This window comes from Solemya velum gill symbiont (assembly GCF_002020255.1).
In the GTDB taxonomy this organism is placed as follows: domain Bacteria; phylum Pseudomonadota; class Gammaproteobacteria; order Chromatiales; family Chromatiaceae.
In genome coordinates this window covers 1-55,060 of record NZ_MPQG01000015.1, presented here as the reverse complement: position 1 = coordinate 55,060, position 55,060 = coordinate 1, and the positions used below count along the sequence as shown (strand labels likewise).

The 55,060-nt window shown below is 50.9% G+C and carries 64 protein-coding genes (1 of these 64 cut by a window edge); 39 read left to right on the top strand and 25 right to left on the bottom strand.

The window, feature by feature from the left end:
* The 20 genes from rplP to rplQ all read left to right on the top strand — a co-directional run.
* Positions 1-318: the 3' portion of a 50S ribosomal protein L16 gene (gene rplP / locus BOW06_RS10325; RefSeq protein ID WP_043117669.1), read on the top strand. The gene continues 96 nt to the left of window position 1, outside the view; 318 of the gene's 414 nt are visible here — the last part of the coding sequence; the start codon falls outside the window, past its left edge; the stop codon is at positions 316-318.
* Complete coding sequence (gene rpmC, locus BOW06_RS10320) at positions 318-518, top strand: 50S ribosomal protein L29 (protein WP_043117667.1); 201 nt, start codon at positions 318-320, stop codon at positions 516-518. The genes rplP and rpmC overlap by 1 nt, the downstream gene beginning before the upstream one ends.
* Positions 515-784, top strand: a complete 270-nt coding sequence (gene rpsQ / locus BOW06_RS10315) for a 30S ribosomal protein S17 (protein ID WP_043117666.1) — start codon at positions 515-517, stop codon at positions 782-784. Before rpmC ends, rpsQ begins: the two co-directional genes overlap by 4 nt.
* Before the next feature lie 53 nt (positions 785-837).
* Positions 838-1,206 carry a 50S ribosomal protein L14 gene (rplN, locus tag BOW06_RS10310; protein ID WP_043117664.1) on the top strand — a complete coding sequence of 123 codons (369 nt, stop codon included), beginning with the start codon at positions 838-840 and terminating at the stop codon, positions 1,204-1,206.
* Between the two features lie 16 nt (positions 1,207-1,222).
* Positions 1,223-1,540, top strand: coding sequence for a 50S ribosomal protein L24 (rplX, locus tag BOW06_RS10305; RefSeq protein WP_043117999.1), 318 nt, complete (start codon positions 1,223-1,225; stop codon positions 1,538-1,540).
* A 12-nt stretch (positions 1,541-1,552) separates the two neighbouring features.
* The gene (gene rplE / locus BOW06_RS10300; RefSeq protein WP_078454729.1) at positions 1,553-2,089 is read left to right on the top strand and encodes a 50S ribosomal protein L5; all 537 of its coding nucleotides are present in this window, start codon (positions 1,553-1,555) and stop codon (positions 2,087-2,089) included.
* Between the two features lie 15 nt (positions 2,090-2,104).
* Positions 2,105-2,410 (top strand): 30S ribosomal protein S14, encoded by a 306-nt coding sequence (gene rpsN, locus BOW06_RS10295; protein ID WP_043117662.1) that lies wholly within the window; start codon positions 2,105-2,107, stop codon positions 2,408-2,410.
* A 149-nt stretch (positions 2,411-2,559) separates the two neighbouring features.
* On the top strand, positions 2,560-2,955 hold the full coding sequence (gene rpsH, locus BOW06_RS10290; protein WP_043117660.1) for a 30S ribosomal protein S8: 396 nt from the start codon (positions 2,560-2,562) through the stop codon (positions 2,953-2,955).
* An 11-nt stretch (positions 2,956-2,966) separates the two neighbouring features.
* The gene (gene rplF / locus BOW06_RS10285) at positions 2,967-3,497 is read left to right on the top strand and encodes a 50S ribosomal protein L6 (RefSeq protein WP_078453404.1); all 531 of its coding nucleotides are present in this window, start codon (positions 2,967-2,969) and stop codon (positions 3,495-3,497) included.
* Positions 3,498-3,508: 11 nt separating this feature from the next.
* Positions 3,509-3,865, top strand: a complete 357-nt coding sequence (gene rplR, locus BOW06_RS10280; RefSeq protein WP_043117656.1) for a 50S ribosomal protein L18 — start codon at positions 3,509-3,511, stop codon at positions 3,863-3,865.
* Positions 3,866-3,876: 11 nt separating this feature from the next.
* A complete protein-coding gene (gene rpsE, locus BOW06_RS10275; RefSeq protein ID WP_043117655.1) occupies positions 3,877-4,386 on the top strand; it encodes a 30S ribosomal protein S5 in 510 nt (169 codons plus the stop codon).
* Between the two features lie 5 nt (positions 4,387-4,391).
* A complete protein-coding gene (gene rpmD / locus BOW06_RS10270) occupies positions 4,392-4,580 on the top strand; it encodes a 50S ribosomal protein L30 (RefSeq protein WP_043117653.1) in 189 nt (62 codons plus the stop codon).
* A gap of 1 nt (position 4,581) precedes the next feature.
* Positions 4,582-5,016, top strand: coding sequence for a 50S ribosomal protein L15 (gene rplO / locus BOW06_RS10265; protein WP_043117652.1), 435 nt, complete (start codon positions 4,582-4,584; stop codon positions 5,014-5,016).
* Between the two features lie 7 nt (positions 5,017-5,023).
* Positions 5,024-6,373, top strand: a complete 1,350-nt coding sequence (secY, locus tag BOW06_RS10260; RefSeq protein ID WP_043117651.1) for a preprotein translocase subunit SecY — start codon at positions 5,024-5,026, stop codon at positions 6,371-6,373.
* A 26-nt stretch (positions 6,374-6,399) separates the two neighbouring features.
* Positions 6,400-6,513: a 50S ribosomal protein L36 gene (rpmJ, locus tag BOW06_RS10255; RefSeq protein WP_078453402.1), complete on the top strand. Its 114-nt coding sequence runs from the start codon at positions 6,400-6,402 to the stop codon at positions 6,511-6,513.
* 89 nt (positions 6,514-6,602) lie between these two features.
* The gene (gene rpsM, locus BOW06_RS10250) at positions 6,603-6,959 is read left to right on the top strand and encodes a 30S ribosomal protein S13 (RefSeq protein WP_043117649.1); all 357 of its coding nucleotides are present in this window, start codon (positions 6,603-6,605) and stop codon (positions 6,957-6,959) included.
* A 23-nt stretch (positions 6,960-6,982) separates the two neighbouring features.
* Positions 6,983-7,369, top strand: a complete 387-nt coding sequence (gene rpsK, locus BOW06_RS10245; RefSeq protein ID WP_043117648.1) for a 30S ribosomal protein S11 — start codon at positions 6,983-6,985, stop codon at positions 7,367-7,369.
* Positions 7,370-7,384: 15 nt separating this feature from the next.
* Complete coding sequence (rpsD, locus tag BOW06_RS10240) at positions 7,385-8,005, top strand: 30S ribosomal protein S4 (protein ID WP_043117646.1); 621 nt, start codon at positions 7,385-7,387, stop codon at positions 8,003-8,005.
* Positions 8,006-8,020: 15 nt separating this feature from the next.
* Positions 8,021-9,022 (top strand): DNA-directed RNA polymerase subunit alpha, encoded by a 1,002-nt coding sequence (locus BOW06_RS10235; RefSeq protein ID WP_143555856.1) that lies wholly within the window; start codon positions 8,021-8,023, stop codon positions 9,020-9,022.
* 61 nt (positions 9,023-9,083) lie between these two features.
* The gene (gene rplQ, locus BOW06_RS10230; RefSeq protein WP_043117643.1) at positions 9,084-9,491 is read left to right on the top strand and encodes a 50S ribosomal protein L17; all 408 of its coding nucleotides are present in this window, start codon (positions 9,084-9,086) and stop codon (positions 9,489-9,491) included.
* A gap of 83 nt (positions 9,492-9,574) precedes the next feature.
* Here the strand turns inward: rplQ and BOW06_RS10225 are convergent, their stop codons facing one another.
* The 12 genes from BOW06_RS10225 to BOW06_RS10170 all read right to left on the bottom strand — a co-directional run bounded on the left by BOW06_RS10225 (position 9,575) and on the right by BOW06_RS10170 (position 20,861).
* A complete protein-coding gene (locus BOW06_RS10225; protein ID WP_078459496.1) occupies positions 9,575-10,405 on the bottom strand; it encodes a YdcF family protein in 831 nt (276 codons plus the stop codon).
* An 8-nt stretch (positions 10,406-10,413) separates the two neighbouring features.
* The gene (lipA, locus tag BOW06_RS10220) at positions 10,414-11,391 is read right to left on the bottom strand and encodes a lipoyl synthase (RefSeq protein ID WP_043117641.1); all 978 of its coding nucleotides are present in this window, start codon (positions 11,389-11,391) and stop codon (positions 10,414-10,416) included.
* Between the two features lie 18 nt (positions 11,392-11,409).
* On the bottom strand, positions 11,410-12,045 hold the full coding sequence (lipB, locus tag BOW06_RS10215) for a lipoyl(octanoyl) transferase LipB (protein WP_043117640.1): 636 nt from the start codon (positions 12,043-12,045) through the stop codon (positions 11,410-11,412).
* 1 nt (position 12,046) lies between these two features.
* A complete protein-coding gene (locus tag BOW06_RS10210; RefSeq protein ID WP_043117639.1) occupies positions 12,047-12,316 on the bottom strand; it encodes a YbeD family protein in 270 nt (89 codons plus the stop codon).
* Positions 12,313-13,182 carry a D-amino acid aminotransferase gene (locus tag BOW06_RS10205; protein WP_043117636.1) on the bottom strand — a complete coding sequence of 290 codons (870 nt, stop codon included), beginning with the start codon at positions 13,180-13,182 and terminating at the stop codon, positions 12,313-12,315. Before BOW06_RS10205 ends, BOW06_RS10210 begins: the two co-directional genes overlap by 4 nt.
* Before the next feature lie 39 nt (positions 13,183-13,221).
* Positions 13,222-14,352 (bottom strand): D-alanyl-D-alanine carboxypeptidase family protein, encoded by a 1,131-nt coding sequence (locus BOW06_RS10200; protein WP_078462855.1) that lies wholly within the window; start codon positions 14,350-14,352, stop codon positions 13,222-13,224.
* Positions 14,353-14,372: 20 nt separating this feature from the next.
* Entirely contained in the window at positions 14,373-15,347 is a 975-nt protein-coding gene (gene mltB / locus BOW06_RS10195; RefSeq protein ID WP_043117634.1) for a lytic murein transglycosylase B, read from the bottom strand.
* Positions 15,348-15,351: 4 nt separating this feature from the next.
* Positions 15,352-16,488 carry a rod shape-determining protein RodA gene (gene rodA / locus BOW06_RS10190; RefSeq protein WP_052132256.1) on the bottom strand — a complete coding sequence of 379 codons (1,137 nt, stop codon included), beginning with the start codon at positions 16,486-16,488 and terminating at the stop codon, positions 15,352-15,354.
* A complete protein-coding gene (mrdA, locus tag BOW06_RS10185) occupies positions 16,488-18,323 on the bottom strand; it encodes a penicillin-binding protein 2 (RefSeq protein WP_078462854.1) in 1,836 nt (611 codons plus the stop codon). The genes rodA and mrdA overlap by 1 nt, the downstream gene beginning before the upstream one ends.
* Before the next feature lie 2 nt (positions 18,324-18,325).
* A complete protein-coding gene (mreD, locus tag BOW06_RS10180) occupies positions 18,326-18,817 on the bottom strand; it encodes a rod shape-determining protein MreD (protein ID WP_043117632.1) in 492 nt (163 codons plus the stop codon).
* Positions 18,814-19,713, bottom strand: a complete 900-nt coding sequence (gene mreC, locus BOW06_RS10175; RefSeq protein WP_256857529.1) for a rod shape-determining protein MreC — start codon at positions 19,711-19,713, stop codon at positions 18,814-18,816. Before mreC ends, mreD begins: the two co-directional genes overlap by 4 nt.
* Before the next feature lie 101 nt (positions 19,714-19,814).
* Positions 19,815-20,861: a rod shape-determining protein gene (locus BOW06_RS10170; RefSeq protein WP_043117631.1), complete on the bottom strand. Its 1,047-nt coding sequence runs from the start codon at positions 20,859-20,861 to the stop codon at positions 19,815-19,817.
* A gap of 404 nt (positions 20,862-21,265) precedes the next feature.
* On the opposite strand from BOW06_RS10170, the gene gatC reads away from it, so the two are divergent.
* From gatC to BOW06_RS10145, 5 genes are all read left to right on the top strand, one after another.
* Entirely contained in the window at positions 21,266-21,553 is a 288-nt protein-coding gene (gene gatC / locus BOW06_RS10165; RefSeq protein WP_043117630.1) for an Asp-tRNA(Asn)/Glu-tRNA(Gln) amidotransferase subunit GatC, read from the top strand.
* Positions 21,554-21,612: 59 nt separating this feature from the next.
* Positions 21,613-23,064: an Asp-tRNA(Asn)/Glu-tRNA(Gln) amidotransferase subunit GatA gene (gene gatA, locus BOW06_RS10160; protein ID WP_043117629.1), complete on the top strand. Its 1,452-nt coding sequence runs from the start codon at positions 21,613-21,615 to the stop codon at positions 23,062-23,064.
* Between the two features lie 12 nt (positions 23,065-23,076).
* The gene (gatB, locus tag BOW06_RS10155; RefSeq protein WP_043117994.1) at positions 23,077-24,516 is read left to right on the top strand and encodes an Asp-tRNA(Asn)/Glu-tRNA(Gln) amidotransferase subunit GatB; all 1,440 of its coding nucleotides are present in this window, start codon (positions 23,077-23,079) and stop codon (positions 24,514-24,516) included.
* Between the two features lie 71 nt (positions 24,517-24,587).
* Entirely contained in the window at positions 24,588-25,475 is an 888-nt protein-coding gene (locus BOW06_RS10150) for an amidohydrolase family protein (protein WP_043117628.1), read from the top strand.
* Between the two features lie 29 nt (positions 25,476-25,504).
* Entirely contained in the window at positions 25,505-27,118 is a 1,614-nt protein-coding gene (locus BOW06_RS10145) for a Na/Pi cotransporter family protein (protein ID WP_078454724.1), read from the top strand.
* Here the strand turns inward: BOW06_RS10145 and BOW06_RS10140 are convergent, their stop codons facing one another.
* From BOW06_RS10140 to BOW06_RS10115, 6 genes are all read right to left on the bottom strand, one after another.
* Positions 27,119-28,867 (bottom strand): DEAD/DEAH box helicase, encoded by a 1,749-nt coding sequence (locus tag BOW06_RS10140; RefSeq protein WP_043117626.1) that lies wholly within the window; start codon positions 28,865-28,867, stop codon positions 27,119-27,121.
* A 151-nt stretch (positions 28,868-29,018) separates the two neighbouring features.
* Positions 29,019-29,666 carry a LutC/YkgG family protein gene (locus BOW06_RS10135; protein ID WP_043117625.1) on the bottom strand — a complete coding sequence of 216 codons (648 nt, stop codon included), beginning with the start codon at positions 29,664-29,666 and terminating at the stop codon, positions 29,019-29,021.
* Complete coding sequence (locus BOW06_RS10130) at positions 29,659-31,095, bottom strand: LutB/LldF family L-lactate oxidation iron-sulfur protein (protein WP_043117624.1); 1,437 nt, start codon at positions 31,093-31,095, stop codon at positions 29,659-29,661. The genes BOW06_RS10135 and BOW06_RS10130 overlap by 8 nt, the downstream gene beginning before the upstream one ends.
* A complete protein-coding gene (locus BOW06_RS10125; RefSeq protein WP_043117623.1) occupies positions 31,085-31,834 on the bottom strand; it encodes a (Fe-S)-binding protein in 750 nt (249 codons plus the stop codon). The genes BOW06_RS10130 and BOW06_RS10125 overlap by 11 nt, the downstream gene beginning before the upstream one ends.
* Positions 31,831-33,363 (bottom strand): acyl CoA:acetate/3-ketoacid CoA transferase, encoded by a 1,533-nt coding sequence (locus tag BOW06_RS10120; RefSeq protein WP_078453394.1) that lies wholly within the window; start codon positions 33,361-33,363, stop codon positions 31,831-31,833. Before BOW06_RS10120 ends, BOW06_RS10125 begins: the two co-directional genes overlap by 4 nt.
* A 7-nt stretch (positions 33,364-33,370) precedes the next feature.
* Positions 33,371-34,129, bottom strand: a complete 759-nt coding sequence (locus tag BOW06_RS10115) for a FadR/GntR family transcriptional regulator (protein WP_078454722.1) — start codon at positions 34,127-34,129, stop codon at positions 33,371-33,373.
* A 304-nt stretch (positions 34,130-34,433) separates the two neighbouring features.
* Here BOW06_RS10115 and BOW06_RS10110 point away from each other — a divergent pair, with 304 nt between their 5' ends.
* The 5 genes from BOW06_RS10110 to BOW06_RS13285 all read left to right on the top strand — a co-directional run bounded on the left by BOW06_RS10110 (position 34,434) and on the right by BOW06_RS13285 (position 38,563).
* On the top strand, positions 34,434-35,510 hold the full coding sequence (locus BOW06_RS10110; protein ID WP_179115167.1) for a TRAP transporter substrate-binding protein: 1,077 nt from the start codon (positions 34,434-34,436) through the stop codon (positions 35,508-35,510).
* A 137-nt stretch (positions 35,511-35,647) separates the two neighbouring features.
* Positions 35,648-36,244, top strand: a complete 597-nt coding sequence (locus tag BOW06_RS10105; RefSeq protein ID WP_043117620.1) for a TRAP transporter small permease subunit — start codon at positions 35,648-35,650, stop codon at positions 36,242-36,244.
* On the top strand, positions 36,244-37,605 hold the full coding sequence (locus BOW06_RS10100; RefSeq protein ID WP_043117618.1) for a TRAP transporter large permease: 1,362 nt from the start codon (positions 36,244-36,246) through the stop codon (positions 37,603-37,605). The genes BOW06_RS10105 and BOW06_RS10100 overlap by 1 nt, the downstream gene beginning before the upstream one ends.
* Before the next feature lie 16 nt (positions 37,606-37,621).
* Positions 37,622-38,071 carry a nucleoside recognition domain-containing protein gene (locus BOW06_RS13290; RefSeq protein WP_230208723.1) on the top strand — a complete coding sequence of 150 codons (450 nt, stop codon included), beginning with the start codon at positions 37,622-37,624 and terminating at the stop codon, positions 38,069-38,071.
* Positions 38,072-38,173: 102 nt separating this feature from the next.
* Entirely contained in the window at positions 38,174-38,563 is a 390-nt protein-coding gene (locus tag BOW06_RS13285) for a hypothetical protein (RefSeq protein WP_230208722.1), read from the top strand.
* 62 nt (positions 38,564-38,625) lie between these two features.
* Here BOW06_RS13285 and BOW06_RS10090 read toward each other — a convergent pair whose 3' ends face one another.
* The 5 genes from BOW06_RS10090 to BOW06_RS10070 all read right to left on the bottom strand — a co-directional run bounded on the left by BOW06_RS10090 (position 38,626) and on the right by BOW06_RS10070 (position 42,769).
* Entirely contained in the window at positions 38,626-39,015 is a 390-nt protein-coding gene (locus tag BOW06_RS10090) for a DUF423 domain-containing protein (RefSeq protein ID WP_043117616.1), read from the bottom strand.
* Entirely contained in the window at positions 39,012-39,662 is a 651-nt protein-coding gene (locus BOW06_RS10085; RefSeq protein ID WP_043117615.1) for a thioredoxin family protein, read from the bottom strand. Before BOW06_RS10085 ends, BOW06_RS10090 begins: the two co-directional genes overlap by 4 nt.
* 73 nt (positions 39,663-39,735) lie before the next feature.
* A complete protein-coding gene (locus BOW06_RS10080; RefSeq protein ID WP_052132252.1) occupies positions 39,736-40,416 on the bottom strand; it encodes a phosphatase PAP2 family protein in 681 nt (226 codons plus the stop codon).
* On the bottom strand, positions 40,413-41,870 hold the full coding sequence (locus BOW06_RS10075; protein ID WP_043117613.1) for an ArnT family glycosyltransferase: 1,458 nt from the start codon (positions 41,868-41,870) through the stop codon (positions 40,413-40,415). The genes BOW06_RS10080 and BOW06_RS10075 overlap by 4 nt, the downstream gene beginning before the upstream one ends.
* Positions 41,867-42,769 (bottom strand): lysylphosphatidylglycerol synthase transmembrane domain-containing protein, encoded by a 903-nt coding sequence (locus BOW06_RS10070; protein ID WP_052132251.1) that lies wholly within the window; start codon positions 42,767-42,769, stop codon positions 41,867-41,869. The genes BOW06_RS10075 and BOW06_RS10070 overlap by 4 nt, the downstream gene beginning before the upstream one ends.
* A gap of 65 nt (positions 42,770-42,834) precedes the next feature.
* On the opposite strand from BOW06_RS10070, the gene BOW06_RS10065 reads away from it, so the two are divergent.
* The 9 genes from BOW06_RS10065 (at position 42,835) to BOW06_RS10025 (ending at position 53,624) form a co-directional block, all read left to right on the top strand.
* Positions 42,835-43,854, top strand: a complete 1,020-nt coding sequence (locus BOW06_RS10065) for a glycosyltransferase family 2 protein (protein WP_078453393.1) — start codon at positions 42,835-42,837, stop codon at positions 43,852-43,854.
* Positions 43,851-45,362 (top strand): ArnT family glycosyltransferase, encoded by a 1,512-nt coding sequence (locus BOW06_RS10060; RefSeq protein ID WP_043117612.1) that lies wholly within the window; start codon positions 43,851-43,853, stop codon positions 45,360-45,362. The genes BOW06_RS10065 and BOW06_RS10060 overlap by 4 nt, the downstream gene beginning before the upstream one ends.
* A gap of 122 nt (positions 45,363-45,484) precedes the next feature.
* Entirely contained in the window at positions 45,485-46,828 is a 1,344-nt protein-coding gene (locus tag BOW06_RS10055) for a UDP-glucose dehydrogenase family protein (protein ID WP_078453392.1), read from the top strand.
* Positions 46,828-47,817, top strand: a complete 990-nt coding sequence (locus tag BOW06_RS10050) for an NAD-dependent epimerase (protein ID WP_078453391.1) — start codon at positions 46,828-46,830, stop codon at positions 47,815-47,817. Before BOW06_RS10055 ends, BOW06_RS10050 begins: the two co-directional genes overlap by 1 nt.
* A gap of 99 nt (positions 47,818-47,916) precedes the next feature.
* A complete protein-coding gene (locus BOW06_RS10045; protein ID WP_078454721.1) occupies positions 47,917-49,257 on the top strand; it encodes a surface carbohydrate biosynthesis protein in 1,341 nt (446 codons plus the stop codon).
* Positions 49,258-49,534: 277 nt separating this feature from the next.
* Positions 49,535-50,563 carry an N-acetylneuraminate synthase family protein gene (locus BOW06_RS10040; protein WP_078453389.1) on the top strand — a complete coding sequence of 343 codons (1,029 nt, stop codon included), beginning with the start codon at positions 49,535-49,537 and terminating at the stop codon, positions 50,561-50,563.
* Between the two features lie 2 nt (positions 50,564-50,565).
* Positions 50,566-51,738, top strand: coding sequence for a UDP-N-acetylglucosamine 2-epimerase (gene neuC / locus BOW06_RS10035; protein ID WP_078453388.1), 1,173 nt, complete (start codon positions 50,566-50,568; stop codon positions 51,736-51,738).
* A 20-nt stretch (positions 51,739-51,758) separates the two neighbouring features.
* Positions 51,759-52,451, top strand: a complete 693-nt coding sequence (locus BOW06_RS10030) for an acylneuraminate cytidylyltransferase family protein (RefSeq protein ID WP_078453387.1) — start codon at positions 51,759-51,761, stop codon at positions 52,449-52,451.
* A 204-nt stretch (positions 52,452-52,655) separates the two neighbouring features.
* The gene (locus BOW06_RS10025; RefSeq protein WP_078455150.1) at positions 52,656-53,624 is read left to right on the top strand and encodes a sulfotransferase domain-containing protein; all 969 of its coding nucleotides are present in this window, start codon (positions 52,656-52,658) and stop codon (positions 53,622-53,624) included.
* 96 nt (positions 53,625-53,720) lie between these two features.
* Here the strand turns inward: BOW06_RS10025 and BOW06_RS10020 are convergent, their stop codons facing one another.
* Together BOW06_RS10020 and BOW06_RS13145 are read right to left on the bottom strand one after the other, a co-directional pair.
* The gene (locus BOW06_RS10020) at positions 53,721-54,650 is read right to left on the bottom strand and encodes a sulfotransferase (protein ID WP_143556085.1); all 930 of its coding nucleotides are present in this window, start codon (positions 54,648-54,650) and stop codon (positions 53,721-53,723) included.
* A gap of 99 nt (positions 54,651-54,749) precedes the next feature.
* Positions 54,750-55,060: polysaccharide deacetylase family protein (locus BOW06_RS13145; protein ID WP_502608669.1), on the bottom strand; the 311-nt coding region annotated here is incomplete at its 5' end.

Genomic DNA, 55,060 nt, shown 5'->3' with positions numbered 1-55,060 from the left:
GGACTCAAGGCAACTGGCCGTGGCCGTATCACGTCACGACAGATCGAGGCAGCGCGTCGTACGATTACTCGTACAGTAAAGCGTGGCGGTAAGCTGTATATCCGTGTATTCCCGGATAAGCCGATCACCAAAAAGCCTCTTGAAGTGCGTATGGGTAAAGGTAAGGGTAACGTAGAGTATTGGGTTGCCCAGATCCAGCCAGGACGCATGTTGTATGAAATTGAAGGTGTTACCGAGGAACTGGCACGCGAGGCATTCAAGCTCGCAGCTGCAAAGCTTCCGATAGCGACATCCTTCACCAAGCGGACGATCCTCTGATGAATGCGAACGAACTTCGGAGCAAGACTCCGTCAGAACTGGAAGAGACACTGCAGGAATTGCTCAAAGAGCAGTTCAACCTGCGTATGCAGCAGGGCACAGGTCAGCTTGCACGTCCTCACATGATGGGTGAAGTGCGCAAGAATATTGCACGCGTCAAAACCGTGTTGAACGAAATGCAGTCAGGTGACGCATCATGAGTGAAGAACAGACAGTTTCAAACCGTACCCTGACGGGCCGGGTTGTCAGTAACAAGATGGATAAGTCCATCACTGTAGTTGTCGAGCGAAAGGTCAAGCACCCGCTGTACGGCAAGTACGTTCGTCGTTCAACCAAGGTGCATGCACACGATGCGAACAATGAGTGTCGCACCGGAGATGTAGTTATGGTTGAACAGTGCCGCCCGCTTTCGAAGAGCAAGCGCTGGCAGTTGGTAGAGATTATCGAAAGGCCTGCACGCGTCTAGTCGCGGCCAGCCATTTTCGATAGAAACAAGAATTATTTGCCTGGAGCAAACAGATGATTCAGATGCAAACAATGCTGACCGTCGCCGACAATAGCGGTGCAAAACGTGTTCAGTGCATCAAGGTACTGGGTGGTTCGCACCGCCGTTACGCTGCAATTGGTGATGTCATCAAGGTCAGTATCAAGGATGCGATTCCGCGTGGAAAGGTCAAAAAAGGTGACGTGTACAACGCTGTCGTTGTTCGTACCCGTAAAGGTGTGCGTCGTCCGGACGGTTCTCTGATCCGTTTTGATGGCAATGCAGCAGTGCTGCTGAACGCGAACCTGCAGCCGATCGGAACCCGTATTTTCGGCCCGGTTACACGTGAACTACGTAGTGAGCGATTTATGAAAATAATCTCGCTCGCACCAGAAGTGCTTTGAGGTCGCAGTCATGGCAATAAGTAAAATTCGTAAAGGTGATGATGTTGTTGTTCTTGCTGGCAAGGACAAGGGCAAGCGTGGCACAGTTCTTACTGTTGGTGAGGATGGACGTGCCACTGTTGAGAACATCAACATCGCAAAGAAACATGTGAAGCCGAACCCCAACAAGGGTGAAACAGGCGGCATCGTCGATAAAGAGATGCCAATCGATCTTTCAAACCTTGGTCTCTACAATCCGGTCACCGACAAGGCGGACCGAGTAGGTATCAAGTCACTTGAAGATGGTCGCAAGGTTCGATACTTCAAATCAAATGGCGAAGTCGTCGACGTTTAAGGTGATTTAGAGATGGCAAGGTTAAAAAATCATTATCGCGAAGCAGTCGTTCCACAGCTGATGGAGAAGTTCCAGTACAGCAGTGTCATGGCGGTTCCGCGTATCGAGAAAATCACACTCAATATGGGTGTTGGTGAAGCGCTTGGCGACAAGAAGATCCTCCAGAATGCCAAGGCAGACATGGAGAAAATCGCCGGTCAGCAAGCAGTCGTGACCCTGGCACGTAAATCAGTTGCTGGTTTCAAGGTTCGTGAAGGTTGGCCAATTGGTTGTAAGGTCACACTGCGCAGTGAGCGTATGTATGAGTTCCTTGACCGCCTGATCAATATCGCAACGCCGCGAATTCGCGATTTCCGCGGACTCAACGGTAAATCATTTGACGGTCGTGGAAACTACTCCATGGGTGTACGTGAGCAGATCATCTTCCCTGAAATTGATTTCAATAAAGTCGATGCAATTCGCGGAATGGATATCACTATCACCACGACTGCGAAGAATGACGAAGAGGGGCGCGCGCTTCTCGAAGCATTCAACTTCCCATTCAAGTAAGTGGAATAGAGATTTATGGCTAAGAAAAGCATGATTGCCCGTGAAGCAAAGCGGGCGAAAACAGTCGCAAAATTTGCTGCAAAGCGTGCCGCACTGAAAGCGATCATCAACAACCCTGAAAGTAGTTTCGAGGAAGTTGACGAGGCAGTACTGAAGCTGCAGAAGCTGCCACGCGATGCAAGCCCGGCACGTCAGCAACGTCGCTGCCGCATCACTGGACGTCCACACGGTGTTTACCGCAAGTTCGGCCTGTGCCGCAACAAGCTGCGCGAAGCAACAATGCGCGGTGACGTACCAGGTTTGAAAAAAGCCAGCTGGTAAAAAAATGTGTTAACTCCCACTTGCAGTCGGGGGTTATAACTCTGTATAATGCGCGGCTCCCAAAAGGAACCTCTAAACAGGTTCCGGGAGTCGTTTATTGATTTTATGGTATCGCGTCGTGAAGACGGCCTGACCGAAGAGGAATACATATGAGTATGTCAGATCCGGTTGCGGATATGCTTACACGCATTCGCAACGCACAAGAGCGCCAGAAAGGCTCTGTGACTATGCCTGCTTCAAAGCTGAAGTCGTCAATTGCTACGCTTCTTAAAGACGAAGGCTATGTCTCTGATTCAAATATTTCCGATAACGGCGGTAAGCCCGAGCTGACCATTGAGCTCAAGTACTTCCAGGGCGCGCCTGTTATTGATCTCCTGCAACGTATCAGCCGTCCCGGTTTGCGCATCTACAAGAATAAAGATGAGCTGCCTTCTGTCCGTGGCGGACTCGGTGTTGCAATTATTTCCACATCCAAAGGCATCATGAGTGACCGTTCAGCCCGTAAGGCCGGACACGGTGGCGAAGTCGTTGCCTACGTCGCATAAGGGAGCCAACTATGTCACGTGTTGCAAAAGCACCGATCGCTCTCTCTGGCGCAGATGTCAAAATCGATGGCCAGAATGTCACTGTTAAAGGTGGTAAAGGTCAGTCAACCTGGACTGTGCATCCCGATGTAAGGGTTGTGCTTGAAGATGGCGAAATTCGTGTTTCGATCGTCGATGAAAGCAAATCTTCATGGGCTCATGCTGGTACGACCCGCGCTCTGATTAATAATATGGTTGTCGGTTGTACTACCGGTTTCCAGAAAAAACTGACCCTGATTGGTGTCGGTTATCGTGCGCAAGCCAAGGGCAAGGTTCTGAACCTCAACCTCGGTTTTTCTCACCCGGTTGATTACCCGGTTCCAGAAGGCATTACCATTGAAACGCCGTCACAGACCGAGATTGTTGTCTCAGGTAGTGACAAGCAGAAGGTTGGCCAGGTAGCCGCAGAAATTCGCGCCTATCGTCCACCAGAGCCGTACAAGGGTAAGGGTGTTCGCTACGCAGACGAGTATGTCATGCGTAAAGAAGCCAAGAAGAAGTAAGGGGCGAGATAATGGACAAGAAATTAAGCAGAATACGCCGTTCACGCAAGACCCGTGCGAAAATCCGCGAGCTCAACAAGCCGCGCCTGACTATTTTCCGCACGCCGCGTCATATTTACGCGCAGGTTATTGCAGCAAACGGTTCCGAAGTCGTTGCAGCCGCTTCTACTACAGAGAAAGCACTCCGCGATTCGATCGAAGGCAGTACCGGTAATGTTGCAGCAGCAGCGAGCGTCGGTAAAACAATTGCTGAACGTGCAAAAAGCGCAGGTGTTGAAACAGTTGCATTTGACCGTGCCGGTTTCAAATACCATGGCCGCGTCAAGGCGCTGGCTGATGCCGCACGTGAAAGCGGACTGGATTTCTAGGGAGAACAGCAATGGCAAATTATAAAGCGCAGCAGGCTGAGAACGAAGAGCTGATTGAAAAGCTGGTTGCTGTTAACCGTGTAGCCAAGACCGTAAAAGGTGGACGTATTTTCGGTTTCGCAGCAATCACTGTCGTAGGTGACGGAAAAGGGCGCGTTGGTTTCGGCCAGGGCAAGGCTCGCGAGGTTCCGGTTGCAATTCAGAAAGCGATGGAAAATGCACGTCGCAATATGAAAGATGTGAAGCTCAACGGTGGCACTCTTCAGTATCCGATGAATGGTTACCATGGTGCAGCGAATGTCTTCATGAAGCCTGCATCAGAAGGTACAGGTATCATCGCCGGCGGTGCAATGCGTGCCGTATTTGAGGCGGTTGGTGTACATAACGTACTCGCCAAGTGTGTCGGAACGAATAACCCGATCAATGTTATTCGCGCCACCATGAACGGCCTGGTTAATATGAACGATGCTGAAATGGTTGCTGCCAAGCGTGGCAAGACCGTTGAAGAAATTCTGGGGTAAATACCATGTCTGACAAAAAGATGATGAAAGTTACTCTGACGCGCAGCATGTCAGGTCGCATCAAGGCGCACCAGGCTTGTGTACGTGGACTTGGTCTGCGTCGTATGCATCAGACCGTAGAGGTTGAAGACACTCCATCCACTCGTGGCATGGCTAACAAAGTGTATTACATGGTTAGAGTAGAGGAGGCCTGAGATGCGTCTGAATACATTGAGCCCTGCAGAGGGTAGCCGCAAGGACCGCAAGCGTGTCGGTCGCGGAATCGGAAGCGGTGTTGGAAAGACCTGTGGTCGTGGCCACAAGGGTCAGAAATCACGTTCTGGTGGTTTCAGCAAGATCGGTTTTGAAGGCGGCCAGATGCCGCTGCAGCGTCGCCTGCCAAAAGTAGGTTTCAAATCTCGTAAAGCGAAAATCACTGCTGAACTGACCCTGTCGGAAATTGCCAAGGTTGAAGCTGACGTAGTTGATATGAAAGCGCTCTACGAGGCAGATATCCTGCCGCACAGCATGAAGCGCGCAAAGGTGATCCTGTCTGGCGAAATCAGCAAGGCTGTTACGCTTCAGGGCATCGGTGCAACCAAGGGTGCACGTGAAGCAATTGAGAAAGCTGGCGGAAAAGTCGAGGCATAACTGAGCAATGGCAAACCCACAGCTGACAGGCGGACTTGGAGATCTTGGTAAACTGACTGAATTGCGTCAGCGTATCTTCTTCATGATCGGTGCATTGATCGTCTACAGGATCGGAACATTTGTACCGGTTCCCGGCGTCAATCCGGCAGCCCTGGCTGCACTGTTTAACTCGCAGTCGGGCACCATCCTGGATATGTTTAACATGTTCTCCGGTGGCGCACTCGAACGTGCCAGTCTGTTTGCACTGGGCATCATGCCTTACATCTCTGCTTCGATCATTATGCAGCTGATGTCAGCTACAGTACCGGCACTGCAGCAGATCAAGAAAGAGGGCGAGGCAGGCCAGCGGAAGATTACACAGTACACCCGTTACGGAACCGTGGTACTGGCGACTTTTCAGTCGGTTGGTATCGCCATGGCACTAAGAGGCCAGCAGGCGGGCGGTATGGACGTGGTTGTCAACCAGGGCTGGGGCTTCGTACTGATAGCGTCAGTTGCACTGGTCACCGGAACCATGTTCCTGATGTGGCTTGGTGAGCAGATCACCGAACGTGGTCTCGGAAACGGTATCTCGATCCTGATCTTTGCCGGTATCGTTGCAGGATTGCCTTCTGCAATTGGCGGTACTCTTGAACTGGTTCGTACAGGTGAGATGAATGCACTTATGGTGCTCTTCATACTCGTCATGGCAATAGCAGTCACAGCTTTCGTCGTTTTCGTCGAGCGTGGCCAGCGCCGTATTACAGTTAACTATGCGAAGCGCCAGCAAGGCCGCAAGATGTTCGCTGCCCAGAGCAGTCACTTGCCTCTGAAGCTGAATATGGCTGGTGTAATTCCACCCATTTTCGCATCAAGTATTATCCTCTTCCCTGCAACACTGGGGCAGTGGTTTGGCCAGGGCGAAAGTATGCGCTGGCTGCAGGATTTCACCGGTACATTAGCGCCTGGTGAGCCCGTGTATACAGCACTCTATGCACTGGCAATTATATTTTTCTGCTTTTTTTACACGGCGATTGTTTTCAATTCCCGTGATACTGCTGACAACCTGAAGCGATCAGGTGCCTTTATTCCAGGCATTCGCCCAGGTGAGCAGACGGCAAATTATATCGATGGTGTAATGTCCCGCCTGACACTGGCTGGTGCAATCTACATCACTGCAGTTTGTCTAATGCCAGAGTTCATGATTGTTGGATTGAATGTACCTTTCTACTTTGGTGGTACTTCGCTGTTGATTATCGTGGTTGTAGTCATGGATTTCATGGCACAGGTACAGGCTCATATGATGTCGCATCAATATGAAGGCCTGATGAAGAAAGCTAATTTCAAGAGTTACGGCGGCGCTGGTCGTCTTCGTTAAGTCGTTTTAGAGAGAGAGAATCGATCATGAAAGTGAGAGCTTCCGTTAAGAAAATTTGCCGTAACTGCAAGGTTGTTAAGCGTAACGGCGTGGTGCGTGTTATCTGTAAGGATCCACGTCACAAGCAACGCCAAGGCTGATAGCCGAGGTTGATTTTGATGAAGAGTCGCGATAAGATTGCGCGTTTTCGCGTATCGTGCGAACTAGGTTTGTATCAGGAGCTAATGTAATGGCCCGTATTGCTGGTGTAAATATTCCAGACAGAAAGCATACTGTAATTGCGCTTACGTCAATTTACGGTATTGGACGCACTCGTGCAGCGCAGATTTGTGCAGCAGCCGGAGTTGCGGAAGACAGAAAAATTCAGGAACTGACAGATGCAGAAGTAGAAGGACTGCGTACAGAAGTGGCGAAGTTCTCCACTGAAGGCGATCTGCGTCGTGAAGTTTCAATGAACATCAAGCGTTTGATGGACCTCGGTTGTAACCGTGGTATCCGTCATCGTCGTGGGCTGCCGGTACACGGTCAGCGTACTAAAACCAATGCGCGTACCCGTAAGGGCCCGCGTCGTCCGATCAAGAAATGATCTCTTAGAGAGTTGGAAGCATTATGGCAAAACCGACGCGTACAAAGAAGAAGGTCAAAAAGACAGTAACTGATGGTATTGCACACGTTCACGCGTCGTTCAATAACACCATTATTACTATCAGTGACCGCCAGGGTAACGTCCTCTGCTGGGCAACAGCAGGTGGATCAGGATTCCGTGGCTCGCGTAAAAGTACACCCTTTGCAGCACAGGTTGCAGCAGAGCGTTGTGGTGAGAAAGCAAAAGAATTTGGTATGAAGACCATCGACGTTAATGTCAAGGGTCCAGGCCCAGGTCGTGAATCAGCCGTGCGTGCATTGAATGCACTGGGATTCAAGGTAACCAGCATTGCTGACGTTACCCCGATCCCGCATAACGGCTGTCGTCCTCCGAAAAAACGTCGCGTTTAATTCAGGTATTCAAGCATGGCAAGATATATCGGTCCAAAATGTAAACTTAGTCGTCGCGAAGGCACTGACCTTGGCCTCAAAAGCCGCGTTCGTGCGCTCGACTCCAAGTGCAACATGGAAAAAGTACCCGGTCAGCATGGCGAGCGTCGCAGCCGTCTGTCTGATTATGGTCTCCAGCTTCGCGAGAAGCAGAAAGTTCGCCGCATCTATGGTGTTATGGAGCGTCAGTTCCGTAACTACTACAAGAAGGCAGCTTCTACAAAGGGTGCGACAGGTGAAAACCTGCTGCAACTTCTCGAGCGTCGTCTCGACAATGTTGTCTACCGTATGGGCTTCGGTGCAACCCGCGCAGAAGCACGCCAGCTCGTCAGCCATAAGGCAATCGAGGTTAACGGTGCGCTTGTGAACATTCCTTCATTCCAGGTTAGTCCTGAAGATGTTGTAACTGTTCGTGAAAAAGCCCGTAACCAGGTACGCATTCAGAACTCTATTGCGGTTGCTGAGCAGTATGGTTTCCCAGAGTGGATGGAAGTCGATACCAAGGGTATGTCAGGTGTATTCAAGCGCTCTCCTGATCGCGTCGATCTGCCAGCTGAGATTACTGAACAGCTGATCGTCGAACTCTACTCCAAGTAAAGTACTAGCTGAGGGCTGCACATGTCGGTTAATGATTTTCTGAAACCTCGCATCGTCAAGATCGATACGGTCACAGATACACATGCGAAAGTCACACTCGAGCCTCTCGAGCGTGGTTTTGGCCATACGCTGGGTAATGCCCTGCGTCGCATTTTGCTTTCATCCATGCCGGGTAGTGCAATTACCGGTGTTGCGATTGAAGGCGTCGAGCATGAATACTCAGGTATTGATGGTATTCAGGAAGATGTTCTAGAGATTCTGCTGAATCTGAAGAATCTTGCTGTAACTCTGCATAATCGTAATGAAGCCGTTCTGACTCTTGAGAAAAAAGGTCCGGCAGTCGTCACGGCGGCAGATATCCAGCTCGATCATGATGTCGAGATTGCGAATCCTGATCACATTATTGCCAATATTACCGGTGATACTGATCTGAAAATGAAGCTCAAGGTTCAGAGTGGACGTGGTTACGAGCCTTCAACGGCACGTGAGTATGACGAGAGCGAGACACAGATTGGCTGGCTCAAGCTTGATGCTACATATGCACCAATTCGTCGTGTTGCCTATTCTGTTGAAGCGGCCCGTGTAGAGCAGCGTACTGACCTCGACAAGCTGATTCTCGATCTTGACACTGACGGAACAATTGATCCTGAAGATTCAATTCGCCGTGCAGCGACTATCCTGCAGGATCAGCTCTCTGCATTTGTTCTGCTCGATGCAACAATCAATGCAGAAGCAGAGGAAGAGAAAGAGAAAGAGCCAGAATTTGCTCCGATCCTGCTCAGCCCTGTAGACGATCTCGAGTTGACAGTCCGTTCAGCAAACTGCCTCAAGGCCGAAAGCATTATGTTTATCGGTGACCTGGTACAGCGTACCGAGGTTGAGCTGCTGAAAACCCCGAACCTGGGCAAGAAATCTCTGACCGAGATCAAGGATGTCCTCGCTTCTCGTGGTCTGAATCTCGGTATGAAACTCGAGAACTGGCCGCCAGAGCAGTTTGAAGACGTGATCAATAACTGATCGTAAAATATTATCCAGTGCCTGTCCTCTGACGGGCCTCAAGTTATTTAGGTAGAAGAAGATGCGTCATCGTAAATCCGGTCGCAAGTTAAACCGTAACAGCAGTCATCGCAAAGCGATGTTCCGCAACATGACATGCTCACTGATCGAACATGAGCTGATTAAAACCACCTTGCCGAAAGCCAAGGAGCTGCGTCGCGTTATTGAGCCACTGATTACCCTGGCCAAGAGTGACAGTGTTTCCAAGCGTCGTCTCGCTTTCAGCCGTCTGCGCAGTGATGCAGCTGTCGGAAAGCTTTTTGCCGAGCTGGGCCCACGTTACCAGGATCGTCCTGGAGGTTACCTGCGTATCCTCAAGGCTGGCTATCGTGAAGGTGACAAGGCGCCAATGTGTTATGTTGAACTCGTTGACCGTGTCATTGTTGAAGCCGACACCGATATGGTATCTACGGAAGAAGCTGCTGCATAAAAGTTGTTCAGAAACTGAACAGAAAAAGCCGGGCAATGCCCGGCTTTTTTATTGTTTGGATATTTAGACAGGGAGAAGCAGTTTCAATCCTGTTTGATCGGGTTCTGCCAGTCTGTCTCTGCAGTCGTATCCTCTGCACTGAAGCTGAAGATATCAACGAGTGTCTCTCCCATGCCTCTTAATTGATACCAGATCAGTCCGAAAAACTCGTGCATCACATTTCGACTGCGTACCAGGGCTGCCATGGAGGGTAACCAGCTATTGTAATCGTCAAATGCCGGCATAGATGCCAGCAGGCCCATTGGCAGGGCGGTAGCGTCAATATTATGTGACTCGAGGCTCCACATTGCGCGCGGCATATGCCAGGCATGCGTAATGACACCGATTTTACCTATCTCCTTTTCTTTTATTAACTGATTGAGGTAGCGTGCGTTGTCATCCGTTGTCCAGCTATTGCTTTCTTGCGTGACATTTTCAATCCCATATTCCTCTTTCAGAATACGCACTGCAGCCGGTGCATCAGCTTTTCCACTACTGACGATAATTGGCAGCTCAGTCTGTTTTGCCAACCATGCGGCATAGCGAATTCGTTCTGCAAAGAAAGGACCGATTGCGGTGTTGCCATACTCAACAGATTCACCATAATAACCTCCGCCAAGGACCACCAGTTCCTGGGGTGCATTTTCACTTTTCAACAGGGCCGGATCTACAGCAGGATACTGGTACGTGAGTCGGCTGTTCATCCACGCCGAGACATAGGTTGTGCTCATAAGGTAGAGCAGTAACATGCTGATACCGAGAAGTTGCCTGCCTCTCCGGGTGAAACCGAAGAGCAGACCGATGATTCCAAGTGTAATAAGTCCGCTTGGTGGTAATAATAGTGTTTCCAGTGCACGGATGAGTTCAAAATTCATAGCAGCTGCTATCCATTCTTGTCGAGATGAGAAATTGCCTGTTGATCTGCATGATAGGAGGAGCGCACCATCGGGCCGCTGGCAACATTGGTAAATCCCATTGCCTTGGCATCTTCGGCCAGTTGATCAAACTCTTCCGGTGTAATGAAACGCTCGACAGCAAGGTGATCCCTGCTGGGCTGGAGATACTGGCCAATTGTGAGCATGTCGCAATCGTGATCACGCAACGCCTGCATTACTTCGCGTACTTCATCAAGCTCCTCGCCGAGCCCTACCATTAACCCCGATTTTGTCAGTACATCAGGTTGCTGTTTCTTGTATGCCTTGATGAGCTGCAGCGACCATTCGTAATCTGCTCCCGGGCGCGCCTTTTTATAGAGCCGCGGTACGGTTTCAAGGTTGTGATTGAAGACGTCAGGCGGAGCAGCAGAGAGGGAATCGAGAGCTGCCTCAAGGCGTCCCCTGAAATCAGGAACAAGAACTTCGATTTTTGTCTGCGGTGATTCCTGTCTCGTCTGTTCAATACAGGAGGCAAAGTGAGCAGAACCACCGTCACGCAGGTCATCACGGTCAACCGATGTAATGACGACATAGTTGAGCTGCATCTCCCTGATTGCTTCGGCCAGCTGGCGTGGTTCATCTGCATCAAGTGGCAGGGGCTTGCCATGGGCCACATCGCAGAATGGGCACCTGCGTGTACAGATGTCACCCATGATCATAAAGGTTGCTGTGCCATGACTGAAGCATTCACCCAGATTGGGGCATAGTGCTTCCTCGCAGACTGAACTCAGCTTGCGTTTGCGCAGAATCTCCTTGATGCGTGCAGTTCCCTTGCCGGATGGCGCCCTTGCGCGTATCCATGAAGGTTTTCGCAGAAGTTCGCCACTTTTCTCGACCTTGACCGGAATGCGTGAGACTTTTTCCGCGCCCCTCTGGTGGGTGTCGCTGCTTTTACGCGAGGGCGGTGTGAGGTCTTTACTGTCCATGGTGGTATTTTGCAAAATTCATGAAATGATAGTGTACCCCAGAAGTTCTGCCAATTCTGATGCAAATTCCGTCTGTACCGATGCTACAGATGCATGAGAGCCCTCTTTATTAAGGTCAGTGACTGCAAGTCCCTCGTAACCGCATGGATTTATGCGGCTAAAGGGTTCCAGGTCCATGTCGGTGTTGATGCTGACGCCATGGTAGGTGTTGAATTTTTTTACACGCAGGCCAATTGAGGCGATTTTGGCTTCATTGACATAGATGCCGGGAGCACCTTCACGACGCTCGCCTGTAATTTCATGATTTGCAAGCAGGCGAATAACCGCTTCCTCGATAGTCTGCACCAGTGTTCTGATGCCGATATCGGCTTCCTTGAGGTTAATAAGAATATAGACAACAGCCTGACCGGGCCCATGGTAGGTAACCTGTCCACCGCGGTCACTTTGGACGATGGGAATATCGCCGGGGTTCAGAATATGCTCGGCCTTGCCTGCCTGCCCCTGGGTGAAAACCGCCGGGTGTTCTACAAGCCAGATTTCGGACAGGTCGTCCTTCTGCCGATGCGTGACAAAATCCTGCATCGCCTGCCAGGCTGACTGGTAGCTCATGTTTCCGAGCTGGCGCAGCCTCAGCTGTGTATTCTGCCGGTTCACGTCACAGTGCGAGTGAGACGCGTTCGTGGGCGGTTAATTCAAGATAGATACGATCCATCTGTTCACGGCTTTCAGCCTGCACGCGCACTGTCACGGCAAGGAAATTGCCTCCCTTGCTGGGTCGGCAGCTGACGCAGCCATCTTTCAGTTCTCCCACGTGACGGGTCACGATCTCGACAACGACTTCCTCAAAGCCGGGCTCGTGCTTTCCCATTGCCTTGATGGCAATTTCACAGGGGTACTGCATGATTTCATCGGTTTCTTGATTCATCTGCATTCACCTTCGATTCTCAAGCGCTCTTTGCATGCATCAAACAGGGCGTTAAAATTTTTCCAGATTGGACCGGGTTGTCCATCACCTACCGGGTTGCCATTGAGCGAGATCACTGGTGCAATCTCCTTGCTTGAGCTGGTAATCCAGATTTCATCTGCCTCCTCGAGGTCATCAGCATGGATATCTGCTTCACAGTGGGCTGTGCCGCTATGGCGAGCGAGTTCAAGAACCAGGTCTCGGGTGATCCCCGGCAGCAGCATGTCACTCTTTGGTGGCGTGATCAGAAGCCCGTCTTTTACCATAAACAAATTGCTGGCAGCACCCTCATGCGCCTTGCCGTCGCGGATCAGGATCGCTTCATCAGCATGTTCCTGTTTCGCCCTGTGCTTGGCAAGCAGGTTGGGGAGCAGGGTGATTGCTTTGATATTGCAGTGCTTCCAGCGGTCATCATCAAGGGTAACGACACTCACACCGTGAGACTTGATCTTCTCGTCCGGAGAGCCTTGCAGGCGTGTCATTGCCAACAGGTTGGGCTCGATATCCCGCGGTATCGCGTGTTCCCTGTCGTGTCCCGAGCCGCGTGTAACCTGCAGGTAGAGAGATTGATCACGTCCCGGCAGTTGTGCGGTTAACTGTTCTGCAATACCTCTCCACTCTTCGAGTAGCAGGGGCGGTTTAATCAGAATGGCAGCAAGGCTGTTGTTGAGACGCTCAATATGTTGATCAAATCGAAACAGCTTACCTGCATAAACTGGAATGACTTCATACACACCATCACCAAACAGGAAACCACGGTCAAAAACCGAGATAGTTGCCTGCTCCTTTGGTAAATACTCGCCGTTGAGATAGATGTTTAATGACATGATGTGCCGCTGCCAAATGCTATTTCATGTAAATAGGGGCTATTGCAGCATTAACAAGACAGAATCCTTGATAACCACGAAGATGCTGCCTGATTCGACATCGGAAAGGGCGACCAGCGGCAGTGTCGCGAGGGTTTTGTCGTCCAGTGTCACCTTGACGCTGCCAAGCCGGGTTCCCTTGCTGATTGGTGCAACCAGTGATGCATCTACCGTGAGACTTGCCTTGATCTTGTCAGTGCTGTCATGCGGTATTGTTTGAACCAGGTCTTTTGCTATACCGACATCAATTGTCTCTGTCGCACCTTTCCATACTTTGACCTTTTGCAACGGCTTGTTGGCGCTGAGGAGTTTCTTGGTGACATAAAAGCGGAATCCGTAGTTAAGCAGCTTGCGTGATTCTGTCGCTCGCGCAGAAGTGCTCTGCGCACCCATGATAACGGATACGAGGCGTCTGCCGTCGCGCAGTGCAGAAGAAACCAGGCAGTAGCCGGCTGCTTCGGTGTGCCCCGTTTTGACGCCATCAATCGTTGCATCCTGCCACAGCAGGGTGTTCCTGTTGTCCTGCTTGATTTCGTTAAATGTAAAGTCACGTTCTGAATACCACTTATAGTATTCAGGGAAGTCACGAATACTGGCCATGGTCACAAGGGCGATATCGCGAGCCGTTGTATAGTGATTTTCGTCGGGAAGGCCTGAAGAGTTTGTGAAGTGGCTGTCTTTCATGCCGAGTTTTTTTGCTTCCTGGTTCATCAGGGTGGCAAATGCCTCCTCTGAACCTGCAACATGCTCGGCCAGTGCAATCGCTGCATCATTGCCTGACTGTATGATAAGCCCTTTCAGCAGGTCTTCGACACTGACCTCCTTGTTGACCTCAATAAACACCTTCGAGCCCTGGGTACGCCATGCCTTTTCACTGATCAGCACCATGTCGGAAAGTGAAATGCGCTTTGCTTCCAATTCCATGAAGACGACGTGTGCCGTCATGATTTTAGTCAGACTGGCAGGCTCCAGTTTTTTTGAGGCATTCTGTTCTGCAAGGACCTGGCCCGTCTCCATTTCAACCAGCAGGTAGCCATTTGCCGCAACCGACGGGGGTGGAATAACGGCCATTGCTGTGCCGGAGACCAGCAGAAAAAAGAGGGTGATGAGAATTTTTGAAAAGTGTTGCATGCGACTCTCTTTGGTTCAGGTTATTTGGATGCCTTGCGTATCTCTTCAGACAACTGGTAGACAGCCATGGCATACAGGTTACTGTGATTGTACCTTGTAATGACGTAGAAGTTATTGAAGCCCAGCCAGTATTCGGCTGCTTTTTCCTGCTGCAGCTTGATGATGGAAGTATTACCGACACTCTCCCCGCCATTTGTCAGGGTGATGCCGGCGTTCTTCAGCTGTTCTGGCGAGATATTCGGTTTTTGGCCCCTGCGGCTTCCGGGTTCCAGTCCCTCTGGCTTTGTGGGAAGCAGGCGTGCAACGGGCTGGTTCTTTTGCCAGCCGTGAACGGCAAAATAGTTAGCCACGCTGCCGATAATGTCAGCATGGTTGTCCCACAGGTTGCGTTTCCCGTCAGCATCAAAATCGATAGCGTAGCTGCGGAAACTCGACGGGATGAACTGTGGCATACCCATGGCACCGGCATATGAACCCTTGGGCTGCATGGGGTCAAGATTCTCCTCGCGCGCCATCAGGAAAAACTCTTCGAGTTGCTTGCGGAAAAAATCCGCCCGCCTCGGATAGCCGAAGCTGAGAGTCTTCAATGCGTCTATGACAGGATAGGATCCCGTGTTTGCACCATAGCTGGTTTCAACGCCAATGATTGCGGTGATGACATAAGGGTCAACGCCATGCTCGTCGTAGGCGCGCTGCAGCAGATCCCTGTGGGTGTTGAAGAATGAAACACCCCCCTTGATGCGCCTGTTTGTTATAAAGATCTTGCGGTACAGATGCCACGGCTTGCCCTCTGCCGGACGGGTCATTGCCTCGATGATAGAGTCGCGGTGTTGTGCCTTGTTGAGCCAGGCGCTGATTGCGGCTGCGTCAAAACCGTGCCACTCAGCCATCTGTTGTGCGAACTCTTTCTGCGTGACCGAGATAGTTTTTTCCTGCGAGGAGGCACAGGCAGAAAGGGCGAGTAGGGCAGATATAAGAAAGACGATCGTTTTCATATGTTTAGTATCTCGCTGCAGAATGAGAGTGAACGGACATAATCATACCGAAGCCCGCCATGATTGTGACCAGTGATGTGCCACCGTAGCTGATGAGTGGCAGAGGCACACCGACAACAGGCAGAATTCCGCTGACCATACCGGTATTGACCAGTAGGTAGATAAAGAAGGTCAGTGTCAGTGCGCCTGCAAGCAGACGCCTGAAAGGTGTTTGTGCAACCGATGCGATATAGAGTCCGCGCAGGATGATAAACATGTAGAGCAGCAGCATGGTGATGACGCCGATCAGGCCGAGCTCTTCAGAGATCACGGCAAATATGAAATCGGTATGCTGTTCCGGCAAGAATTCGAGATGCGACTGGGTTCCGTTGAGCCACCCCTTGCCATAGATACCACCGGAACCGATGGCAATCTTCGACTGGATGATATGGTAGCCGGCGCCGAGCGGATCGTTCTCCGGGTTGAAGAGCGTCAATACACGTTTCTTCTGATATTCGTGCAGAACCAGATCGAGCAGGTCGGGGTTGTTTACGACCGCCAGAACTGCAACTCCCAGTACGACCACCAGCAGGATAATCAGCTTCCAGCTGAATCCGGCAAAGTAGATCACCAGCAGGCCTGCAGCACCAACCAGCAGCGCCGTACCCAGGTCAGGCTGGCGCACAATCAGGGCGGCTGGCAGCAACACCAGCACCAGGGCGGCAATGGTTGTCAGTGGCCTGATCGGGAGCTTTCGTGTGGCAAGGAACCAGCACACCATCATCGGCACCGCCAGTTTGGCTATTTCGGAGGGCTGGAAGCGGATAAAGCCAAGATCCAGCCAGCGCTGGGCGCCCTTGCCAATCTCGCCCATGACAAGCACGCCGATCAGCAGGAGCAGGGCGCCGATATAGAGCCAGGGAGAGACGAACCTCAATACGGAGGGAGTGATCTGCGCGGCGATGAAGAGAATGCCAAAGGCAAAACCGAGGTGTAGCAGCTGGCGTTTTAGCAGGCCCATGTCACTGTCACTGGCGCTGTAGAGCATCAGCAGGCCGAAGGCACACAGCAGCAGCAGGCCTGTCAGCAGTGGCAGATCGAGATGCAGAAGCGCCTTGCCGCTCCTTTTTTGCGGGGGAGGTGAGTAGCCGTACTCTTCCATCACTCGCTACCCCCGCTTTCCAGGAACCACTGATCCATGACGGCCTTCGCAACCGGGGCAGAGGTTGATCCGCCATGGCCTCCATGTTCGGCAATCACCGAGATGGAAATCTCAGGTGTCTCTACCGGTGCAAAGGCGATAAAGAGTGCGTGATCCAGCAGTTCCTTGCGCAGGCCTTTTTCGTCATACTCTTCATCTTCACTCAAGGAGAACACCTGTGCCGTGCCGGTTTTTCCACCGATACGGTAATCGTCATTGCGGATGCGGCGTGCGGTACCGCCGACGGTTTCGACAACATGTACCATGCCCTCGAGGACAGCTTCCCAATTGTGTTCGTCAACTTTTTCTATCGGACTGTTTGAGTCCACTTTCTCCAGTGTCGGTGTGTCGCCGATTCGGGCAACAAGACGTGGGGCAATGCGCCGGCCATCACTGGCCAGAATCGTGGTTGCATAAGCCAGTTGCAGAGGGGAGACCTGAAAATAGCCCTGGCCAATACCGACATTGACCGTATCCCCGGGATACCAGTTCTCGCCATGACGTCCTTTTTTCCATTCCGGTGAAGGCAGGATGGCAGTGGTTTCACGCGGCATGTCGATACCCGTACGCCGGCCAAAGTGGAACTTGTCGAGATAATCGTGGAATTTCCTGATTCCCATGCTGTGGGCGAGATCATAAAAATAGACGTCACACGAGCGGTAAATCGCTTTGTCGATGCTGACGACCCCATGTCCGCTGCGTTTCCAGCCCCTGAATTTACGCCCACGCCCCTTGATGCGGTAGCTGCCGGCACAGCTGATGCGATGATTGATTGATACAACCCCCTGCTCAAGTCCTGCAAGCCCGATAAATGGCTTGACCGTTGAACCGGGAGGATAGCTGCCGTTGACTGCGCGATTGAAGAGCGGGCGGGAGCGGGCGTCACGCAGTTCGTTATACTCGCTGAAGCCAATACCATTAACGAAGCTGTTGGGGTTGAATGATGGCTTGCTAACAAGCGTCAGTATACCGCCGGTAGCTGTCTCGATAGAGACCACGGAACCATTGTGCTCGCCAAGTGCATCTGTTGCCGTACGTTGCAGTTCAACATCAAAATAGAGATGCAGGTCCTTGCCCGGTATGGGCGGAGTGACTTCCAGTGTGCGAATAATTTGGCCTGCTGCGTCGATCTCGACCTTTTTAACCCCGACCTCCCCGTGCAGGTGGGATTCATAGAACTTCTCCAGGCCCGTCTTGCCGATGTGGGTGGTTCCTGCGTAGTCGTTCTGATCGATGCTCTCCAGCTCCCTTTCATTGATACGGCCTATATAACCGACCACGTGTGCAGTGAGCTCGCTGTAGGGGTAATTTCGTCTTTGCGTGACACCCAGTTCAACGCCCCGGAAGCGATGCCTTTCGACAGCGAAACGGGCCATTTCTGCATCTGACAGGTTATGCTTGATGGGAATTTTCTGGAAACGCCGGGTACGCCGTTTCTGGCGTTTGAAACGATCGACCTCCTCCTTGCTAAGCGGGAGTATGGTGTTGATCTGGTCGATTGTGGCCTGCATATCCTGAACCTGCTCAGGATCGATCAGAAGGTCAACGGTGGAGATATTTTTGGCAAGAACCCGCCCGGCGCGATCGTAAATGTTTCCTCGTGGTGGCGGCAGCGGCAGCAGCTTGATGCGATTGTCGGCAGAGAGTGTTGCGTAGTGTACATAGTTATCGACTTGCAGCCACATCATGCGGGAGATGATGATGGTCATTGCGCCGACCACCAGCAGGGTTGCCATAATGGCGCGTGAGCGGAAAAGTGCCAGCCCGCTCTTGTTGATACGTTCAGGTCCGGCCATGTTTAAGAGATCCGGAAACTCTGACGAAAGTTCCTTAAAAAGGGAAACAGCCAGGGCCAGATGAACACAGTGATAAAAGGAGAGGCCCAGAATTTCAGGTCAGGGATGACCGCATGGGTGACACCAAGCACAAATGCATCAACCAGCTTTCCGAACAGCAGCAGGAGGATCACGCTGAGAGTCTGGTTCCAGCGCGAGATAACCCGCAGTCGCTTGTGATAGATGGAAATCACCCACAGGCTGATGACATAAACGAATGCATGCTGCCCCATGAGGTTGCTGGTTGCACCATCCATCAGCAGGCCGGCGAAAAGACCGGTGAGCATGCCGACACGATTAGGCAGTGCCATTGCCCAGTAGATGAGAACGATCAGTAGTACGTCAGGGCGTAGCCGGCTGGCCTGTTCTGAAAGCGGCAAGTAGTTGAATATCAGTGCGATAACTAATGTCAGTATGATCAGGTAGTAGCCACGCTGCTGTACATGAACGCTCATTCTTCGCTCTCTCCCTGTTCAGCTTCGTCAGCAGGCTCATCCGCTGGCTCATTGACTGGTTCATCAGCTGACTCTTCAGCCGGCTCGTCAACCGGAACGGCCTGGAGTTTTTCATCGAGGCTCCAAACCAGCATGACCTGCTCATCAACAGCGAGACGTGCGAGAGGCGCTGCAGCAATGGTGGTGGCGCCGTTAGGATCGCGACCAACACTGGTGATGCGGGCGACAGGGTAATCGGAAGGGTAGCGCCCACCGAGGCCGGACGAGACCAGCAGGTCTCCGACGCGAACATCTGCCGATCTCGGCAAATAGGGTAGCTCGAGATTATTAATACGTCCTGTGCCCTTGGCAACAGTACGCAGCCCGGTACGCAGTACCTGTACAGGAATCGAGTGAAGGGTGTCTGTGATCAGAAGAATTGCGGAACGAAAAGGAGTGACCTCGATCACCTGTCCCATGATCGCATGCGCATCGATAACGGCCTGGCCGGTGAAGACGCCTGCGTTACTGCCCCTGTTGATCCAGATCTGCTGCCGATAGGGTGACAGGTCGACCTTGGTCATTTCGGCCAGGGTGACACGTTCGCCGACACGCAGCGAAGCACCGAGCTGGTCACGCAGCAGCTGGTTCTCTTCCTCGAGCGCCTTGAAACGTTGCATGCCGCCCTGCAAGAGGAGGTTTTCCTTGTTCAGGCGCCTGTTTTCATCAAGCAGGTGGTTGTAGTTCGAGATGGATTCGGAGGTCCACTTGATGAAATCCCCCGGTGTTTCAGCGGCCAGCTGAATCGGGTAATTGACAATAGCGACTGTGTCTCTGAGCTGCTGTAGGCTATCGTGACGACGATGATCGACAACCATCAGGGTAATCGCAATAGCTACACCCAGCACGAGCTTTATTGTTGAAGAGTAGCCTTCGGGGAGAAACAGGTTGATCGGAGTCTCCTCCCTATTATTTCAGGATCCCCTGATCGAGTCTGTATGAGATCAGGGGGTCCTCATTATTCAAGACCGAAAAGATCGCCACCGCGTTCGTCGAGCAGTTCCAGTGCACGTCCACCACCACGAGCTACGCAGGTGAGGGGGTCCTCGGCAACCACGACAGGCAGGCCGGTTTCCTCTTCAAGCAGACGGTCGATACTGTGCAGCAGGGCGCCACCACCGGTCAGTACAATGCCGCGCTCTGCAACATCGGCGCCGAGTTCAGGTGGGGTCAATTCGAGTGCCTGCTTGACTGCTCCGACAATGCCGGTAAGCGGATCATGCAGAGCTTCGAGAATTTCGTTGTTGTTAAGTGTGAAGGAGCGCGGTATACCCTCTGCCAGGTTACGGCCCTTGACGCTGATTTCCTTGACCTCGTTGGCAGGATAAGCGCTACCGATTTCGTGCTTGATGCGTTCGGCTGTTGCCTCACCAATCAGGGTGCCGTAATTGCGGCGTACGTAGCTGATAATGGCATCATCAAAGCGATCACCACCGATACGAACCGAGTTTGCATAGACGATACCGTTGAGAGAGATGATTGCGACTTCGGATGTACCACCACCGATATCCAGTACCATAGAACCACGTGCCTCGTGAACCGGCAGTCCGGCACCGATCGCAGCAGACATGGGCTCGTCAATCAGGTAGACCTCTCGTGCACCGGCTCCCAGTGCCGACTCCTTGATGGCGCGGCGTTCAACCTGGGTTGAGCCAACCGGAACGCAGATCAGGACACGTGGACTGGGGCGCAGCAGTTTTGATTCATGCACCTTGTGGATGAAGTACTGCAGCATTTTTTCCGTCACTGTGAAATCGGCGATAACGCCATCTTTCATCGGGCGGATCGCCTCGATATTTTCTGGTGTACGTCCCAGCATCTGCTTGGCTGCATCACCCACGGCGACAACGGATTTATTGTTGTTGCGGCCGGTTCCGGTTCGGATCGCGACAACCGAAGGTTCGTCGAGGACGATTCCCTTGTCACGGGCAAAAATGAGGGTGTTGGCTGTCCCGAGATCGATGGACAGGTCATTGGAGAACATTCCGCGGATGCGCGCAAACATAGAAACTTTTCCGAAACGTTAATAATAATATAGGGTTGGCACAATAATCAGGGAGAAAGGTTTTCCCATTGTTGTTTTGTGCATATCATCCATACCGGCCACTCGCGAGGCAATGCATGGAGGGTAGTCAACATTCATCTATAACTGAACATGCTAATTTAACAATGGACAGCCAATCCGGCAAGTAAAAACATCTTTTTAAGCCGGTTATTGCGGAATTGGAGTCCTGAAAGGCGGGAAAGGTTCCTTTGAGCCTCGAATCTCTTCCCTGTGTGAGCAGGCTTACGTCAAAGCGCCTTTCCGGCGACCAGGCAATAGATCAGATGTCCCCGGACATGTTATGATAGCTTTCCGTTTTTGACCCGGTTTTGCGGGTTTTTTCCGAATCAATTTTAGAGTTCCCAATGAGTCTGGATCAGAGTGATATCAAAAAAATAGCGCATCTCGCCCGCCTTGCCGTGGATGAGACGGAAACCGCGGAGCTCAGCGATGCGCTGACACGTATTCTTGGCCTGGTCGATACGATGGAGCAGGTCGATACCAGCGGTGTTGAACCGATGGCTCACCCGTTACACATGGCGCAGCGCATGCGTGAAGATGTGGTCACAGAGACCAATCTGCGCGACAAGGTGCAACAAATAGCGCCTGCAGCCGAAAACGGGCTCTACCTGGTACCAAAAGTCATTGAATGATTCCCATTTGCGACCTGTTTTAACCTGAATACAAGTAGCCATCCTGACAAGGCAACAATATGCATACCCACACAGTTTCCGAACTTGCTGCAGCACTGGCGGCCGGTGAATTTTCCAGCGTCGAACTGACGCAGCACTATCTTGACCGCATTGCCAGCCTCGACGGTGAGATCAACAGCTATATTACGGTCACGCCTGAAGCAGCACTTGCACAGGCAAAACAGGCGGATGAGCGCCGTGCACAGGGAGAGGTTACTCCACTAACGGGAATACCGCTTGCCTACAAGGACATCTTCTGTACCGATGGTGTTAAAACAAGCTGCGCCTCGCGCATGCTGGATAATTTTACCGCGCCCTACAATGCCACCGTGGTTCAGCGTCTTGCCGATGCCGGTGCAGTGATGCTGGGGAAAACCAACATGGACGAGTACGCCATGGGCTCATCCAACGAAAACAGTTATTACGGCTGCGTACACAATCCCTGGGACAAAGAGCGTGTGCCGGGCGGCTCTTCAGGCGGTTCTGCAGCAGCGGTGGCAGCACGTCTGTGCGCTGCGGCTCTGGGAACTGATACCGGTGGTTCAATCCGGCAGCCTGCAGCATTTACCGGCATTACCGGTATCAAGCCAACCTATGGTCGCGTCTCCCGTTACGGAATGATCGCATTCGCATCCAGTCTCGACCAGGGTGGTCCGATGGCAGCATCTGCCGAAGATGCGGCGATGCTACTCAATACCATGGCGGGTTTTGACGAGCGTGATTCAACCTCGGCGAATGAAGCCGTGCCGGACTATACGGCTGATCTGAACAACTCCCTGCAGGGACTTCGCATCGGCTTGCCGAAAGAGTATTTTGACGAGGGTCTCGATGTAGATGTGCGTGCATCCGTCGAGCAGGCGATCAATGTCTATCGCGCACTGGGGGCGGAGATCAAGGAAGTGAGCCTGCCGAATACCAATCTCGCTGTTGCGACCTATTACGTGGTCGCAAATGCCGAGTGCTCGTCCAACCTGTCGCGTTACGACGGTGTGCGTTTCGGGCATCGCTGTGACGACCCGGCCAACCTAGAGGATCTCTATGAGCGTTCCCGTTCCGAGGGTTTCGGTAACGAGGTCAAGCGCCGCATCATGGTCGGTACCTATGTTCTTTCAGCCGGTTACTACGATGCCTACTATCTGAAAGCGCAGAAACTGCGCCACCTGATCTCTGACGACTTCAGCAAGGTTTTCGAAGAGGTTGATGTCATTATGGGCCCGACAACACCAACGACTGCATTCAAAATCGGTGAAAAAGTTGATGACCCGGTTGCCATGTATCTGTCCGATGTTTACACGGTAGCTTGCAACATGGCGGGTTTGCCCGGCATGTCAATTCCGGCGGCTCCGGTCAATGGCTTGCCGGTTGGTCTGCAGATGATCGGCAACTACTTCGACGAGGCGCGACTGTTAAATGTCGCTCACCAGTTCCAGCAGCAGACCGATTGGCATCGCCAGATGCCGGCCGGCGTATAGGAGGGCATGACCATGCAATGGGAAACAGTCATCGGTCTCGAGATCCACGCCCAGCTGGCGACGAAGACAAAAATCTTTTCAGGCGCATCGACCGCATTCGGATCAGAGCCGAATACGCAGGCGTGCCTGGTCAGCCTCGGTATGCCTGGCGTACTGCCGGTGTTTAATCGCGAGGCAGCGAAAATGGCAGTCAAATTCTCCAGCGCTATCGGTGCTGAACTTGGACGCCGCTCAGTGTTTGCGCGTAAAAACTACTTCTATCCCGACCTGCCCAAGGGCTACCAGATCAGCCAGTTCGAACTGCCGATTGTCGGTATGGGCAAGGTGGAAATTGTGCAGGAAAATGGCGATGTCAAAGTCGTTGGTGTGACGCGTGCGCATCTTGAAGAAGACGCGGGTAAATCACTGCACGAGAATTTTCACGGTATGACTGGTATTGACCTCAACCGTGCGGGTATCCCGTTGCTGGAGATCGTTTCGGAGCCGGATATCCGTTCTGCCAAAGAGGCGGTTGCCTATGCACGCAAGATTCACCAGATCGTGCGCTACCTGGGTATCTGCGATGGCAATATGCAGGAAGGTTCATTCCGCTGTGATGCCAATGTCTCGGTACGCCCGATGGGACAGGAGAAACTCGGCACACGTGCAGAACTGAAAAACATCAACTCCTTCCGCTTCCTTGAGCGTGCAATCAATATCGAAGTCGATCGTCAAATCGACCTGATCGAATCAGGTGGTGAAGTCGTGCAGGAGACACGCCTGTATGATTCCGTCAAGGATGAGACGCGCTCCATGCGTAGCAAGGAAGAGGCTAACGACTATCGTTACTTCCCCGATCCCGATCTGCTGCCGGTCGAACTCGATGACGACTTTATTGCAGATGCAGTGGCGGAGATTCCAGAACTGCCGGATGCGCGCTGTAAACGTTTTGTCGATGAGCTGGGACTGTCACTGCAGGATGCCGGGGTGCTGACCTCGAGCCGCGAGATGGCAGATTACTTCGAGACTGCCTCGGTAGGTAATGACGCCAAGATTGCTGCCAACTGGGTGATGGGAGAGGTCTCTGCCGTGCTTAACAAGCAGGGACTGGACATTGCTGACTGTCCCGTGTCGGCCGAAATGCTGGGTGGTATGCTCAAGCGTATCGGAGACAATACAATTTCCGGGAAAATCGCCAAGGATGTCTTCGAGGCAATGTGGAACGGCGAGGGCAGTGCTGACGAAATTATCGAAGCACGCGGTCTCAAGCAGATTACTGATAGCGGTGCGATCGAGGCGATTGTCGACGAGGTGCTGGCTGCAAATGGGAAACAGGTTGAGAATTACCGCAATGCCGATCCTGACAAGCAGCCGAAAATGCTCGGCTTCTTCGTTGGGCAGGTGATGAAGGCGTCCCAGGGCAAGGCAAATCCGCAACAGGTTAATGCCCTGCTGAAGGAGCGACTTGGGTAGGTAAAAGGTACAAGGAGAAAGATGAAAGGTGTCTTGCAACTTGTGCCTTGTACCTTGTATCTTAATAACCTATGTTAATCACTACACGCCTGCTATCTGTTGTTCTCCTGATCTTACCGGTGCTGTTACAGGCAGCGCCCAAGTTTGATGTCCACCTGCACTACAAGTGGAACCAGCAGGAGATTACATCACCACAGGATGTGATCGCGGTTCTCGATGCAAACGAGATCGAATATGCTGCAATCATCGGCACACCTGCCGAACTGGTTCAGGAGTTGCGCAAACAGAATCCGGAGCGAATACTTGCCTGGTATGGTCCTTACAGGGAGCATGGCGACTGGTACCAGTGGCACCAGGACAAGACGCTTCCTGAACGTGCAAGAAAGGCGTTGACATCAGGCGACTATATCGGTGTTGGTGAACTCCACCTGGTTGGCGGTTTTTCACCCACACCAACTTCCGAGGTCATAACCGGACTGCTGAGGTTGTCTGCTGAAACACAGACACCCATGCTGATTCACGTCGAATTCGGTCGTGCCGACTACCTGATTGAATTGTGCCGTATCGAACCTGATGCACACCTGCTGCTTGCACATGCAGGCGCGCCCTTGCGTCCGCGTGAAGTTCGCCGTGCACTCGAAGCCTGTCCTAATCTCTGGTGGGAGCTCTCGGCACGCGATCCGCTGCGCTATACAGGTTCACCGATTGTGGATGAAGATGGAGTCCTCAAGCCGAAATGGAAAGCATTGATTCTGGACTATTCAGATCGCCTAATGCTGGGAGCCGATGCCGTGTGGCCGGTTGAACAGTTAAATCCATGGGATGAACCGGACAGTGGCTGGCAGCATCTGGGTGAATTTTGGGAAGGGCATGAGCAGTGGCTCAGCCAGCTGCCCGATGACGTCAGGCAGAAAATTGAGTACCTCAATGCGGTGATCTTTTTTGGTATACCCGGGTAGTTAAACTCCAGAGGGTCTATGATTAAAGAATGATTGAAGGCATCGCTTACGCACTCGGTGGTATCGGTCTTTTCCTGCTTGGCATGATTGTCATGACAGACGGTCTGCGCGGGCTTGCCGGCGAATCGCTGCAGCACATGCTGGCTAATACGACACACAGCCCCTTCAGTGGCGCATTAAGCGGCACGATCTCTACCGCAATCCTGCAATCTTCAAGTGCAACCACGGTTGCTGCCATCGGTTTTGTCTCTGCCGGCTTGCTGACCTTTCCTCACGCCCTTGGCGTGATCTTCGGTGCCAACCTGGGCACCACTATCACGGGCTGGCTGGTTGTGCTGTTCGGTTTCAAGCTGAAGTTGGGGGTGCTGCTGTTACCGCTGATTTTTTTCGGCGTCATGCTGAAGCTGTTTTCGAGTGGTTGGAAAGTTCAGGCAGGTCTTGCAGTAGCCGGTTTCGGGCTGATATTTGTTGGTATCGATGCGCTTCAGCAGGGCATGGTTGTGTTCAGGGATGTATTGACTCCTGAGCAGTTTCCAGGCGACAGCTGGACAGGGCGTATTGAACTGCTGCTGATTGGCCTGTTAATCACGGTCATCACGCAGTCATCAAGTGCCGGTGTGGCAACGGCGCTGGTTGCAGTTAATGCAGGAACCATTGAACTCCCTCAGGCCGTGGCAATGGTGATCGGCATGGATGTCGGTACAACCGTGACAGCTGTTATTGCCTCCATCGGCGGTTCGCGGGAGACACGTAGAACCGCCTATTCCCACGTGGTATTTAATCTTCTTACAGCAATAGGTGCGTTGCTGTTGCTGTCGCCATACATGATCTACATTGACCAGTTTGCGCCTGCGTGGTTGAGCCAGAATCCGGAGCTTGCACTGGTTGCATTTCACAGTGGTTTCAACCTGATCAGCGTGATTGTCGTACTGCCATTCAGCTACGCCTTTGCACGCCTGATGTACAGACTGGTACCTGAGTTCAAGGATCGGCTGGTTGAGCGTCTTGATCAAAAGCTGCTAAGCGAGCCTGAAGTCGCATTGCAGACAGCAAGAATGACCCTAAATGATATCGGCACAGTACTGGCGACACGACTGACATTCGAGATCAATAATGAATCCTGCGATGAGTCTGTCGGGCAAGTCAGGATACAGACTGCGATTGATTATGTGCAGGATTACCTTGATGAGATTCAGCTTCACAGGGAGAAGGAGCGACACCAAAAGTGGCTGCTCTCATCCATTCATGTTGCTGATCACCTGCAGCGACTCTTAACGAGAAGCGAAGAGCACGAGTGTATTCGTAATGTAATTGATGATGAATTGCTGCGGCCGGGCGTGGAACGGCTTGCGTCACTGTTGCATTTGATAGAGGGGAAGCAGGAGCAGGGTGCATGGGATAAGGCGTTGCAGTTGGCGACGCAGAACTATCAGTTTATGGATGAACAGCGTGAAAGCTTGCGTGCCGCCGTGATGCGCGAGGTGGCTGAACAGCGTGAAGATGTTGATACGGCAGAGCAGCGCTTGCAGGCGATCCGTTGGTTGCGTCGCGTTGCATATCACTTGTCAAGAATTACGCATCACCTGCACAACTGCGAGCAGCTTGCCGGTGGCAAGCTGCTGGTTGAGAAGGTCACCAAGTAATCAGGATTTTTTCTTTGGCTTTCTGCGTGGGTTCTCTTTCGTTGCCTTGTGAACCCGTTTTGTCTTTTCAGGTTTGTCGAGATGTTTGATCTGCAGCTGTTTGCCGCACACCCATGCCTTCTTCAGGTCACGAAAGACATCACGCGGCATTCCTTCCGGAAGGCGCATGGTGCTGTAGGTGTCGAAAATTTCCAGGTTCATGATGTACTGGCTGTCGAGACCCGCTTCGTTACAGACTGCGCCGACGATATTGGCAGGTTGAACACCATGCTCACTGCCCACCTCAATTCTGAAAGGCTCTGTTCCCTCGAGATCCTGATCCTTGCGCGGACGACGTTTCTCTTTTGCAGGTTCTTTCTGCTGGCGCTTGTCGCGGGTTCTTTCTCTCTCCTGGCCTCGCTCTTTGGGCTTGCGCTCAGGTTTACTCGGTTTCTTTAGCAGAAGCGGGGCATCGCCCTGCGACATGTATGCGAGTGCAGCGGCTATGGCTGAAATATCGGCATCGTGCTCACTGCGATACTGTTCGATCACCTGGTGGAAGATATCCAGGTCCGCATCGGCAATGGTATCGGTGATGCGCTGTTTGAAACGCTCGATACGTTTGCTGTTGATATCCGCCGTGCTCGGCAGGTCCATCGCCGTGATCTCCTGCTTGGTTGCGCGTTCGATGGTGCGCAACATGCGGCGTTCACGTGGTGCGACAAACAGGATTGCATCGCCCATGCGTCCGGCACGACCGGTTCGACCGATACGGTGGATGTAGGATTCTGTATCGTGCGGTATATCGTAGTTGATGACGTGGCTGATACGTGGCACATCGAGACCGCGTGCTGCCACGTCGGTTGCGATGAGGATATCGAGCTTGTTGGTCTTGAGGCGATCGACAACGCGTTCGCGCTCCTTCTGGGCAATATCGCCATTCAGCGCTGCAGTTCGGTAGCCACGCGCTGCGAGTTTTTCAGCGAGTTCAGATGTCGCCGTCTTGGTGCGCACGAATACGATGGTCGCATCAAAGGTTTCGGCCTCGAGTATGCGTGTTATCGCATCCAGCTTGTGGGCACCGCTGACCAGCCAGTAGCGCTGGCGTACAGTATCAGCCGTACGTGTAGTGACATCGATGGAGATTTCGGCCGGCTTGTTGAGATGCTTGTTTGCAATACGGCGGATGACAGGCGGCATGGTTGCAGAGAACAATGCAACCTGGCGTTCATCGGGAGTCTGCTCAAGTACCCACTCGACATCGTCGATAAAGCCCATACGCAGCATCTCGTCAGCTTCATCGAGGACAAGTGTCTGCAGGTTATCGAGTTTGAGCGTGCCCTTGCGCATGTGGTCCATGACACGTCCGGGGGTACCTACTACTACATGTACACCGCGCTTGAGTGCGCGAATCTGGGTACCGTAGTCCTGTCCACCATAGATCGGCAGGACATGAAAGCCTCTCAGGTCGGAAGCATATTTCTGAAAAGCCTCACTGACCTGGATCGCCAGCTCGCGGGTTGGTGTGAGCACCAGTACCTGCGGCAGTTTCTGATTGAGCTTGATATGGGTCAGCAAGGGAAGGGCAAAGGCGGCTGTTTTGCCGGTGCCTGTCTGGGCCTGACCGATAATATCGCGTTTCTCCAGCAGCGGCGGTATCGCGGTTGCCTGGATGGGTGACGGCACTTCGTAGCCGATTTTGTCGAGCGCTGTAATAAGTTCCGGGGCAAGCGCGAGATCGCGGAACTGGATGGTGGCATTGTCAGCCATGTTTGGTACCTGCTAGGGGGAGAAGATGTGCCATGATGGCGGGCATCTTTATGTCCTGCTAAAAAATAAACAGGGCGCAGGAAACTGATCTCCGGCACCCTTGAAAGATTTAATTATACCAGTATAAATATTTGATTGCTCGTTATTTTTTTTACTCTTGGTTATTCACGATAAGCACGATCAGCTGTTTCGGTCCATGGATGCCATAGGCAAGTATCTGTTCGATATCGGCAGTTTTCGAGGGGCCGGAGATCAGCAGTGCATTGGTTGGCATCTGTGATGCCCAGTTGCCCTCGCTGATTGCCTCGGCAAAGGTCTCGACGATTGTGTCTGCCTCAACCACGGCAATGTGAATTGGCGGTACCAGCGATGCCAGGCGTGGTTCCTCACGGTCAGGCCAGAGTACAAGTGTGCCTGTCTGGGCTACACCACAGAGGGTGGTTGTGATGCTGGCATCAACCGAGTTGAAGAGTTCTTCTTTCCATTCACTGATGTGTCGGTCGTAACGAAGGCATTCGATTGCGTTCAGGCCGTCATAGATTGCCTGCGGAAACTTTGGTGAACAGAGCAGGCGCTTCACCTCTTTCTGTTTCAGAAGTTGTGCGAGTTTTTCACCAAGTTGATCCTCCTGAATTCGGTGAACCTCACCGTGTACGCTTTCCAGCATCGTTTGAAAGCAGTCGAGTTTCTCATCTTTCGACCACGTCAGCTGCGGCTTGTAGACTGGTGGTGAAGGAAGATCTGCTTCGGAAGAATGCGCTTTCAGTGCCTCAAGAATCCTGTTGCGTGATTCACTCATGATCGACTCCTTTGCGTGCAGCCATGGCGTGCAGGCTTCTTGCCGCTGGCTTTGGTGCTTTTCTGTAACGTGTCCAGGCGCCTAGTTTAGATGGTGCCAATACACGTAATACAGTTGCCGTTCTGGTGAAGAGGCCGTACAGGAGCGGAGAACAATACAGCGCTGACCAGAGCTTCCATGTGAGTACCTCTTTCTGATTGCGCAGGCTGTTGTGCCCTCTGACAGTGGAGTCCGATGCGGCTTCATTTGATTCGGCCCTGATACGGTTGATCAACTGGGGCAGGGGGATCTTTACCGGGCAGACTTCACCGCAGCGTCCGCACAGCGAGCAGGCAGTAGCCAGCTTGCCGGCTTCATGGATGCCGAGGCGTTGCGGCTCAAGCACGCTGCCGATTGGTCCCGGGTAGACAGTGCCATAGGCGTGTCCGCCGACGCGCACGTAGACAGGGCAGTGGTTGATGCAGGCACCGCAGCGAATGCAACGCAGTGTGGCATCGAGTTCATCATCTTCGCGGATAGCCGAGCGGCCGTTGTCGAGAAGCACAAGATGAACCTCTTCGGGGCCATCGAGTTCGTGCTCCTTACGTGGCGAGCTGATCATGTTGAAGTAAGTCGTAATCGGCTGTCCTGTTGCCGAGCGCGTCAGGATTGACAGCAGGGGCGGAACATCCGAGAGTTTCTCAACAACCTTCTCGATGCCTGTCACGGCAATGTGAATTGGTGGGGCGGTTGTCGAGAGGCGTCCGTTGCCCTCGTTTTCGACCAGGCACAGGGTGCCGGTTTCGGCGACGGCAAAATTAACACCGGAGATACCTGCATCGGCGGAAGCGAACTCCTTGCGCAGAATCAGGCGAGCTGAATGGGTCATCTCGTCGACATCATCGGTGTAGGGGATGTCGGGAAACTTTTCGGCGAACAGATCGGCAATCTCCAGCCTGCTTTTGTGAATTGCCGGTGCAACGATGTGTGACGGAGGCTCTTCGGCCAGCTGGATAATATACTCACCGAGGTCGGACTCAATCACCTCGTAGCCAAGCTGCTCGAGGTGATGATTGAGACCTGTCTCCTCGGTCACCATCGACTTGCCCTTGATGATTTTTTTAACACCTCTGCCGTCGAGAATGTCGCTGACGATCTTGTTGGCTTCTTCGCCATCCACGGCCCAGTGAACCTGTATGCCGTTGTCCGTCAGTTGCTGCTCCAGCTGTTCGAGCAGTTGTGGCAGTTTGTGCAGAGAGTTGGCTCGGATTGCCTTGTCGAGATTACGCAGTTGCCAGAGTTCATCGGGATCCGGGAACTGTTCAGCACGCTTGGCCATAACGCCATCGAGCGCGTTACGAAAATTGCGACGGATCTGGGGATCGGCAAGAGCCTCACCAATTCGCTTGCCGAAGCGGCTGTTGACCTCTTCTCCGAGCTTATGATCCATTGCTTCTCTCCAGCAGGAATTCTGCGATGTGCTGGCATTCGGGGCCTTCACCCTGCTTCTCGAAAGCACCGCCGATGTTCATCAGGCAACCGCAATCCTGGCTGATTAAACGCTCTGCACCTGTATCCCGAATTGATGCTGCTTTTTCGGTCACCATGGCACCGGAGATTTCCGGCTGCTTGACCGCAAAGGTACCGCCAAAGCCACAGCACTCACTCTTGTAGGCTTGCTCGACGCAAGTCACCTGTTGAAGGCCTCCGACGAGTTTTTCGATGCGGTCCGCAACCCCCATTTCGCGCAGTGCCGAGCAGGAGCTGTGAATCGCAACCGTGGTTGATTCACCCTTGTCGACAGGCTGATAGTCGAGCCGATCAACGAGGTACTCGGTCAGTTCATAGACGCGCGAGGCGATTTCATAGGCGCGCTCTTCATCCCTGTTACCTTCGAACAACTCCGGCCAGTGGTGCTTCATCATGCCGGCACAGGAGGCAGAGGGTACAACCACGGGATAGCTTTTCGGGAAACAGTCGAGCTGTTTACGTGCCACCTCGCGTGCTTCACTACGGAATCCGGAGTTGAAGGCAGGTTGCCCGCAACAGCTCTGGGCAGGAGGAAAGATGACCTGGATACCGGCATTCTGTAGTAACTCGATACTCGCCATGCCGGCATCCGGGTAGAGCAGGTCGATCAGGCAGGTGCCGAACAGGTAGACATGGGTATCCGTGGTTTGATTGCTCATTGGAAGTAGTCCGTTGTCATGGTTTTGACCTCTGCAGCGATCAGTGGTTTGAAAGCCATTTGTGCGAGCAGGTCGTGTTCAAGGTCGATGCCGGGAGCTATCTCTGTAAGAAGAAGCCCTTCGGCGGTTAGTTCAAAGACAGCACGCTCGGTAATATATGTCACCCGCTGGCCACGCTCAAAAGCTGCTCTGCCGTTGAAAGTGAGGTGTTGCACCTTTTCGACAAATTTGTGTTGCCTGCCTTCCTCTTTTATGTGGATGGTGCCCTTGCCGACATCCAGTTGCAAGCCTCCGGATGTGAAAGTGCCAAGAAAAACAACAGACTTGGCATTCTGGCTAATGTTGATAAAGCCACCTGCACCAGCCATACGTGTGCCAAATTGACTGACGTTGACGTTGCCATGACGGTCTACTTCCGCCATGCCGAGAAAAGCCTGGTCGAGGCCGCCACCATCATAGAAATCAAACTGTGCCGGCTGATCGATAATCGCCTCGGCATTGACAGCTGCACCGAAGCTGAGCCCGCCTGCAGGTTTGCCGCCAATGCCGCCGGGTTCGACTGTCAGGGTGACACTGTCGAGTTGTCCTGACTCTTCGGCTGCGATCGCAACTGCCTCGGGCATGCCGATACCGAGATTGACGACTGTTCCTGCAGCCAGTTCGTCTGCAGCACGGCGACCGATTGCCAGTCGTTCATTGAGTTCGGCGACAGCAGCATGATCTGAACTGACACGGATTTCACCTGTGTAGGCGGGGTTGTATGCCTCGTCGAATGTCTGCTCATGCTGATGCGGTTCTGCGACGACGACATAGTCGACGAGGATACCGGGGATACGCACCAACTGTGGGCCGAGAACATGACGCTCAGTAATACGTTCAACCTGGACAATCACAATGCCGCCGCTATTTCTTGCTGCTTGTGCCATTGCCAGCGATTCGAGATGCAGCGCCTCGTGCTCCATGGTGATGTTGCCTGCGTGGTCTGCAGTTGTACCGCGTAACAGTACGACGTCAATTGGGAAAGCAGGGTAGAAAAGGCAGGTCTCGCCGTTGAGTTCGATACGTTGGACAATCTCTTCCGTGGTGACCGAGTTGAGCTTGCCACCGCCATGTATCGGGTCGACAAAGGTGTCGAGACCGACACGGGTGACTGCGCCCGGACGTTTTGCTGCAATGTCCCGATAGAGATGTGAGATTACGCCTTGTGGCAGGTTGTAGGCTTCTATCTTGTTATCGCTTGCGAGCGCGCCGAGTTTGGGTGCAAGTCCCCAGTGGCCACCGATAACGCGCTTGATCATTCCCTCGTGACCAAGGTGATTGAGGCCACGTTGGTTGCCATCACCCTGACCGGCTGCATATATCAGTGTCAGGTTGCCGGGTGTGCCGGTTTCGATAAATCGTTCTTCCAGTGCGCTGAGAAGCGCTTCCGGTACGCCGATGCCGACAAATCCGCCGGCGGCAATTGTTGCTCCATCCGGAATGGTGGTGACAGCTTTGCTTGCAGCGACAATCCTGGTAGTGCTGTTCATTGCTTGTTTACCTGTTCTCGTCATACATGGATGCGTACAACTTGGCGCTTTCTGAAAGGCGGTTCTTGGTCTGAAAGTCACGGAAGAAGCGATAGGCAAAATCCAGGTGGCAGACTGCAGCAGCACGAGCGGCATCAGGATTCCGGTCGAGAATGGCCTGGACAATATTTTTGTGTTGCTGACAGACTTGTTCAACGAACTCGGGGTCAGCATAGAATGCATCAAGATAGATGCTCACTGTGGTCTCGAGAACATCCTTGAGTCCGCGCATGAAATGCGTCAGTACAATATTGTGTGCTGCCTCGACGATGCTCATATGGAAAGCGTGATCAACATCGAATTTTGTGTTTGAGTCCGCCTTTGCCCTGTGTGCCTCGAGCATGCGATCGAGCGACGCGCTGATGTGCTCGCGGTCCTCGTCTGTTGCTCTCATCGCGGCATGGTAAGCTGCCATACCTTCGAGTTCCTTGCGTACCTCGAGGGTGTCGAACTCGGCATCGGGTCTGTCTTTGAGTACGGCAATCAATGGGCTGCTAAAGTCATGCGTGAGACCTTCAGCGATATATGAGCCGCCACCCTGGCGGGTTTTTATCAGGCCCTTGCTTGCGAGTTTCTGTATCGCTTCGCGCAGTGAGGGGCGCGAGATACCAAGGCGTTCAGCCAGTTGGCGTTCTGCCGGCAGTCTTTCGCCGGGCTTTAGTGTGCCTTCGGCAATCATGCCTTCCAACTGGGCAGCTACCTGGTCCGAGAGTCGTTGTTTCTTCATTTGTCCATCTGGTCTTACCAATTATCCCTTTATTCTAGGCAAGAGAGTCATCAAGAGCAAGTCCTGGTTATATTTATCTGGAAAAATACCGAAGAAAAGGCTTGAATAGGTGAAATGGCGATTAAATATAGTATATTAGAGCAATATTATTTGCGTGAATTATTGAAAGCAAACTTGACAAGATGCGATTTCTGCCCATAATGCTGGTCATACCAATTAACCATTAACGGTTGTTTGGTAAAGATGCTGTTTGACCAAGCGTTAACCGCGTCTATAAAAAACAGTAACCCCGGAGGATAGATTCATGGATCACCTGAAAAAAATTTGTACCACTGGCAGCAAGGCTGCCTGTGCAGCAGTACTTTCGCTGGCAGTCGCATTACCTGCGATGGCGATTGACAAGGTTCGCTGGAAAATGCCGGTTGCATTTAAATCTTCTTTGCCAGGATTGGGCTCACCGTCTGTTTTTGCAGCGGAGCAGCTCGAGCAGGCGAGTGGCGGCGCGATGAAGGTCAAGGTATTTGAACCGAACAAGCTGGTTCCACCTTTCGAGATTCTCAGTGTAGTTAGTGAGGGCAAGGTCAAGGCGGGCTATACCTGGATCGGCTATGATCAGGGCAAGATTCCGTCAATTCCCCTGTTTGCTGCCATTCCGTTCGGTCTGAAGCCATGGGCTTACATGTCATGGTATTACGAGGGTGGCGGTCATGACATGCTGCAGGAAGTCTATGCCAACAAGGGCTACAAGGTGCATGCCGAACTGTGCGGTATCATCGGCCCTGAAACTGCCGGCTGGTACAAAAAGCCGCTTGAGAGCCTCGATGACTATAACGGCCTGAAGATTCGTTTTGCCGGTATCGGCGGCAAGGTGATCCAGAAACTTGGTGCATCAGTTACCATGATGCCCGGGGGAGAACTCTTCCAGGCACTGGAGAAGGGCACAATCGACGCAACCGAATTCTCGCTGCCGCAGATCGATCAGTTGCTCGGATTCAACAAGATCGTCAAGTACAACCTCTTTCCTGGCTGGCACCAGCCGTTCACTGCATCCTACATGCTGATCAACAAGGGTGAATATGATGGTCTTGGCGATGATACCAAGGCGTTGATTCGCAATGTCTGTACTGCGGCAACCGTCAAGGGTCTGACAACTTCTGAATATAACCAGGGCGCCATCATTGCAGGTTTCGGTGAGAAGGGTGTAACAGCGCAGAAACTGCCGCGTGACATTCTTGTGAAACTCAAGAGCCTGACTGAAGAGGTGCTTGCTGAAGAGAGCGCGAAGGACGCAGATTTCAAACGCGTCTACGAGAGTCAGCAGGCATTTCAGAACAATTACAAGCTGTGGGAAGGATTTGCCTACCTGCCGTCTGATCTGTAATTACTCCTGAAGATCGCCGGGGTATAAGCCCCGGCGGTTCTGCCCGGAAAATGCTGTTGTGATACAGGATTTTCCTGGCAGCCTGATCTGATGCTGAATACGAAGCCGGGCAGACCGTAAGCGGCGTGGAGAATAAGATGAAAAACAAGATAGAACCGTCAGTCAGTCATATCCCGGATAACTCCCACCACCTGGATATCAAGACCACTAGGCCATCTTACCGTCTGGATTGCCTGATGGACCATGTGGGCAGGTTTTTTTCATGGTTCTGGTTGATCACCATGGCGGTCATCCTTGTCAGTGTCATCGCCCGATATGTATTTGGACAGGGTTCAATTTTACTCGAAGAGATGACATGGCACTTTTATGGTGTCACCTGGCTGGTAGGGCTCTCCTACGCGCTGGTGCATGATGACCATGTGCGTGTTGATCTGTTTCATGAACGTTTCTCATGCCGTACCCGCTTGTGGGTTGAGCTTTTCGGTATTCTTTTCTTGATGCTCCCATTCATCGGCATCGTTCTGTATGACTCGATCCCTTACTTCATGGACTCTTTTGGCAATGCCGAGCGCTCGCCCGCACCGGACGGACTGCCAGCGCGCTGGTTACCAAAGATGTTTATCGTTATTGCTTTCGTGTTCCTGGCTATTGTCGCACTGTCACGCTTGCTGAAATGTACATCGGGCCTTTTCGGCCTGCCGAAGAGTATTGATAAACCGATGGGGCGATTCTGATGTCACTTGAACAAATCATGGTTGTGATGATGTTCGCAACCTTCATCCTCCTGCTCTTTTCCGGTTTTCCCGTTGCCTGGGTTCTGGGTGGGACAGCAGTCCTGTTTGCCGTTGTCGGTCATGTCATGGTTGAAAATTTTGGCGCCGACCTCTGGTTCAGTTGGGGTAGCAGCATGCAGCTCGTTCCCGAGCGATTGTGGGATCTTGTCGGCAAGGAGACACTTGTTGCCCTGCCGATGTTTATCTTTATGGGCATTATGCTCGATCGTTCAGGTGTCGCCGAAGAGTTGATGAAGAATATCGTCAAGCTGTTTGGTGGAATACGCGGCGGTTACGCTGTGACCGTGGTCTTCATCGGTGTGCTGCTGGCGGCAAGTACCGGCATCATTGGGGCATCCGTGGTATTGCTCGGTATGCTGTCGCTGCCTGTGATGATGCAGAGCAATTACAACAAGAGCCTTGCAGTCGGCACGGCATGCTCGGTCGGAACTCTCGGGATATTGATTCCACCCTCGATCATGCTGGTGTTGATGGCGGACCGACTGGCGAATCCGAATGCCTCGGTTGGCGACCTTTTCATGGGGGCACTTTTCCCAGGCTTTCTGCTTGTATTCCTCTACGTCGGATACATCATGGTCTATGCATGGGTTAAGCCGAATGCAGCCCCTGTGCCGGATAATGTCGAGAAGATCACGCTGAAAATCGTTTTCAATGCGGTCAAGGCGATTATTCCCACGGCCTTTCTGATACTTGCAGTTCTCGGCTCGATCTTTTTCGGGATAGCAACGCCGACCGAGGCCTCTGGTGTCGGTGCTGCAGGCGCCCTGTTGCTGGCGGTGATCAATCAGCGTCTCAACATGGAGGTGCTGCGTGAATCACTCTTCCAGACGACCAAGACGAGTGCCTTCATCTTTGCGATCTTTGTCGGTGCTACGGCCTTCTCCGTGGTATTGCGTGGCCTGGGTGGTGATACTGTTATTGAGGAAGCCCTGCTGGGATTGAATATGCCTCCGATGGGTGTTCTTGCAGTTGTACTGTTCGCTGTTTTTCTTCTCGGCTTTTTCCTCGACTGGGTTGAGATCACGCTGATTATTCTGCCGCTGGTTGCTCCGATTATGGAGAGCCTTGGGTTTGACCTGGTCTGGTTCGCGATCCTCTTTGCGGTGTGCCTGCAGACATCCTTCCTGACACCACCTGTCGGTTTTGCCCTTTTCTATATTAAGGGGGTTTGCCCACCTGAGATCAAGGTAACTGATATTTACAAGGGCGTGGCACCTTTCATCCTGCTGCAACTCGTGGCATTACTGATTATCCTGATGTGGCCGCCGATTGTTACCTGGCTGCCATCCGTCGCTTACTGATGAGACGGGCATCCTGATGGAGTCACTTATCGCGCTAATTCTCGAATCGGGAAAAACTGCAGTCGACCTGGCACTCTATTCACTGCTGCCGATCATGGTGGTGATGTTGGCGATGATGAAACTGCTTGATGCCTACGGTGTGCTCCACATGATTACCCGTATCCTGACTCCACTGGTTCGGCCCTTTGGTATTACCGGCCTGGGTATGTTTGCGGGCATCAAGGTTCTGTTCGTCAGTTTTGCCGCTCCCATGGCTTCACTGACGATGATGGACCAGCGCGGTGTTTCCAGGCGTCACCTGGCGACAGCAATGACACTTGTCTTCGTGATGTCGCAGGCCAACGCCTCCTTTCCGATGATCCCTTTCGGGCTCGATATCGGGGTAACACTGCTTACCTCCCTGGTAGGCGGTCTCGCAGGTGCGTCTGCGACCTATTACCTGTTCGCGAACCGTGAAGAGTGGTGACATGAATTATCGAATGCCGATAGGCTTGAGCAGCAGGACGAGAGTGGCAAGCGGAATCTTGTCGATCTCCTCTCCAAGGGTGGCAACGAGGGTCTGACCATCGTGTTGCAGATGCTTCCAATGCTGCTGTTGGCGATATTTACCGTCAACCTGCTGGAGCAACTCGGTGTTATTGCACTGATTAGTGCTTCACTGGCGCCGCTATTATCACTGATTAACCTGTCTGAAGCTGCCGCATTGCCATTAGTGACAAAATACATTGCAGGTGGTACAGCTTACATGGGTGTGACGCTTGACCTGGTTCAGCAAGGACAGCTGACAGTCGCTGAACTCAATCGACTTGCGGGTTTGGCAACAAATCCGCTTGACCTGCTGGGTGTGGCACTTTTTTCAGCGGTAACCCCGGGACTAAAGGATGTCATGAAGGCGGCGATTTTCGGTGCACTGGTTGGTATTATTGTCAGAAGTGTTTTGCACCTGCTTATCTATTAGGCGTCAGTTGATTGTTTTGAAATTGATGGATCGAGGCAATCTCAGCTAGCAGCTGTCTCCATTTACTTTTCGCCTCGAACTTTGATCATGGACCAGGCAAGCCATGCCCAGGCAACAAGCAAAGCTGTACCGCCAATCGGTGTAATGGCCCCAAGCCATGTAGGTGCGCCAAGAGCCATTAGATAGAGTGTGCCGCAGAAAATCAGGATGCCAGCCTGGAACAGGTAGCTGATACGCACCAGGCTACGGTTATCCAGTTGCATGGCAATCGCTGCGCACAACAGTATCGCGAGAGCATGCACCATGTGATAGTCGGTTCCGGTTTTGAACCAGGCGAGTTGCTTTACCGATGCAATCGTTTTAAGCCCATGGGCGCCGAATGCACCGAGTGCCACGGCAAGGAAACCGTTGATGGCGCCAAGAGAGATCAGTTGCCTTGCATGTCTGTTCATTGCTGCTCCAGTGCTTCGAGTGATTCGAGGGCGATTTTGCTCATTCCCATATCGCTGTCACTTCCCAGCTTTTTCAGTGCTTCGACGACTGTCGCAGTTCCCTTGGTAAACCCGAGGTAGTGGGCAGCATCAGAACGCGCTTGCCGATTGTCTGAAGCGGCCAGTTCAAGTAACAGGGGTACCGATGCTTCCAGCGTATCAGTATGAGCAAGTTCTTCAATGATGGCGCCAATGCCAATACGTACCGAGAAGGGAACCTCTTCTTCTGGCAGGCGTGCGATGACGGTTCTGAGCAGTTCCGAGTTGTTGCGCAGTTTCTCAATAGCCTGTTCGAGTCGATTGGTTTCGAGTAGGTGGGAAATCACTTCGCTGGTATCGGAGGTGGAGGATCTATCGACCCACTCCCTGATTTCCTCCGGTGTATGGGCGCCGCTCAGTTCGACTTCACCGATACGCATCCATGGGACGGAGCGGGTGCCAACCTTGTCGGCAACTTCCGGGTGAGGGGCAATATTGACGATTTCGAGGCGTCCGATTACACCCTCCTTGAGCAGATTTGAGAGGCTTTGCATTACAGCGGGGCAATGTGGACAGCCGGGCGCGATAAGTAACAAAACATCAGGAGGATTTACTTGGTTGTTGGTCATTGGTCATTGGTCTTGATTAGACGGAATGATCTCAGGGTAAGACATTTACTAGCCAGCAATCAACAACCAGGATTCAGGGAGAGCGCCGATGCATCGGTACTATTAACCACTGAGCCAGCACCCATGCCGTCGCATAAACGATCAGCCCTGCCCAGATAACATCTGAGAGGTAGTGGCCGCCTTGTGCCATACGGCTCAAGCCGACAAGGGAGCCATAGGCCATGACGCCCCAGAAGATGTACTTGTTACGCCGCCCCGGTGCTGCCATGAACCAGAATGCGAACATGGAGAATGCTGCGGAAGCGTGACCGGAGGGGAAGCTTTTTGCCTTGCCGCTGGTTTCACCATTGAACATGAGCGGCGGCACATAGTGATTTTCACCGGCTAGCTCGAGTGTTTGCACAGGTCTTGGGCGTCCCCAGTTATCCTTCAGGATCAGGTTGGCGATGAGTCCCGGGCCGATGAGAAGGACCAGCAACAGGTATGTTGCATAGTTTCTGTACCTGGATCGTTTTTTGAACCAGAACCAGCAGATTGCTGCAATGCTGCCGACAAGAGACACTCTCATCAGGATAGGAATGCTCTCGTAAAAGAAGATCGCAAACGGATTGTTTTCCCCGATCCATTCACCATCTTCAACGAAGAGTGATGCGACCAGGATATCGAGATCAGTCAGCCAGAAGAGCGGGGTGAACCAGATCGCTATTGCCAGCCACCAGATGACATCCTTATTCATGTTTTCAGCATTTTTCATCTGCACTGATATCCTTTGAAGCCCCGGGCAAGGGCAACGCTTGCCTCTATGCTGTAATTGTCGTAGATCTCGACCCTTATTGGGGGCTGTGGTTCAAACGAGTCGAAGCTGCTCGCCAGGCAGTCATCCTCACGGACTTTAAGCAGCAGGTAAGTCTGGTTCTCATCCTGTTTGAGTTCTCTCACCAAGTCAAAATGGCTGCGAATTCTGTTTTTCGGATTCCAGCTGGCGCTTCTGCTGATCGGCTGTTTCGCCTCATAGAGGTAATGTGATAACAGGGTGCGTGACGGTGATACCAGGATCATGTCTGGTGACAGCCGTTCATCTACCTGGGCTGCAAACTCTCGCCAGCCGCGCAGCCTTTTAAAGGGATCGTTGGCAGAAGTGTTTTCAATGCCTGTGGCAGTTTTGATCGTGTCCAGGTGAGTACTTACGACCATGAGGACAAGGTTGAGGAGAACAGCACTATAGAGTAGCTTTTTCAGCCCTTTGTCATACAGCCACCATGCTACCAGCAGGCTTCCGGCAGCATAGGTTGGTGATGCCCAGTTCTCGTTGCTCTTTCCGAACAGTGCGATCCCGCTGATGAGTAACAGGAACGGCAGGCCCATATACAGCAGCCTTATTTTATTCGTCTCTTGCAACCAGTTATTACGTGTCAACAGCGTGAGCAAAACTCCGAACGAAATGATGCCAAATATGATGAACTGACTGAGTAGAAATCCACCAAGGCTGTCCCAGTGAAAAAAGCTTTCACTAAGAACACCAGAAATCTCCGAGGTGTGCGTAATGGTGGGAAAGTCATTACTGAAATTCCAGACGAGGTTGGGCAGGAAGACCAGGAATGCAATTAAAACTGCCAACCATGGCTTGATGCTCAACAGGTGATGCCTGTCTGTTTTCACGATTCCCATCAACAAAAGCCCGGAGATAAAGAAAATCGCAAAATTGTATTTGCTCAGCATTCCTATTCCGCCAGCGATGCCAAGCAGAATCCACAACGACCAGTTGTTGCCATCGAGCGCTTTGATAAAAAAGAAGAGACTCCAACTCCAAAGCAGCAGTAGTGGTATATCGGTCGAAGCGGTAAGCGACGAGACGCTGACGGCGGGCATGGTGATGAAGAGAACGGCTGCCCAGAGGCCAACACGGCTGTTCGCAACTGTTTTTCCGGTCAGGTAGATTCCCAGTGCAGTGAATGGGTAAAGAATGATACCGATACTACGGATACAGACTTCAGCATCACCACAAACGCTGGTTGCTGCACGAATCAGCAGGGCGATAACCGGCGGCTTTGAGTAATAGCCCCACTCGAGCTCTTTTGACCATAACCAGTAATAGGCTTCGTCGGTATAAAGTGCGTAATCGTAACCGAGAAGGGCGAAAAAGCGGTATGCCGTTATGCCGGCGATAAATAGCAGAAGCCACGCGAAGCTGTTTCTTTCGCTTGTCATCGTTTTTTAGGGATCAGTAAGGCGAAAACAGCGCTAATGATAGCAAGATTGAGCAGAAACAGGTGAGCCTGAACTGCCGCTTGTAGTCCTGATTTGAAGTCTATACTGAAGAGAGTGAAAGCAGCTGACATGCCGGCCTCGTAGGTGCCAAGCCCGCCGGGTGCGTGGATTGGCAGAATGGACGTGAGCTCACCTGCTATGACGGCTGTCAGCGCCGCAGTAGCCGGGACCGTGACAAAAGCTGTGACCAGCAGGGTGAGAAGGCAGATTTTGACCGTCCAGTTGGTCATGCTCAGAAGCCATGCGATGAAGAAAGTGCGTTTTGACCCCGTCAATTCGTTGACGGCTTTTTTCATCATTGTGGCAAGTCGCTTGTCGCTGGGATTTGCCAGGATGTGCTGCCTGAAATGCCCGAGTAGCCAGAAAGCGAGGGGCATCGAAGCGAGCCAGGCAGTAAGCAGCAGAAAAAATAACGCGGTATTCAGGAACGGGTAGAAAACCGGCAGGGCTGTTCCGGCAAGTGCGTGCAGATCCATCAGTCTGAGCCACAGCAAGCCGTGCGTGGAACCGGCATAGCCATGCCCGAAATAACGTTTCATGAGAAGAGGAAAACTGAACTCCCCGGTACGTGCCGGTAACCAGTGATTGAGCGCATTATGGATCAGGGTCAGGCGAATGCTGGTGGGAAAATGGTCGAGTGCAAAGAAATTATGGTTACGCCATGCGCGCAGGAGGTAACTGATCAGCAGGCCAGCTGTTGCGAGCATCAGTGTGCTTGCCGGAAGTTCTCTCCACTGAGAGATAATTACCTTCAAATCAAACAGATAATGGACCAGTGCCAGGTAGATGATAGCAATGATGACTGCGACGAGTAGACGTGAGCGGGCGACAGGCATCATTTCTAATATGCTTCCTGATGGGTTATTATATGCGCCACTTTGTCTCGCTTGTGACTGTTTGAGCTATGTCTGATCAAGATACCAGTGCTGATTCTCTCAGCATTGTGATTCCATTGTATAACGAAATAGAGTCGATCGATGCCTTGCTCGAACGAGTGACTGCAGCCATGCGTGGCTCATTCTACCCTTGGGAGCTGATTCTTGTCGACGACGGCAGTTCTGATGGTACCCCCCAGCGTGTTTCAGAGCTGATTGATCAGTACGGGAAGCATGTGCACCTGCTGGAGTTGCATCGAAACTATGGCCAGACAGCGGCGATGCAGGCGGGAATAGACTATAGTTCGGGCAAATATATAGTCACTATGGATGGTGATTTGCAGAATGATCCGGATGACATACTGCGCATGCTCGAAGAGTTAAAAGAGAGAGATCTTGACCTCCTCCAGGGTTGGCGAAAGGATCGCAAGGATGGATTGCTCTTGCGCAAGATTCCGTCAATGATTGCCAACCGGCTGATAGCCAATATCACGGGTGTGAGCCTGCATGACTACGGTTGCAGCTTGAAAGTCTACCGCTCCTCTTTGATCAAGCGTGTACGCCTCTACGGTGAGATGCACCGTTTCATTCCAGTGTGGGCAGCTGTATTCACGCGGCCAAGCAAAATCGGTGAGACGGTCGTCAAGCATCATGCACGAGAGCAGGGTACATCCAAGTACGGGATTTCACGCACTTTTCGCGTCATTCTTGACCTGATTTTTGTCTATTTTTTCCTGCGTTTCCGTTCACGCCCCGGCCACTTCTTTGGCATGGTGGGTTTGGCGTCAGGAACCGTCTCCGCTCTGATACTCAGCTACCTGGCTGTCGACAAGTTTGTCTTTGGTGCCGATATCGGTACGCGCCCCCTGTTGCTTGTCGGGATTGTCTTGCTGATCGCCTCGTTGCAGTTCATAACCACGGGAGTGCTGGCAGAACTGATGACACGCACCTATTACGAGTCAACTGAAAACAGTCCTTACCAGTTGACTGGTAATCTTGAGAGTAAGCAGGTTGCGTGGAAAACGGATGGTAACAGGGACCAGGCATGATGCCAGCCAGCCGTGGTAAAGCACTGCTTCTGGCACTGCTTGTACTGATTGTATACACGCTCCTGTTTCAAGACCTGCGGGGGTTGTGGGAAAGTTCGGAAGGGCGCTATGTCAACGTGGCGATAGAGATGCTGCGTTTCGACGACTGGCTGCATCCGATGACGCACCATGAGCACCCCCACTGGACAAAACCTCCTCTGACCTACTGGGCAATTGCAGCATCCATCGATACCCTGGGTCGCAGTGAGTTCGTGATGCGCCTGCCCGGTATGTTTGGATTCATTCTGACAACCCTGTTTGTGTGGCAGCTTGGACGGCTGTTTCATCCGCAACGCCCCTGGTTGCCTGCATTGATCTATGCAAGCTTCATGTTTCCCGCGTCCGCAAGCAACTTTATTACCACGGACAGCCTGCTGGCAGCAGCAGTGACTGCATCTTTTACCGGTTTTTGCTATGCAATTTGGGGCAAGACGGGCAGTTTTGGTGCCCGCTATGGCGCTTTGTTTGGATGGTTTGCAGCCGGGCTAGGTTACCTTATCAAGGGGCCTGCTGTGGCCTTGCCGCTGTTTGCCTTGCTGCTGTTTTACATTTTCCAACACCGTGCCTTTGTCGGTGTGCGTCTCTACTGGATACCAGGATTGATACTGTCAGCCCTTGTTGCCTCCAGCTGGTTCCTGATGCTGGCAGGGGAGAATCCTTCGCTCTTTTTTGATTTCATCTATAACGAGGTTCTGGTACGCGCTACGAGTGACAAGCATCAGCGCAATGCCGAGTGGTACGGCGGCTTGAGAACCTATCTGCCGGTTCTCCTGATCGGCACTTTGCCATGGTGGGTTTATGTGTGGCGAGGCTTCAAAAAGCCTCTTATGGCCTGGTATCGCTCATTTCGGGGCGGTGCTGACAGGATTGATGAAAAGCAGAAATTCCTGCTGCTCTGGTTTCTGTTTCCTATGACGGTCTTTATGCTGGTCAAGTCGCGACTGCCATTCTATATCCTGCCGCTGTTTGTCCCGCTTGCGCTTCTGGCAGCGAGCGAGGCTGAAGCCCTGTTCTCAAAAAGACGCTGGTATCTTGTGCCCATGGCGGGTGTGGCCTTTGTCCTGGTTTTCAGGTTGGTGCTGGGTGTTGCTGACCACTTCAAGGATGTCTCGATTGACAGCCGTATGCTCGCCCGGCAGTTAGAACAAATCTGGCCCGCTAAGCTGGACGAGGTCGTGTTTGTCAGCCACGAGGCCCAGCAGGGGCTTTCTTTCTACATGGATGCCGAGGTCGAACAACTGGCCATGAATGAAGCGGATGTGGATGAGGCCCAACAGCAGACGGTTGCCGATGAATTGCTCAACGAGGGCGATAATGAAGATCGCCTCTGGATTGTACGCCGCAAGAACGCAGAGGCCTTTGAGGCCGTTGTAAAAGAGACGGGATATGAGGCCGGAAGTCTCGGTGAAGCCAGGGGACGCAAGCCATATCGTGTCTACCGGGTCGATATGGCACCAGGTGCCAGGTAGGGCTGATGCCCCGGGCCTGTTATATTTTTGTCATGCCAATTGCGTTATAATTTGCCGCTGTTCAAGTGGGCCGGATCGAGTTCGGCTCCGCTTTCCCGGTTTCAATTGTTCGGATCTCAATAATGAAAGTTTCAATCTACGGTAGCGGCTACGTTGGTCTTGTCACCGGCGCTTGCCTGGCTGATGTCGGTCATCACGTGCTTTGTGTCGATGTCGACGAGTCAAAAATTGCGTTGCTCAAATCTGGTGGCATACCGATTTACGAGCCGGGCCTCGATACAATCGTCAAGCGTTGTATTGCTGAAGGAACGCTCGAGTTCACAACCTCGGCTGAAGAGGGCACTGCATTTGCCGATGTACAGTTCATTGCTGTTGGTACGCCGCCTGATGAGGATGGCTCTGCCGATCTGCAGTACGTCCTTGCAGTGGCAAACTCGATTGCCACTCACATGGACAGCCCCAAGATCATTATTGACAAGTCAACAGTACCTGTCGGCACAGCAGACAAGGTGAGTGCCGAGGTACGCCGTGTTCTTGACGAACGCGGCCTCGATATCCATTACGATGTCTGCTCGAATCCCGAGTTTCTCAAAGAGGGTTCGGCGATTCCTGATTTCATGAAGCCGGATCGTATCGTGATCGGTTCGGAAGACCCGCATACCATCGAGGTGATGCGTGAGCTTTACGAGCCCTTCAACCGCAACCATGAGCGCCTCGTGATCATGGACGTGCGCTCTGCAGAATTGACCAAGTATGCGGCTAACGCCATGCTGGCAACCAAGATCAGCTTTATGAACGAAATATCGAACCTTGCAGAACGTCTTGGTGCCGATGTCGAGAATGTCCGTCGTGGCATCGGTTCTGACCCACGTATCGGATTCCACTTTATCTATCCCGGTTGTGGTTACGGCGGATCCTGTTTCCCCAAGGATGTAAAGGCACTTGCAAGTACAGCAAAAGATATTGGCTACCATGCAGAGTTGCTGAATGCAGTTGAGGGTGTCAACGAACGTCAGAAAGCTGTCCTGTTACAAAGAATTAAACAGCACTTTGGTGATGACCTGGCAGGAAAGCGTTTTGCGATTTGGGGCCTCTCATTCAAGCCGGAAACTGACGACATGCGTGAAGCCAGCAGCCGTGTGACCATTGCAGGCCTGCTTGAAGCCGGCGCCACTGTTTGTGCATATGACCCGGTTGCCAGCGAGGAGTCACAGCGAATATTTGGTGATGATGACCGGATTGAGTATGCGGCTGACAAGCATGCCGCTACCGAGGGCGCAGATGCACTGATTATTCACACCGAGTGGAAGGCTTTTCGTGTTCCCGAGCTTGATGTGCTTGAGGAGAATCTCAACAACAAGGTGGTTTTTGACGGCCGTAATATCTATGCACCTGAAGAGCTCAAGAGTCATGGCTGGATCTATTACGCGATTGGCCGCGGTGACTCTGTAAAAGGTAACTCATGATGCATGTATTAATTACTGGCGGAGCTGGCTTTATCGGTTATTTCCTGGCACAGCGACTGCTTGCAGATGGTGTACAGGTCACATCTGTTGACAACCTGACACCTTATTATGATGTCGAACTGAAACAGGCGCGCCTGGACCAGCTTGAGGGGAAACCCGGTTTTACATTTCAACTACTTGACCTAGCTGACAGGGAAGCGACGGCGGATTTCTTTGCCGGCAGCAGTTTTGATGTTGTTGTCAACCTGGCGGCACAGCCGGGTGTGCGCTACTCGATTGAGAATCCTGCGTCCTATATCGATTCCAACCTTGTCGGATTTGCTAACGTACTGGAAGGGTGTCGCCATTCAAAAGTAGGACACCTGGTCTACGCATCGAGCAGTTCTGTCTATGGCATGAATACCAAGGTGCCATTTTCTACCACGGATGATGTCGATTATCCGGTTTCGCTCTACGCGGCATCGAAAAAGGCTAACGAACTGATCGCGCATAGCTACTCACACCTTTATGGACTCCCTGTTACCGGCCTGCGCTTTTTCACAGTCTACGGTCCCATGGGTCGGCCTGACATGGCTTACTTCAGCTTCACCAAGGCGATTCTCGAAGGCAAGCCCATCCAGGTATTCAACCGTGGAGAGATGCAACGTGATTTCACCTACATCGATGATATCGTTGAAGGGATTGTGCGCTTGCTAGACAAGCCGCCAGAAGAGAAAAAAGCACCTGGTTCAAACGCTACTGCCCGTTACGCGCTCTACAATATCGGCAATAACCAACCCGAAACACTTGGCGACTTTATTTCTGCGATCGAGAAGGCGTGCGGAAAGGAAGCGGTAAAAGAGATGCTGCCGATGCAGCCGGGTGATGTTCCTGTGACTTATGCAGATGTTGATGACCTGATTGCGGCCGTCGACTTCAAGCCACAGACCTCCCTGCAGGATGGAATTAATCGATTTGTTGAGTGGTATAGAGATTATTACGGACAATAATCTGGTAGCCGGTATACTGTAACCGGCAGTAGGCCTGACAGGTATATCCGTAGTGACTATGAAACAATATTTCTACATGTAATCTCTAAGAGAGTATGAATGGAAAAGCCGGTTTATTATTTTGATGTTGAAATAAAAAAAAGAGAATTACTTTCCAGGTTGTTACTAGCAGCTATGTTGGCGGAGCGTGGTTGCCATACATTTGTTGGACCTAGAGCAAGAAGAAAAGAGCAGTTTAAACGCTTGTCATTAACATCAGGGGTAATAGTTAAAAAAAGCATTCCTGCACATATACTTGATCAAGTAACTGATCTGGCTGACGCAGGTTTCGGTTGCATTGCAATGGACGAAGAGGGATTGCTGGTAGATAACTTGGAGCGATTTTCTGAAGTGAGGCATTCACCCCAAACGGTTAACCTAGCTAAAAAAATATTTTTGTGGGGTGAAAAACAAAGAGCATTCATGAGACAAAAGTACCTCCTGGATGAAAGCAAGTTTCTAACGACAGGGAATGCAAGAGTGTTGTTATGGATGAACAGGTATTACGGTTATTTTGATGAAAGTGCGGAAAGAATATCCAATAAATACGGGGATTTCATTCTCATAGTTAGCAATTTCGCCTCTTATACCAACCGGGAGATGTATGAGAGAAGGAATTACGAAAAAGGACTTTTCGATAAAAAAGAGAATAAATTCGCGTACGACGAGAAAATAAAAAAACTGGAATTTATTTATAACTCTTTTGTTTCTATCGTCAAGAAATTAGCAGCTGATGGAAATAGAATCGTATTCAGGCCACATCCTGCAGATAATATCAAGTATGTTGAACGTGAATTTAAAGGGTGTGAAAATGTATTTGTGTGCGCTACTGGAGAAGTTGCACCTTGGATTTTGGCTAGTAGTGCACTAATCCATAACTGCTGCACGACTGCTATAGAAGCAGCATATATGAATAAAAAGGTGGTGTCCTACTGCCCGGATGGCGTCGCCAGGTATGCCCTGGATTCGGTAAATAATGTTGGTCATATTGCCAACACTGTTGATGAAGTTATTAACTTTCTTGGCGATGAGTACGGAGTGGCAGATGGGGATATGACTATTAATGGTTTTCTTCGACAGGATCTTTCTCTGGATGAGATTTGTTCTGAATTCATGTCGGTACAATTCATGAGTGACTTTGATGTTAATTCAAACATTGTTTCAGAAAAATTTTATAACTTGACCGGCAGTATTCGATATTCATTTCGGGCCTTCAGGGAATCTCTTATCATCGACAAGCAAGAGAGAATAGTAAAAAAGACCATGAGAGATAAACACCCTTTCACCAGGCCTGATGAAATAAACAGGTTTCTTGAGTGTTTAATGGATAGCGGGGTTGTCAGCAAGAAAATAACGGCATTACCTGTAAAGTATAATCTGTTTTATATTCATAGCGACTAGTTTGGCTGATTATGGGCTCTTCTATTCACGTGCTGAGTATTTTCCTGCAGATTCGCGACCTTTCATAATTTGGGTCGCATTTATTTCAAACATGTTGCGCAGGCCAATCTGCTGATTTCCGGATATTTTTCTTGATTATTAAGTAAACTGTACGAGATATACATTAAAGAAAAAGAGCGCCTGTAGCTTTCTTCTGTGGATAGCTGTTATATATCCTAAGAGGGAGTCGCAGTTATGCACTCCTTTCGCAATCCAGAATGAACATAATGAGTCTTTTATGTCTAGTGAAGTATTTATTAGTGAACAAAGCCCATTCATTATTGGTGAAATTGCACAGAACCATGATGGGTCGCTCGGTATGTGTCACGCTTACATAGACGCGTTGGCAGATGAGGGTGTGCATGCAATAAAGTTTCAGACGCATATTGCCTCTGAGGAATCGACTCTTGACGAGCCATTTCGCATTAAGTTTTCACATCAAGATGACACCAGGTATGAGTACTGGCGTCGCATGGAATTCACAGAGTCCCAGTGGCAGGGATTAAAACAGCATGCCGATGAAAGGGGGATTGAGTTCATGAGTACCCCGTTCTCAACTAAGGCTGTCGAGATGCTGGTCAAGTTGGGAGTGCAGTGCTGGAAGGTTGGTTCCGGAGATACTTTTTCACACGAGCTTCTCGATTCTATGATTGCGACTGACCTGCCCATAATTGTGAGCACAGGGATGAGTTCCTGGAGAGAAATTGATGATGTTGTGAATAAACTGGAAAGTTCTGGAACAGTATTTTCGTTGTTACAATGCACCAGCAGGTACCCAACGCCACTGGCAGATGTCGGGTTAAACATCCTTGACGAAATGAAACGTCGATATGACTGTCGCATCGGGCTGTCTGATCATACGGGAACTTTGACACCTGCGATGATTGCGATTGCCAGGGGCTATACTCTTATTGAAGTTCACACGACATTTGATCGCAGAATGTTCGGGCCCGACATTACTGCATCGGTCACGGTGGATGAACTTGGTAAGCTGGTACAATTTGCCGAGAGTGTTGTTGAGCTTGATGCCAATCCTGTCGATAAAGATGAGATGGCCGAGAATTTGAAGGATCAGAAAGAACTCTTCGGAAAGAGTGTGGGCCTGAGAGTTGACCTGCTTGCCGGACATGTCATAGAAGAAGTGGATCTTATTCCAAAGAAGCCCGGAAGCGGTATTCCCTGGAATGAACAGGATAAAGTGAATGGTCGAAGGCTTATCCGAGATGTTGATCAAAATCGCCTCCTGACTTGGGAGGACATGGAATAACAATGAGAAAAATATGCGTAGTTGTACACAGTCGTGCCAATTATGGACGGATCAAGACATTGATGCGGGCTGTGGATAAGCACCCTGACCTTGAACTTCAGTTACTGGTTGGATCGTCAGCCCTGTTGCACCGTTTCGGTTCAGTCATAGACATTATCAGGAAGGACGGTTTCTCTGAAACAGCCGTTGTATATTCAATACTAGAAGGGGAAACTCCTACAACGATGGCCAAATCTACAGGGCTAGCCATTACGGAATTAGCCACACTGTTTGAAAACCTGAAACCTGACATCGTGGTGACCGTGGCAGACAGGTTTGAAACATTGGCCACGGCAGTTGCCGCCAGTTACATGAATATACCCGTTGCGCATACGCAAGGTGGTGAAGTGACCGGTTCTATCGATGAATCTGTCCGGCATGCAATAACGAAGTTATCACACATTCATTTTCCCGCAACCATGCGTGCAAAGGAGTTTTTACTTAGAATGGGCGAGATACCTGATACGGTGCATTTGACCGGCTGTCCGGCAATTGATGTCGTTGTCGGTCTCGATATGACCCTTGCACCTGACTTCTTTGAGAAATATAAAGGTGTAGGTGATGATCTGTCGGTAGAGAAGGATTATATCGTTGTACTCCAGCACCCTGTGACAACAGAATATGGAAGTGGGCTCGCTCAAATAAATCAGACACTGAAGGCTGTTAAACAATTTTCTGATAAAGGAATGCAAGTTGTTTGGCTATGGCCAAATGTTGATGCGGGTTCAGACGATATTGCAAAAGGTATACGGGTTTTCAGGGAACGTCATGATGCATCAAACATGCACTTTTTTATCAACTTTGAGCCGGAGGATTATGTCCGACTCATCGCGAATTCAAAATGCCTGGTCGGTAACTCGTCCTCCGGTTTACGTGAAGGCGCATTTCTTGGTACGCCATGTGTCAATATAGGTAGCAGGCAGGCTGGGCGTGAAAGGGCATCAAATGTTTTGGATGTTGATTATGATGCAGAGAAAATAAGCTCGGCTATCGAGCGGCAACTGTCACATGGAACCTATCCTTCATCTACTCTGGTTGGTGATGGTACAGCCGGTCAGAAAATTGCGGACATTCTAGCCACCTGTACAATCAAGCTACAGAAGGAATTGTCATACATTAACGAGGCAGATGAGTAGGCCTGTATAAAGCCTGGATTATGACAAGCAAAAGAACAATATGTATTATACCAGTACGCGGTGGAAGCAAAGGTATACCAAGAAAGAATCTGAGTGAAATCAAGAATGGCATCTCGCTTCTGGAATGGACAATTAGGCAGGCATTGAGAGTCTATCCACAACAAGATGTATATGTGTCTACAGAAGATGGCGAGATGACAGATGTTGCACGGTCATGTGGTGCACAAGTAATAGCTCGACCGAAAGAGCTCGCAACTGATGAAAGTACATCTGTGAGTGTTGTCGAACATCTGTTGGAATCAGTCGATCCTAATGCTGACATGTTTGCCCTGATTACATTATTACAAGTGACATCACCATTACGCACTGATGATGATGTTCTTCTCGCAAAAAATAAGATTGAGTCTGGTCAATATGACTCGGTTGTCAGTGCATTCGAAGATAAAATATCTCATCCAGCAAAAATGTATTTCTTGGATTCAGACAGAGCTATACCTGTGGCGCCAAAATACGAGTCAATGCGGCGTCAGGACTTGCCAAAGGTTGTACAAAGAAATGGCGCAATATTTTCTGTAACCAGGTCATTTTTCGAACACGAAGGGAGATTATGGGGTGGAAGAACAGCAATTGTTGAAATGCCTCGTGAGCGATCTATAGATATTGATGCTCCAATAGATCTTGAAACTGCACGCTCTTATTTAGGCCTGGATTAACAAGATTAGATTAATAAATAAGGTCGAGACGAGACAGTTCCTAATATCGCCAAGGATGCTTTGATATAGTCCAGTCTCCGTGCACTGCCTGGTCGTTATCAGCTTGACAAAAACAGGCTGTTCGGCGATTCTGACAGCATCATTGAATGCATTTGCTGAAAGCTAAACACTATCCGTTTCCTCCCTGTGTTATGATACTTTTAGATGAGTAACTCAAAAGAAATACTGTTTCATATCGGAATGCCTAGAACAGGCACAACGACCTTGCAAAGGAATCTATTTCAAAATACAGACTATTTTGTAGGCATGCCTGTTCATCAAGATGGGAAGCCCGATCGGTTTTGGCGGCAAGCGGGTCTGGCGATATGTAAACCAACATCACCTCCGGGTATTCAATGCGTTAAAAATAAAATAAAAACTTTGGAGGAAAATGCAGAAGCAGAAAACAAAAGGATAGTGATTTCAGATGAGATGTTTACCAGTCTAGGAAGTCCGCTCTATTTCCAGGAGATTTATGCAAATAGAATAAAGGCAGTTGCCGGTAACTCTGCGGTTTTTTTGGTGATCAGGAATCAACAGGAGATAATCAAATCAAGATACAGGCAACATAAGGTATGGAGGCAATGGGCTACAATTGGCTTGCCGATTGGTTATCAGTACACCGATAAGAAGCCTTCGCTTTTTAAACTTATACCAAAAAAAGTCATACGATTTGACCGATGGTTGAAATACGGAATAGCTACGCAGGATCATAATTGGTTTTCAAACCTGAATTACTATCAGTTGTACAAGAGTTATTGTGACATTCTGGGGTCTGACAAAGTATTCGTACTATTTTTTGAGGATATGGTGAAAAATCCTGAGTATTTTAGTAGGCAATTGGGGGATATTCTGTCTGTTGATCACAATGTTGTACTAAAGGCTCTAAAAGATAAAAAAAATACCTCCAAGGGGAATTACTTAAAACGTATTCGAAAGTCCCCTGTTAATAATGGTCTCGGCATTCCGAATTTCATAAGACTTAATTATCACCAGTTCATCGGTAAAGGTGGGTTAGACCCTTCAGTAGATGGTGAGCTTAGAGAGTTGATACAAAGTACGTGGGGCTCTGACAATAAAAAATTGTCGAGAGAGTTGGGTGTGGACCTGGAAGCTAAGGGCTATTTGTTGTAGATGTAGTCTGCACTACTTACTCATAAGAATTACGTAGGTCGTCAAGTCATATGGGGGCACTTAAGCTGACAGTGCACTGTATATATACGGATTCTACTATCTGTTCTCAATTTTCTTTACCATTTCTGGATAGGGTCCATATCGCTTACCCTCTTTTTTTGCTTTTATTGATAAGCGATAGTTGATGATTGTTGAATATATCCATACAAGTAGTTTTTCCCTGAAGCTTAGGTTGTTATGCCATTTATTTCTATTTTGGAACACTTTTTGAGTATTTTTTGATGAAGTACGTGTTACTGTTTTCTCTCCAAATATTGTTGGGTATTCATGCACAGGAGAATACTTAATACCCAAATAGTCACAAACACCATGCATTGTCGCTGAAGTTTCTGAGGTGAGTTTCTCATAGACAACGAAATGAAATGACTTGTCGTCAATTAGTTGCATCTGGTCATAGAGATTTCGTATAGGTGATTTTGTTTGTTTGAACAGCTGTTTTGCACTTAAGCGAATGCCTCCACGTCTTCTGCTTAGTATGACGCTACGAGCAACCATAAGAGGGTCCCGGACAATCATGACAACTTTTCCGTTAAAAAACATCTGCTTCCAGAATGCAATTATCATGTTGGTATCTTCTCCTACCTTTTTAACACACCATTGCAATGGATTAGACGGTTTGTTTTCTGCAAATCTATATACTGCGTAAATATCTTTTTGAATAAGTTCACGTAATGAAGATATTTCTTCATTACGTAACGACTTTGCATAGGATGCATAGGACTTATTATCAAAATTTGGCACTTCAGTTTTTGAAAGTCGTGAGAGATCAAAATATAACTCTGATGCCTTTGGCTGAGATTGCCAGATGGTACGACGAAAGCGTTTTAATTTGAGCTCTGCAGGATAAACGAATAGTTCATTATTACCATCATGCAGATTATGTAAAAGTGTCGTGCCAGCTTTTCTCGGCCCATAAATCAAGACCGCATTTTCCAGCCATTCTGGCGCTTGATCTTCTTCATTCATCTTTATAGCCTTGTGCAATAACAATACTCTTTAACATGATTACAGTGTCCATTCCTTTAACGTTTGAGTTGTTGGTATCGTTTATCTTTGGATATTTATTTACGACACTGTTTCTCTGAAAGATCCATGGGGGAACTGGTTACAATCGTAACGTGGCAGTGCCTGTCTCCGATTTATTAAGTCATTCCGGTCAATATCTCTTGGTTCTACATTAAACGAGAAGTGGCATCCATGTTCTTCCAGTAGCTTTTCAGTTTCATTTGTAAAGCTGTGGAATCCTCCATAAGGGTAACAAAAAGTTCTTGTGGAAAGCCCTTCTGTAATGGACTCAAGAGTTTCAAACGACGTGAATTTAATTTCCAAGTGCAACTCAACAGAGTTGGTTAGAGGGCAAGCTGCGGTAGCATAGG

Bases quoted from the DNA above. Each gene is read 5' to 3' on its own strand.
- rpmC (WP_043117667.1), top strand. From the start codon at position 318: ATGAATGCGAACGAACTTCGGAGCAAGACTCCGTCAGAACTGGAAGAG.
- rpsQ (WP_043117666.1), top strand. From the start codon at position 515: ATGAGTGAAGAACAGACAGTTTCAAACCGTACCCTGACGGGCCGGGTT.
- rplN (WP_043117664.1), top strand. From the start codon at position 838: ATGATTCAGATGCAAACAATGCTGACCGTCGCCGACAATAGCGGTGCA.
- rplE (WP_078454729.1), top strand. From the start codon at position 1,553: ATGGCAAGGTTAAAAAATCATTATCGCGAAGCAGTCGTTCCACAGCTG.
- rpsN (WP_043117662.1), top strand. From the start codon at position 2,105: ATGGCTAAGAAAAGCATGATTGCCCGTGAAGCAAAGCGGGCGAAAACA.
- rpsH (WP_043117660.1), top strand. From the start codon at position 2,560: ATGAGTATGTCAGATCCGGTTGCGGATATGCTTACACGCATTCGCAAC.
- rplF (WP_078453404.1), top strand. From the start codon at position 2,967: ATGTCACGTGTTGCAAAAGCACCGATCGCTCTCTCTGGCGCAGATGTC.
- rplR (WP_043117656.1), top strand. From the start codon at position 3,509: ATGGACAAGAAATTAAGCAGAATACGCCGTTCACGCAAGACCCGTGCG.
- rpsE (WP_043117655.1), top strand. From the start codon at position 3,877: ATGGCAAATTATAAAGCGCAGCAGGCTGAGAACGAAGAGCTGATTGAA.
- rpmD (WP_043117653.1), top strand. From the start codon at position 4,392: ATGTCTGACAAAAAGATGATGAAAGTTACTCTGACGCGCAGCATGTCA.
- rplO (WP_043117652.1), top strand. From the start codon at position 4,582: ATGCGTCTGAATACATTGAGCCCTGCAGAGGGTAGCCGCAAGGACCGC.
- secY (WP_043117651.1), top strand. From the start codon at position 5,024: ATGGCAAACCCACAGCTGACAGGCGGACTTGGAGATCTTGGTAAACTG.
- rpmJ (WP_078453402.1), top strand. From the start codon at position 6,400: ATGAAAGTGAGAGCTTCCGTTAAGAAAATTTGCCGTAACTGCAAGGTT.
- rpsM (WP_043117649.1), top strand. From the start codon at position 6,603: ATGGCCCGTATTGCTGGTGTAAATATTCCAGACAGAAAGCATACTGTA.
- rpsK (WP_043117648.1), top strand. From the start codon at position 6,983: ATGGCAAAACCGACGCGTACAAAGAAGAAGGTCAAAAAGACAGTAACT.
- rpsD (WP_043117646.1), top strand. From the start codon at position 7,385: ATGGCAAGATATATCGGTCCAAAATGTAAACTTAGTCGTCGCGAAGGC.
- rplQ (WP_043117643.1), top strand. From the start codon at position 9,084: ATGCGTCATCGTAAATCCGGTCGCAAGTTAAACCGTAACAGCAGTCAT.
- BOW06_RS10225 (WP_078459496.1), bottom strand. From the start codon at position 10,405: ATGAATTTTGAACTCATCCGTGCACTGGAAACACTATTATTACCACCA.
- lipA (WP_043117641.1), bottom strand. From the start codon at position 11,391: ATGGACAGTAAAGACCTCACACCGCCCTCGCGTAAAAGCAGCGACACC.
- BOW06_RS10210 (WP_043117639.1), bottom strand. From the start codon at position 12,316: ATGAATCAAGAAACCGATGAAATCATGCAGTACCCCTGTGAAATTGCC.
- BOW06_RS10205 (WP_043117636.1), bottom strand. From the start codon at position 13,182: ATGTCATTAAACATCTATCTCAACGGCGAGTATTTACCAAAGGAGCAG.
- BOW06_RS10200 (WP_078462855.1), bottom strand. From the start codon at position 14,352: ATGCAACACTTTTCAAAAATTCTCATCACCCTCTTTTTTCTGCTGGTC.
- mltB (WP_043117634.1), bottom strand. From the start codon at position 15,347: ATGAAAACGATCGTCTTTCTTATATCTGCCCTACTCGCCCTTTCTGCC.
- rodA (WP_052132256.1), bottom strand. From the start codon at position 16,488: ATGGAAGAGTACGGCTACTCACCTCCCCCGCAAAAAAGGAGCGGCAAG.
- mrdA (WP_078462854.1), bottom strand. From the start codon at position 18,323: ATGGCCGGACCTGAACGTATCAACAAGAGCGGGCTGGCACTTTTCCGC.
- mreD (WP_043117632.1), bottom strand. From the start codon at position 18,817: ATGAGCGTTCATGTACAGCAGCGTGGCTACTACCTGATCATACTGACA.
- BOW06_RS10170 (WP_043117631.1), bottom strand. From the start codon at position 20,861: ATGTTTGCGCGCATCCGCGGAATGTTCTCCAATGACCTGTCCATCGAT.
- gatC (WP_043117630.1), top strand. From the start codon at position 21,266: ATGAGTCTGGATCAGAGTGATATCAAAAAAATAGCGCATCTCGCCCGC.
- gatA (WP_043117629.1), top strand. From the start codon at position 21,613: ATGCATACCCACACAGTTTCCGAACTTGCTGCAGCACTGGCGGCCGGT.
- gatB (WP_043117994.1), top strand. From the start codon at position 23,077: ATGCAATGGGAAACAGTCATCGGTCTCGAGATCCACGCCCAGCTGGCG.
- BOW06_RS10150 (WP_043117628.1), top strand. From the start codon at position 24,588: ATGTTAATCACTACACGCCTGCTATCTGTTGTTCTCCTGATCTTACCG.
- BOW06_RS10145 (WP_078454724.1), top strand. From the start codon at position 25,505: ATGATTGAAGGCATCGCTTACGCACTCGGTGGTATCGGTCTTTTCCTG.
- BOW06_RS10140 (WP_043117626.1), bottom strand. From the start codon at position 28,867: ATGGCTGACAATGCCACCATCCAGTTCCGCGATCTCGCGCTTGCCCCG.
- BOW06_RS10135 (WP_043117625.1), bottom strand. From the start codon at position 29,666: ATGAGTGAATCACGCAACAGGATTCTTGAGGCACTGAAAGCGCATTCT.
- BOW06_RS10130 (WP_043117624.1), bottom strand. From the start codon at position 31,095: ATGGATCATAAGCTCGGAGAAGAGGTCAACAGCCGCTTCGGCAAGCGA.
- BOW06_RS10125 (WP_043117623.1), bottom strand. From the start codon at position 31,834: ATGAGCAATCAAACCACGGATACCCATGTCTACCTGTTCGGCACCTGC.
- BOW06_RS10120 (WP_078453394.1), bottom strand. From the start codon at position 33,363: ATGAACAGCACTACCAGGATTGTCGCTGCAAGCAAAGCTGTCACCACC.
- BOW06_RS10115 (WP_078454722.1), bottom strand. From the start codon at position 34,129: ATGAAGAAACAACGACTCTCGGACCAGGTAGCTGCCCAGTTGGAAGGC.
- BOW06_RS10110 (WP_179115167.1), top strand. From the start codon at position 34,434: ATGGATCACCTGAAAAAAATTTGTACCACTGGCAGCAAGGCTGCCTGT.
- BOW06_RS10105 (WP_043117620.1), top strand. From the start codon at position 35,648: ATGAAAAACAAGATAGAACCGTCAGTCAGTCATATCCCGGATAACTCC.
- BOW06_RS10100 (WP_043117618.1), top strand. From the start codon at position 36,244: ATGTCACTTGAACAAATCATGGTTGTGATGATGTTCGCAACCTTCATC.
- BOW06_RS13290 (WP_230208723.1), top strand. From the start codon at position 37,622: ATGGAGTCACTTATCGCGCTAATTCTCGAATCGGGAAAAACTGCAGTC.
- BOW06_RS10090 (WP_043117616.1), bottom strand. From the start codon at position 39,015: ATGAACAGACATGCAAGGCAACTGATCTCTCTTGGCGCCATCAACGGT.
- BOW06_RS10085 (WP_043117615.1), bottom strand. From the start codon at position 39,662: ATGACCAACAACCAAGTAAATCCTCCTGATGTTTTGTTACTTATCGCG.
- BOW06_RS10080 (WP_052132252.1), bottom strand. From the start codon at position 40,416: ATGAAAAATGCTGAAAACATGAATAAGGATGTCATCTGGTGGCTGGCA.
- BOW06_RS10075 (WP_043117613.1), bottom strand. From the start codon at position 41,870: ATGACAAGCGAAAGAAACAGCTTCGCGTGGCTTCTGCTATTTATCGCC.
- BOW06_RS10070 (WP_052132251.1), bottom strand. From the start codon at position 42,769: ATGATGCCTGTCGCCCGCTCACGTCTACTCGTCGCAGTCATCATTGCT.
- BOW06_RS10065 (WP_078453393.1), top strand. From the start codon at position 42,835: ATGTCTGATCAAGATACCAGTGCTGATTCTCTCAGCATTGTGATTCCA.
- BOW06_RS10060 (WP_043117612.1), top strand. From the start codon at position 43,851: ATGATGCCAGCCAGCCGTGGTAAAGCACTGCTTCTGGCACTGCTTGTA.
- BOW06_RS10055 (WP_078453392.1), top strand. From the start codon at position 45,485: ATGAAAGTTTCAATCTACGGTAGCGGCTACGTTGGTCTTGTCACCGGC.
- BOW06_RS10050 (WP_078453391.1), top strand. From the start codon at position 46,828: ATGCATGTATTAATTACTGGCGGAGCTGGCTTTATCGGTTATTTCCTG.
- BOW06_RS10045 (WP_078454721.1), top strand. From the start codon at position 47,917: ATGGAAAAGCCGGTTTATTATTTTGATGTTGAAATAAAAAAAAGAGAA.
- BOW06_RS10040 (WP_078453389.1), top strand. From the start codon at position 49,535: ATGTCTAGTGAAGTATTTATTAGTGAACAAAGCCCATTCATTATTGGT.
- neuC (WP_078453388.1), top strand. From the start codon at position 50,566: ATGAGAAAAATATGCGTAGTTGTACACAGTCGTGCCAATTATGGACGG.
- BOW06_RS10030 (WP_078453387.1), top strand. From the start codon at position 51,759: ATGACAAGCAAAAGAACAATATGTATTATACCAGTACGCGGTGGAAGC.
- BOW06_RS10025 (WP_078455150.1), top strand. From the start codon at position 52,656: ATGAGTAACTCAAAAGAAATACTGTTTCATATCGGAATGCCTAGAACA.
- BOW06_RS10020 (WP_143556085.1), bottom strand. From the start codon at position 54,650: ATGAATGAAGAAGATCAAGCGCCAGAATGGCTGGAAAATGCGGTCTTG.